The 57,671-nt window shown below is 40.1% G+C and carries 65 protein-coding genes (1 of these 65 running past the window's edge); 54 read left to right on the plus strand and 11 right to left on the minus strand.

Features of this window, described 5'->3' with window-relative positions:
• From mltG to WAM07_RS12050, 7 genes are all read left to right on the plus strand, one after another.
• A partial coding sequence (gene mltG / locus WAM07_RS12020) for an endolytic transglycosylase MltG (RefSeq protein ID WP_422167167.1) occupies positions 1-923 on the plus strand: 923 nt, incomplete at its 5' end.
• Between the two features lie 105 nt (positions 924-1,028).
• Positions 1,029-1,658, plus strand: coding sequence for an O-methyltransferase (locus WAM07_RS12025; RefSeq protein ID WP_422167169.1), 630 nt, complete (start codon positions 1,029-1,031; stop codon positions 1,656-1,658).
• Positions 1,659-1,713: 55 nt separating this feature from the next.
• Positions 1,714-2,355 (plus strand): uridine kinase, encoded by a 642-nt coding sequence (gene udk / locus WAM07_RS12030; RefSeq protein ID WP_422167171.1) that lies wholly within the window; start codon positions 1,714-1,716, stop codon positions 2,353-2,355.
• Between the two features lie 172 nt (positions 2,356-2,527).
• A complete protein-coding gene (gene greA, locus WAM07_RS12035; RefSeq protein ID WP_089749013.1) occupies positions 2,528-3,004 on the plus strand; it encodes a transcription elongation factor GreA in 477 nt (158 codons plus the stop codon).
• Between the two features lie 904 nt (positions 3,005-3,908).
• Positions 3,909-4,673 (plus strand): YrrS family protein, encoded by a 765-nt coding sequence (locus WAM07_RS12040; RefSeq protein ID WP_422167173.1) that lies wholly within the window; start codon positions 3,909-3,911, stop codon positions 4,671-4,673.
• 19 nt (positions 4,674-4,692) lie between these two features.
• The gene (mtnN, locus tag WAM07_RS12045; protein WP_422167175.1) at positions 4,693-5,385 is read left to right on the plus strand and encodes a 5'-methylthioadenosine/S-adenosylhomocysteine nucleosidase; all 693 of its coding nucleotides are present in this window, start codon (positions 4,693-4,695) and stop codon (positions 5,383-5,385) included.
• Between the two features lie 68 nt (positions 5,386-5,453).
• A complete protein-coding gene (locus WAM07_RS12050; RefSeq protein ID WP_422167177.1) occupies positions 5,454-5,681 on the plus strand; it encodes a YrhC family protein in 228 nt (75 codons plus the stop codon).
• Between the two features lie 42 nt (positions 5,682-5,723).
• On the opposite strand, the gene sigK is transcribed toward WAM07_RS12050, so the two are convergent.
• From sigK to WAM07_RS12090, 8 genes are all read right to left on the minus strand, one after another.
• Positions 5,724-6,437 (minus strand): RNA polymerase sporulation sigma factor SigK, encoded by a 714-nt coding sequence (sigK, locus tag WAM07_RS12055; RefSeq protein ID WP_422167179.1) that lies wholly within the window; start codon positions 6,435-6,437, stop codon positions 5,724-5,726.
• Between the two features lie 161 nt (positions 6,438-6,598).
• Positions 6,599-6,973, minus strand: coding sequence for a monovalent cation/H(+) antiporter subunit G (gene mnhG / locus WAM07_RS12060; RefSeq protein ID WP_422167181.1), 375 nt, complete (start codon positions 6,971-6,973; stop codon positions 6,599-6,601).
• Entirely contained in the window at positions 6,954-7,265 is a 312-nt protein-coding gene (locus tag WAM07_RS12065; RefSeq protein WP_422167182.1) for a Na(+)/H(+) antiporter subunit F1, read from the minus strand. The genes mnhG and WAM07_RS12065 overlap by 20 nt, the downstream gene beginning before the upstream one ends.
• Positions 7,265-7,741: a Na+/H+ antiporter subunit E gene (locus WAM07_RS12070; protein WP_224892849.1), complete on the minus strand. Its 477-nt coding sequence runs from the start codon at positions 7,739-7,741 to the stop codon at positions 7,265-7,267. Before WAM07_RS12070 ends, WAM07_RS12065 begins: the two co-directional genes overlap by 1 nt.
• A gap of 6 nt (positions 7,742-7,747) precedes the next feature.
• On the minus strand, positions 7,748-9,232 hold the full coding sequence (locus tag WAM07_RS12075) for a Na+/H+ antiporter subunit D (RefSeq protein WP_422167184.1): 1,485 nt from the start codon (positions 9,230-9,232) through the stop codon (positions 7,748-7,750).
• Positions 9,225-9,563 carry a Na(+)/H(+) antiporter subunit C gene (locus tag WAM07_RS12080; RefSeq protein ID WP_014643833.1) on the minus strand — a complete coding sequence of 113 codons (339 nt, stop codon included), beginning with the start codon at positions 9,561-9,563 and terminating at the stop codon, positions 9,225-9,227. Before WAM07_RS12080 ends, WAM07_RS12075 begins: the two co-directional genes overlap by 8 nt.
• Positions 9,564-9,566: 3 nt before the next feature.
• Positions 9,567-11,906 (minus strand): Na+/H+ antiporter subunit A, encoded by a 2,340-nt coding sequence (locus WAM07_RS12085; protein ID WP_422167186.1) that lies wholly within the window; start codon positions 11,904-11,906, stop codon positions 9,567-9,569.
• 269 nt (positions 11,907-12,175) lie between these two features.
• Entirely contained in the window at positions 12,176-12,337 is a 162-nt protein-coding gene (locus tag WAM07_RS12090) for a sporulation histidine kinase inhibitor Sda (protein ID WP_014643831.1), read from the minus strand.
• A gap of 325 nt (positions 12,338-12,662) precedes the next feature.
• Between WAM07_RS12090 and WAM07_RS12095 the strand changes: the two genes are divergently transcribed.
• The 8 genes from WAM07_RS12095 to WAM07_RS12130 are packed head-to-tail and all read left to right on the plus strand — an operon-like array spanning position 12,663 to position 17,688.
• Positions 12,663-13,187 (plus strand): YqeG family HAD IIIA-type phosphatase, encoded by a 525-nt coding sequence (locus WAM07_RS12095; protein WP_422167188.1) that lies wholly within the window; start codon positions 12,663-12,665, stop codon positions 13,185-13,187.
• Complete coding sequence (yqeH, locus tag WAM07_RS12100) at positions 13,187-14,287, plus strand: ribosome biogenesis GTPase YqeH (RefSeq protein WP_422167190.1); 1,101 nt, start codon at positions 13,187-13,189, stop codon at positions 14,285-14,287. The genes WAM07_RS12095 and yqeH overlap by 1 nt, the downstream gene beginning before the upstream one ends.
• Positions 14,288-14,298: 11 nt before the next feature.
• On the plus strand, positions 14,299-15,135 hold the full coding sequence (aroE, locus tag WAM07_RS12105) for a shikimate dehydrogenase (RefSeq protein ID WP_422167192.1): 837 nt from the start codon (positions 14,299-14,301) through the stop codon (positions 15,133-15,135).
• A 1-nt stretch (position 15,136) separates the two neighbouring features.
• A complete protein-coding gene (yhbY, locus tag WAM07_RS12110; protein ID WP_422167193.1) occupies positions 15,137-15,427 on the plus strand; it encodes a ribosome assembly RNA-binding protein YhbY in 291 nt (96 codons plus the stop codon).
• A gap of 12 nt (positions 15,428-15,439) precedes the next feature.
• The gene (locus tag WAM07_RS12115; protein ID WP_422167195.1) at positions 15,440-16,015 is read left to right on the plus strand and encodes a nicotinate-nucleotide adenylyltransferase; all 576 of its coding nucleotides are present in this window, start codon (positions 15,440-15,442) and stop codon (positions 16,013-16,015) included.
• The gene (gene yqeK, locus WAM07_RS12120; protein ID WP_422167197.1) at positions 15,996-16,556 is read left to right on the plus strand and encodes a bis(5'-nucleosyl)-tetraphosphatase (symmetrical) YqeK; all 561 of its coding nucleotides are present in this window, start codon (positions 15,996-15,998) and stop codon (positions 16,554-16,556) included. Before WAM07_RS12115 ends, yqeK begins: the two co-directional genes overlap by 20 nt.
• A gap of 42 nt (positions 16,557-16,598) precedes the next feature.
• The gene (rsfS, locus tag WAM07_RS12125) at positions 16,599-16,952 is read left to right on the plus strand and encodes a ribosome silencing factor (RefSeq protein WP_014643824.1); all 354 of its coding nucleotides are present in this window, start codon (positions 16,599-16,601) and stop codon (positions 16,950-16,952) included.
• A gap of 4 nt (positions 16,953-16,956) precedes the next feature.
• Entirely contained in the window at positions 16,957-17,688 is a 732-nt protein-coding gene (locus WAM07_RS12130) for a class I SAM-dependent DNA methyltransferase (RefSeq protein ID WP_422167199.1), read from the plus strand.
• Between the two features lie 94 nt (positions 17,689-17,782).
• Here the strand turns inward: WAM07_RS12130 and comER are convergent, their stop codons facing one another.
• Positions 17,783-18,592 carry a late competence protein ComER gene (gene comER, locus WAM07_RS12135; protein ID WP_422167201.1) on the minus strand — a complete coding sequence of 270 codons (810 nt, stop codon included), beginning with the start codon at positions 18,590-18,592 and terminating at the stop codon, positions 17,783-17,785.
• A 78-nt stretch (positions 18,593-18,670) separates the two neighbouring features.
• Here comER and WAM07_RS12140 point away from each other — a divergent pair, with 78 nt between their 5' ends.
• The 3 genes from WAM07_RS12140 to WAM07_RS12150 all read left to right on the plus strand — a co-directional run bounded on the left by WAM07_RS12140 (position 18,671) and on the right by WAM07_RS12150 (position 22,126).
• Positions 18,671-19,234 carry a helix-hairpin-helix domain-containing protein gene (locus WAM07_RS12140; protein WP_422167203.1) on the plus strand — a complete coding sequence of 188 codons (564 nt, stop codon included), beginning with the start codon at positions 18,671-18,673 and terminating at the stop codon, positions 19,232-19,234.
• A gap of 70 nt (positions 19,235-19,304) precedes the next feature.
• A complete protein-coding gene (locus WAM07_RS12145; RefSeq protein ID WP_422167205.1) occupies positions 19,305-19,865 on the plus strand; it encodes a ComE operon protein 2 in 561 nt (186 codons plus the stop codon).
• Positions 19,862-22,126 carry a DNA internalization-related competence protein ComEC/Rec2 gene (locus WAM07_RS12150; RefSeq protein ID WP_422167207.1) on the plus strand — a complete coding sequence of 755 codons (2,265 nt, stop codon included), beginning with the start codon at positions 19,862-19,864 and terminating at the stop codon, positions 22,124-22,126. Before WAM07_RS12145 ends, WAM07_RS12150 begins: the two co-directional genes overlap by 4 nt.
• 40 nt (positions 22,127-22,166) lie before the next feature.
• Here WAM07_RS12150 and WAM07_RS12155 read toward each other — a convergent pair whose 3' ends face one another.
• On the minus strand, positions 22,167-22,301 hold the full coding sequence (locus WAM07_RS12155) for a YqzM family protein (RefSeq protein WP_014643818.1): 135 nt from the start codon (positions 22,299-22,301) through the stop codon (positions 22,167-22,169).
• Between the two features lie 354 nt (positions 22,302-22,655).
• Here WAM07_RS12155 and holA point away from each other — a divergent pair, with 354 nt between their 5' ends.
• Positions 22,656-23,678: a DNA polymerase III subunit delta gene (gene holA / locus WAM07_RS12160; RefSeq protein WP_422167209.1), complete on the plus strand. Its 1,023-nt coding sequence runs from the start codon at positions 22,656-22,658 to the stop codon at positions 23,676-23,678.
• Between the two features lie 94 nt (positions 23,679-23,772).
• Here the strand turns inward: holA and rpsT are convergent, their stop codons facing one another.
• A complete protein-coding gene (gene rpsT / locus WAM07_RS12165; protein ID WP_014643816.1) occupies positions 23,773-24,033 on the minus strand; it encodes a 30S ribosomal protein S20 in 261 nt (86 codons plus the stop codon).
• 161 nt (positions 24,034-24,194) lie between these two features.
• Between rpsT and gpr the strand changes: the two genes are divergently transcribed.
• From gpr to WAM07_RS12340, 35 genes are all read left to right on the plus strand, one after another.
• The gene (gpr, locus tag WAM07_RS12170; protein ID WP_422167211.1) at positions 24,195-25,286 is read left to right on the plus strand and encodes a GPR endopeptidase; all 1,092 of its coding nucleotides are present in this window, start codon (positions 24,195-24,197) and stop codon (positions 25,284-25,286) included.
• Positions 25,287-25,382: 96 nt separating this feature from the next.
• Positions 25,383-26,531 (plus strand): stage II sporulation protein P, encoded by a 1,149-nt coding sequence (gene spoIIP, locus WAM07_RS12175; protein WP_422167213.1) that lies wholly within the window; start codon positions 25,383-25,385, stop codon positions 26,529-26,531.
• A 27-nt stretch (positions 26,532-26,558) separates the two neighbouring features.
• Positions 26,559-26,846 (plus strand): hypothetical protein, encoded by a 288-nt coding sequence (locus WAM07_RS12180; protein WP_422167214.1) that lies wholly within the window; start codon positions 26,559-26,561, stop codon positions 26,844-26,846.
• A 90-nt stretch (positions 26,847-26,936) separates the two neighbouring features.
• Positions 26,937-28,751 carry a translation elongation factor 4 gene (gene lepA / locus WAM07_RS12185; RefSeq protein ID WP_422167216.1) on the plus strand — a complete coding sequence of 605 codons (1,815 nt, stop codon included), beginning with the start codon at positions 26,937-26,939 and terminating at the stop codon, positions 28,749-28,751.
• Positions 28,752-28,826: 75 nt separating this feature from the next.
• The gene (hemW, locus tag WAM07_RS12190) at positions 28,827-29,966 is read left to right on the plus strand and encodes a radical SAM family heme chaperone HemW (RefSeq protein WP_422167218.1); all 1,140 of its coding nucleotides are present in this window, start codon (positions 28,827-28,829) and stop codon (positions 29,964-29,966) included.
• Positions 29,967-30,064: 98 nt separating this feature from the next.
• Positions 30,065-31,087, plus strand: a complete 1,023-nt coding sequence (gene hrcA, locus WAM07_RS12195; RefSeq protein WP_422167220.1) for a heat-inducible transcriptional repressor HrcA — start codon at positions 30,065-30,067, stop codon at positions 31,085-31,087.
• 119 nt (positions 31,088-31,206) lie between these two features.
• Positions 31,207-31,743: a nucleotide exchange factor GrpE gene (grpE, locus tag WAM07_RS12200; RefSeq protein WP_422167222.1), complete on the plus strand. Its 537-nt coding sequence runs from the start codon at positions 31,207-31,209 to the stop codon at positions 31,741-31,743.
• A 41-nt stretch (positions 31,744-31,784) separates the two neighbouring features.
• Entirely contained in the window at positions 31,785-33,614 is a 1,830-nt protein-coding gene (dnaK, locus tag WAM07_RS12205) for a molecular chaperone DnaK (protein ID WP_089749070.1), read from the plus strand.
• Positions 33,615-33,762: 148 nt separating this feature from the next.
• The gene (gene dnaJ / locus WAM07_RS12210; protein WP_224892825.1) at positions 33,763-34,884 is read left to right on the plus strand and encodes a molecular chaperone DnaJ; all 1,122 of its coding nucleotides are present in this window, start codon (positions 33,763-33,765) and stop codon (positions 34,882-34,884) included.
• 213 nt (positions 34,885-35,097) lie between these two features.
• The gene (prmA, locus tag WAM07_RS12215) at positions 35,098-36,042 is read left to right on the plus strand and encodes a 50S ribosomal protein L11 methyltransferase (RefSeq protein WP_422167224.1); all 945 of its coding nucleotides are present in this window, start codon (positions 35,098-35,100) and stop codon (positions 36,040-36,042) included.
• Positions 36,043-36,048: 6 nt separating this feature from the next.
• Positions 36,049-36,810, plus strand: a complete 762-nt coding sequence (locus WAM07_RS12220) for a 16S rRNA (uracil(1498)-N(3))-methyltransferase (protein ID WP_422167225.1) — start codon at positions 36,049-36,051, stop codon at positions 36,808-36,810.
• 84 nt (positions 36,811-36,894) lie between these two features.
• Complete coding sequence (deoC, locus tag WAM07_RS12225) at positions 36,895-37,566, plus strand: deoxyribose-phosphate aldolase (protein ID WP_422167227.1); 672 nt, start codon at positions 36,895-36,897, stop codon at positions 37,564-37,566.
• Positions 37,567-37,951: 385 nt separating this feature from the next.
• Entirely contained in the window at positions 37,952-38,125 is a 174-nt protein-coding gene (gene rpsU, locus WAM07_RS12230; RefSeq protein WP_089749081.1) for a 30S ribosomal protein S21, read from the plus strand.
• 22 nt (positions 38,126-38,147) lie between these two features.
• Positions 38,148-38,594: a GatB/YqeY domain-containing protein gene (locus WAM07_RS12235; RefSeq protein WP_089749083.1), complete on the plus strand. Its 447-nt coding sequence runs from the start codon at positions 38,148-38,150 to the stop codon at positions 38,592-38,594.
• Positions 38,595-38,715: 121 nt separating this feature from the next.
• Positions 38,716-40,074 (plus strand): NfeD family protein, encoded by a 1,359-nt coding sequence (locus WAM07_RS12240; RefSeq protein WP_422167229.1) that lies wholly within the window; start codon positions 38,716-38,718, stop codon positions 40,072-40,074.
• Positions 40,071-41,066: a flotillin-like protein FloA gene (gene floA / locus WAM07_RS12245; RefSeq protein ID WP_422167230.1), complete on the plus strand. Its 996-nt coding sequence runs from the start codon at positions 40,071-40,073 to the stop codon at positions 41,064-41,066. Before WAM07_RS12240 ends, floA begins: the two co-directional genes overlap by 4 nt.
• A 30-nt stretch (positions 41,067-41,096) precedes the next feature.
• Positions 41,097-41,609, plus strand: a complete 513-nt coding sequence (locus WAM07_RS12250; protein ID WP_422167232.1) for a hypothetical protein — start codon at positions 41,097-41,099, stop codon at positions 41,607-41,609.
• 69 nt (positions 41,610-41,678) lie between these two features.
• The gene (gene yqfC, locus WAM07_RS12255; RefSeq protein ID WP_014643798.1) at positions 41,679-41,963 is read left to right on the plus strand and encodes a sporulation protein YqfC; all 285 of its coding nucleotides are present in this window, start codon (positions 41,679-41,681) and stop codon (positions 41,961-41,963) included.
• Between the two features lie 16 nt (positions 41,964-41,979).
• Positions 41,980-43,161, plus strand: coding sequence for a sporulation protein YqfD (gene yqfD, locus WAM07_RS12260; protein ID WP_422167234.1), 1,182 nt, complete (start codon positions 41,980-41,982; stop codon positions 43,159-43,161).
• A 2-nt stretch (positions 43,162-43,163) separates the two neighbouring features.
• Positions 43,164-44,126, plus strand: coding sequence for a PhoH family protein (locus tag WAM07_RS12265; RefSeq protein ID WP_014643796.1), 963 nt, complete (start codon positions 43,164-43,166; stop codon positions 44,124-44,126).
• Between the two features lie 324 nt (positions 44,127-44,450).
• The gene (gene ybeY / locus WAM07_RS12270) at positions 44,451-44,918 is read left to right on the plus strand and encodes an rRNA maturation RNase YbeY (RefSeq protein WP_422167266.1); all 468 of its coding nucleotides are present in this window, start codon (positions 44,451-44,453) and stop codon (positions 44,916-44,918) included.
• Positions 44,893-45,273, plus strand: coding sequence for a diacylglycerol kinase family protein (locus WAM07_RS12275; RefSeq protein WP_422167237.1), 381 nt, complete (start codon positions 44,893-44,895; stop codon positions 45,271-45,273). Before ybeY ends, WAM07_RS12275 begins: the two co-directional genes overlap by 26 nt.
• A 77-nt stretch (positions 45,274-45,350) precedes the next feature.
• A complete protein-coding gene (gene era, locus WAM07_RS12280) occupies positions 45,351-46,256 on the plus strand; it encodes a GTPase Era (protein WP_422167239.1) in 906 nt (301 codons plus the stop codon).
• Positions 46,257-46,344: 88 nt separating this feature from the next.
• Positions 46,345-46,506 (plus strand): YqzL family protein, encoded by a 162-nt coding sequence (locus tag WAM07_RS12285; protein ID WP_422167240.1) that lies wholly within the window; start codon positions 46,345-46,347, stop codon positions 46,504-46,506.
• 21 nt (positions 46,507-46,527) lie between these two features.
• A complete protein-coding gene (gene recO, locus WAM07_RS12290; RefSeq protein WP_422167242.1) occupies positions 46,528-47,271 on the plus strand; it encodes a DNA repair protein RecO in 744 nt (247 codons plus the stop codon).
• A 303-nt stretch (positions 47,272-47,574) separates the two neighbouring features.
• Positions 47,575-48,462 (plus strand): glycine--tRNA ligase subunit alpha, encoded by an 888-nt coding sequence (gene glyQ, locus WAM07_RS12295; protein ID WP_422167243.1) that lies wholly within the window; start codon positions 47,575-47,577, stop codon positions 48,460-48,462.
• Positions 48,455-50,539: a glycine--tRNA ligase subunit beta gene (gene glyS, locus WAM07_RS12300; RefSeq protein ID WP_422167245.1), complete on the plus strand. Its 2,085-nt coding sequence runs from the start codon at positions 48,455-48,457 to the stop codon at positions 50,537-50,539. Before glyQ ends, glyS begins: the two co-directional genes overlap by 8 nt.
• A gap of 83 nt (positions 50,540-50,622) precedes the next feature.
• The gene (locus WAM07_RS12305) at positions 50,623-51,252 is read left to right on the plus strand and encodes a helix-turn-helix transcriptional regulator (RefSeq protein ID WP_014643786.1); all 630 of its coding nucleotides are present in this window, start codon (positions 50,623-50,625) and stop codon (positions 51,250-51,252) included.
• A 22-nt stretch (positions 51,253-51,274) separates the two neighbouring features.
• Positions 51,275-52,087, plus strand: coding sequence for a pyruvate, water dikinase regulatory protein (locus tag WAM07_RS12310; RefSeq protein WP_014643785.1), 813 nt, complete (start codon positions 51,275-51,277; stop codon positions 52,085-52,087).
• A gap of 247 nt (positions 52,088-52,334) precedes the next feature.
• A complete protein-coding gene (locus WAM07_RS12315; protein ID WP_422167248.1) occupies positions 52,335-52,805 on the plus strand; it encodes a YaiI/YqxD family protein in 471 nt (156 codons plus the stop codon).
• Between the two features lie 35 nt (positions 52,806-52,840).
• On the plus strand, positions 52,841-54,655 hold the full coding sequence (dnaG, locus tag WAM07_RS12320) for a DNA primase (protein ID WP_422167250.1): 1,815 nt from the start codon (positions 52,841-52,843) through the stop codon (positions 54,653-54,655).
• A 38-nt stretch (positions 54,656-54,693) separates the two neighbouring features.
• Positions 54,694-55,860 (plus strand): RNA polymerase sigma factor RpoD, encoded by a 1,167-nt coding sequence (gene rpoD / locus WAM07_RS12325; protein ID WP_422167251.1) that lies wholly within the window; start codon positions 54,694-54,696, stop codon positions 55,858-55,860.
• Between the two features lie 91 nt (positions 55,861-55,951).
• Positions 55,952-56,494, plus strand: a complete 543-nt coding sequence (locus WAM07_RS12330) for a hypothetical protein (RefSeq protein WP_422167253.1) — start codon at positions 55,952-55,954, stop codon at positions 56,492-56,494.
• A 108-nt stretch (positions 56,495-56,602) separates the two neighbouring features.
• Positions 56,603-56,974, plus strand: coding sequence for a cytochrome c550 (cccA, locus tag WAM07_RS12335; RefSeq protein WP_422167255.1), 372 nt, complete (start codon positions 56,603-56,605; stop codon positions 56,972-56,974).
• A 72-nt stretch (positions 56,975-57,046) separates the two neighbouring features.
• Positions 57,047-57,671, plus strand: the 5' portion of a protein-coding gene (locus WAM07_RS12340) for a tRNA (adenine(22)-N(1))-methyltransferase (RefSeq protein ID WP_422167257.1). The gene runs 80 nt beyond the window's last position; only the first 625 of its 705 coding nucleotides appear in the window; the start codon lies at positions 57,047-57,049; its stop codon lies beyond the right edge, outside the window.

Genomic DNA, 57,671 nt, shown 5'->3' on the forward strand with positions numbered 1-57,671 from the left:
CATCCACGTCTCAAATCGCAGGGATTCTTGAAAAGAATGGAATTATTAAAAATGATTTAATTTTTAGGTTTTATACAAAATTTAATAATGAATCAGGATTCCAAGCTGGGGAATATCAGCTTACTTCATCTATGAAGCTGAATGAGATTATTGATTCACTTCAGTCAGGTAAATTAATTAAAGATCCGGCATTTAAGGTAACCATTCCAGAAGGGAGGACACTCGATCAAATTGCTGGTACTTTAGCAAAGAAATCTCAATTTACTAAAGACGAATTTTTAACAAAAGTGAACGATAAAGAATATGTAAAAGAACTTATGGAACAGTACCCTGGGCTCTTAACAGAAGAGATATTAAATGAAGAGATTAAATATCCTCTCGAGGGATACTTATTTGCTTCTACATACCCTATATATGTAGAAGACCCTACAATAGATCAGATTGTCCATAAAATGTTAGATCAGACGAAAGAGGTCGTACTGCCTTACAAAGAACAACTGACCCAGCTGGATATACTTAATGAGGACATGACCGTACATGACCTTATGACAATGGCCTCTTTATTAGAGAATGAAGCCAGAACCTCTGAGAATCGAAAGAAAATCGCTAGTGTATTTTATAATCGTTTAGAAGAGGAAATGCCATTACAAACTGACCCTACTGTATTATATGCCTTGGGAGAGCATAAGGACAGAGTCTTATATGAGGATCTTGAAGTCGATTCTCCTTACAATACGTACGAAGAAGAGGGATTGCCCCCAGGGCCGATCTCCAATTTTAATGAAAATGCTTTAAAAGCTGTTGTGCAGCCTGCAGATACAGAATTTTTATACTTCCTCGCAGATGACGAAGGAAATATTTATTATTCAAAAACTTTGGAGAATCACAACGAAAAGAAAAATAAATATATTAACAATAATTGATTATTGAAGAGGAATGCGAGATTACTCGCATTCCTCCATTTTTGTATGTTAAAATAGTGGGGTTGTAAAATGGATGTAAACTAAATATGAAGGGATGTTAACATCATGGAGCAAGATGCGTATCTGCAATCATTGCTGCCGTCTTCCACTGGACCATTGGCGGACATGGAGGCATACGCTGAGGAAAAGAATATACCGATTATGGAGCCGACAGGTATACATTTTCTAATGCAGTTGATTCGTATGCATAGACCTGAACGCATTTTGGAAATTGGAACAGCAATAGGATATTCGGCCCTTCGTATGGTGGAGGCTTCACCTGAAAGTAAAGTTGTATCAATAGAAAGAGACGAGAATCGTTATAGAGATGCCCAGCATTTTATTAATAAGCAAGGAGCTGAAGACAGAGTTCACCTCCTGTTTGGGGACGCTCTTGAGCTGAAGGAAGAAGTTCGGAAGGAAGGTTCTTTTGACTTCCTCTTTATTGATGCTGCTAAAGGTAAGTATGAAGAATTCTTTCATCTATACGAACCGTTATTATCTGAAGGTGCAGTAATTGTCTCGGATAATGTTCTATTTAAGGGGTATGTTGCGGATGATTCACATGCAGACAAGCGTATGGCCAAAATTGCTCGAAAAATACGTGATTTCAATAATTGGCTTGTTCAAAACCCCGATTATCATACGACAATTGTACCAATTGGCGATGGTGTAGCTATTACAATAAAAAAATAACTGAACCGTGTAATGTTCAGAGATTATGTTTGGGATGAAAGGAGAAACCAGAAACATGAAAGATAAACCTGTAGTTATTGGAGTAGCCGGAGGTACAGGGTCAGGGAAAACAAGTGTCACCCGGTCTATCATCCAGCGATTTGCTGATAAAACAATTCTAATGGTGGAGCAAGATTATTATTACAAGGATCAGAGTCACCTTCCGTTTGAAGAAAGGCTGCAGACGAACTATGATCACCCTCTTGCATTTGATAATGATCTGCTGATTGAACACCTTAAACAATTAATTGATCAGAAATCGGTAAAGAAACCTACCTATGATTATAAGATTCATACGCGGTCTGAGGAAACGATACATGTGGAACCTAAAGAGGTTATTATTGTTGAAGGTATTCTTGTGTTGGAAGATGAGCGCTTACGCGATTTAATGGATATAAAGGTCTTCGTAGATACTGATGCCGATGTGAGGATCATTCGTAGAATGATGAGAGATATTAATGAACGGGGACGCACACTGGATTCTGTCATTGAGCAATATATTAATGTGGTCCGTCCAATGCACCTGCAATTCGTGGAACCTACCAAACGATATGCAGATCTTATTATTCCAGAAGGTGGACAAAACCACGTAGCTATAGACTTAATGGCTACAAAAATTCAAACAGTCCTTAATGAAACGCAAGATCATTTCAATTGAGAAAATAGTTGAAAACCTTCCAGAAATCTGGCATAGTTTTCAATAGTAGTTCTAGAATAAAGAGTCCTCGTGTAAAGTATAGTAATTCATTAATGAGCATACGCTGGTATCGCTCATTTCGTATATGGGGAAACATCAATTTTTTGATGGATTAAAGGAGTGTTCAAAGAAGATGGCAGAAGAAAAAAACTTTTACATGACAGAAGAAGGAAAACAAAAGCTCGAAGACGAACTGCATCACTTAAAAACAGAGCGTCGTAAAGAAGTAGTAGAGCGCATTAAAATTGCACGCGGCTTTGGAGATCTTTCTGAGAACTCTGAGTATGATGCGGCTAAAGATGAACAAGCATTTGTGGAAGCCCGCATTACTCAAGTCGAAAATATGATTAGAAATGCCGTTATTATTGAAAATGATAATGACAATCCGGATACAGTAAGCTTAGGTAAATCTGTTACCTTTCAAGAACTTCCTGATGGAGAAGAAGAGACTTATACAATTGTAGGAAGTGCGGAAGCTGATCCATTTGAAGGGAAAATCTCTAATGATTCACCTATGGCTCAAAGTCTCATTGGACATGTAGTGGGGGACAAGGTCTCTGTAGCTACTCCAGGTGGAGATATTGATGTTAAGATTGTTACTGTAGAATAATAATATTTATAAAAAAAGACAGGGGCTTCCCTGTCTTTTTTTTATTATAGGTTTGTTTAATAATACTACTATTGGTTACTGTTGGTTTTTAAGAGGCTTATTACGCAATAGGGCCGGTTAGTTGAAGACTCAGTTTCGAGACATCTTTGGTCCGTTACGATATGAGGAGGGTGCTGGTGGGGAAATAACTCGTCTTGTTCCATCACCCCGATAGACACTCGAGACATAAGCCGTTCATCAACGGACGGCAAGACCACCGTCCTTTTGATGCTCGGCTTATGCTGTTCGTGTCTATCGGGGTGATTCCACATTTGGACACTTACCTATGGGGGAACGGTGAGCTTCCTCGCTCGTTTCACTCCCTGCGGGATCTCACCTAGTTCCTTCTCCCGTGGGAGTCTCGCCATTTCCCCACCATTTAATAGGGCGAACGGACCCTTCGGAAGGAGAGTGTACTCTCCTCCTTAACCTGCCTGAAATGCTTATATAACAGGCTATCCCGCATCGTTCCAGCATGAATAAGGTATACGCCCATGTGGTCATTTCTTCTCAAGCTGGGGAAAGGTGAAGCCAATTCGAGTTTCTCATTCGGCATAGTCCGTAGGGGAACGGGGAGACTCCTGTGGGATAAACATGATCGGTGAGACCCCGGAAAGCTTTAGCTTGAGGAGGCTCAGCACATGCCCACGGAAAGCGAGTCGTTCCCCGCAGGACCTAACTCTTTCACGAGATATCTCGAAACTGAGTCTTCAACACACGGGAGCTTTTCGGTAAGATTATCATTGAGATTTAGCAAAGCCTGTAATCTAAGAAATTCCCCGGGAAATGGAAAAAAGGATGAAAGTGTTGGTCACCGCGACCTATTGTTGTATAATTAACAACGAATTCAAAGGAGGAGACTTTAATGGCTGATAAACATACCGAAGGATCTAGGGCTCATCGTTTTGAAAAGAAACGAAAGAGTACTATTCTTATGAATTGGTTAGTAGGTGCTGGCAGTGCATTATTGATTGTTTTCATAGCTATGATGGCTTTTGGGGGAGATGATCAACCAAGTAATGCCAAAGGTTCTGATGAGGAAAAAGCAGTCTTAAATAGTGAATCGGATCAGGAAGAGAACTCAGAAGAGGATAAAAACAATAATGGTTCGACAAATGATCAGACAAATAAACAAGATTCAGAGCAGGATGAATCAAATGGATCTGATCCGAATAGCAGTTCAAATTCTGATGATGAAGACAATCCTAGTAATGAAGAGAGTTCTGAAGATGAATCTTCTGATGAGGAACAGGACAAGGATGCTTCTGAAGAGGAAAACGATGTAGTGATTGAAGAAAGTGATAAAGAAAATGTAGCGAAAATTGTTAAGAAAGATTGGCAGCCTGTTCCTACAGAGATGAATACAAGCGGGAATCATACTATTTCTTACAATGAAAACTCTCAAGATTGGAATGAACTTATTAAAGCTGTCAGTAAGGCTACAGGTCTTTCTAAAGAAAATATGATCACCTGGTGGATTGGGAATGGAGGTAGTCCCCAAAAAGCTGAAGCAACGGTTTCGAACAAAGAAAAGACCGAGCATTACCGTGTATTTATTCAATGGGTAGATGGAGAAGGATATAAGCCTGTTAAATTAGAAGTGTTGGAAGAAAAAGAAGTGAATCGCTAAGGAAAAGGGAGAGAGAAAAATGGCAATTGGTATTATCGGAGCAATGGATGAAGAAATCGAAAAGCTTCAAACAGAGATGCAGAACACAAACAGAGAAGTAGTTGCGGGAAGTCTTTTTATTCATGGTATTCTCTGTGGAAAAGAAGTGGTCCTCTTAAAATCAGGAATAGGAAAAGTGAATGCAGCAGTTGCAACTAGCATTCTGCACGAGCGTTACGATGTTGAAGCTGTAATTAATACGGGCTCGGCAGGAGGTTTTGCTGAGCATTTAGAAGTAGGGGATATTGTGATATCTGAAGCGGTTACTTATCATGATGTGGACGTCACGGCCTTCTCTTATGAGTATGGACAAGTTCCGGATATGCCTGCTCGCTATCAAGCGGATGAAAAGCTTGTAAAACAAGCGTTGGAAGCGGTGGAGCAAACAGATGCGGTCTCGGCAAAGGGACTGATTGCTACGGGAGATACTTTCATGCAAGAAGAAAGTAAAGTCCAGTTCGTACGCAATAAGTTTCCGCAGATGGTGGCTGCAGAAATGGAGGCCGCAGCAATTGGGCAGGTTTGCTACAGATACGGGACGCCATTTGTTGTAATCCGTGCCTTGTCAGATATAGCAGGCAAGGAATCCTCCGTTTCTTTCGAACAATTCTTACCAAAAGCTGCCGAAAATGCGGCAGCTATGATAATGGCTATGGTTACTCATTATGAATAGATAATATTACCATCTCCACTGCAGGGTCAATATGTTACAATAATAGCCGTGCAGGAGGTGATCTATCCATGAAATCAACGGAATGGATGGAAAAGAAAATCTCAGATTACAAACGCTTTATTATGACTCTATTAATATTAATCAGTTATTTATATATAGGCACCTTAATTAGTATTTTTGAATATCACACTACCATTCACTATTTTCTATACCCAGTTATAGGGGCCGGATTGATTTACGCTTTTCTATTAATTAAAAAAATTAAAAAGCTGCAGCAGATTTTAACAAGTGAATAGCCTTACTAAAGCCACTGACCATTAATCGTTCAGTGGCTTCTTTTATATCTTCTTTCCTTGCTTGCTTTGCTTGTAAAATTCATGGAAGATCTTCATCAACGCTCTTTTTTCAATTCGTGATACATAACTTCTAGAAATTCCGAGTTCTTTCGCTATTTCTCTTTGTGTCTTTTCTTCGGTTTGGTTCAGTCCATACCGAAAGATAATAACTTCTTTCTCGCGTTCATCTAATATAGTAATAAAGTCTTTTATTTTTTCAAGCTCCATGTGGAGCTGAATTTCTTCCACTATGTCTTTAACATCTGCTTGCAATATATCCAATAGATTAAGTTCATTTCCTTCTTTGTCATGACCAATTGGATCTTGAAGGGAGACATCTTTATTCATTTTTTTAGTGGATCTAAGGTGCATCAATATTTCATTTTCAATACATCGTGCTGCATAGGTGGCTAGTTTTGTACCTTTACCTGTAGAGTAACTTTCGATTCCCTTAATTAGCCCGATCGTTCCAATGGAAATTAAGTCTTCAAAGTCTTCTTTTGTATTTTCAAATTTTTTCACAATATGGGCTACCAGCCTCAGGTTATGTTCGATAAGTATATTTCTCGCCTCGTGACTTCCTTCTTGCATTAATTTAAGCTGCTTAGCTTCTTCTTCAGAGGAAAGGGGGTTGGGGAAGGCCTGATTCTTGACATAAGACATAAAGAATAAAGATTCTTTAAAAAAGTAAAGGATGGAAGCGATAATACTGCTCATACGACGCGCACCTCCTCGATATTTAGGCAATTGCCTACAACATATCTATGTGTGAAAAAGGCAGGATGTGCTTGTACAGGAACAAAAAGGCCTGACCCAGTTTTCTCATAAAAAAAAACGAGGCTCCTGTATGAATAGGAGCCTCGTTTTTTATGGGGTGTTTATTTCTCTTCTTGTTCAGCCTGTAAGACTTCATCATAATCATCTTTGACACTGTCTTTCCACAAAGGAACACCGCTTCGGTGAGCTGCTCTAGCTATTACATGTCCTGATACAGGAGCTGTGAGGAGCACAAATAGAATACCTAAGAGAAGCTTTCCGCTCACAATATCATGTTCAATAAACAGAAACAAAAAAGCACCTATCATAATTCCCGATACACCCAGAGTCGAACTTTTAGTAGCGGCGTGTAGTCTCGTATAAACATCAGGTAAGCGAAGAATTCCGATCGAACCTGAAATGATGAAAAAGGTACCTGATAGTAAGAAGAAACAAATGAGGATGTCAAAAATTAAATTAATCCATGTCCCGCTCAATAATAACACCCTTTTCTAAGAATTTCGCTAAGGCAACCGTTCCAATAAATAATAAAATACCGATCAGCAGAATAACATCATTAAATTTGGTGGTTACGAGCAAGACCGCGATGATTCCTGCCAAAGCCATTAAGTTGATGCCAATAATATCAAGGGCCACTGCCCGGTCTGGATTGGTCGGCCCATTAATAGCACGGTACAATAAAATCATAACGGAAACAGAAACTCCCAGGACCGCGATGGTCGCTGAATAGTCGATCAGTTGCTGGGTAACATCTAAAATGTTGTCCATTAGCGAGTCACCTCCATAATAGCTTTTTCAAAGGTTTCCTTAATTTCGTTAATGGACTGTTCGACGTCCGGGATGTCCATAGCGTGTACATAAATTTTTGTGTGGTCGTCACTGACAGCTATGGATAGAGTACCAGGTGTCAAAGTAATTAAATTGGCTAGCAAAGTTATTTCAAAATTACTTTTTAAATCTATAGGAAGGGCGAATATTCCTGGTTCTATATCCAGTTTTGGTTTGTAGACAACTTTTACGATATCGATGTTTGAAAGGACAAGCTCTCTTATGAATAAAAGCATCAATTTGATAAAATTCCATACACGGTGCATGTAGAACGAGTCCGGAATGAATCTCCTGAGAATAAATAAGAGACCGATCCCTAGGAGATACCCGACAAGGAAGGTGGAAAATTGATAGCTTTCACTGAGAAACATCCACATGATCGCAATAATAATGTTTAAGACGATTTGAAAAGGCATCAGCTACTACTCCTTTAATACAGAATCAATGTAGAGTTGCGGATCCATTAAGTACTTGGAAATGGATTCAATGGATGGATAGAACCACTCAGCACCGACCCCAAGTAACACGGAAAAGGTTAAAAGCAATCCTATCGGCCAGGCCATCATTTTGCCTTTATGTTCTCTTTCAGGCATTGGAATTTCAGTTTTCTCTCCCCAGAATCCACGAACGAATATACGAATCATAGAGAATAGAATAAGAAGGCTCGTTACAAGCCCGACTATGACAATCAAGATTTCTTCCTCTTCCAGACCGCCTCTGAGCAGAAGCAGTTTACCAATAAAACCGCTGAAGGGAGGAATCCCTGCAAGTACCAGGGAAGCAATAAAGAACAACCATCCTAGAACAGGATAATGGTGAATAAGTCCACCCATTTTTCTTAAATCTGAAGTTCCCGCTACATAAGCTACAGCTCCAACTAGCAGGAAGAGGACACCTTTGATAATCATATCATGGACCAGATAGTAGATGGTGCCGCTAATGGATACTTCTGTAAAGATTCCTATACCCATCAGCATAAAACCTACAGCCGGGATTATATTATAAGCCACGACCAGTTTAATATTGTTTGTAGATAAAGCTCCCACAACTCCAAAAATCATGGTTAGTGCCGCCAGGTAAATGAATAGTGTGTGCGTCAGCTGCACTTCCTGGTTGAAGATCAGAGTGAAGATCCTCAAAATCGAATAAATTCCTACCTTAGTTAATAAAGCACCAAATAGTGCTGATACGACAGGATTAGGTGAAATATAAGGTCTTGGAAGCCAATAGTACAAAGGAAAAACAGCCGCTTTTGTTGCAAATACGAAAAAGAACATGATGGCTATAGTTGTAAGAATACCTTGTTGTTCCACCTCTTGCACTCGTTCAGCAACTTGTGCCATATTCACCGTTCCTACCACTGAATACAAAAAAGCAATAGTCGTGACAAAGAGCATCGAGGAAAATAGATTAATTAAAACATATTTAATGGATTCTCTAAGTTGAGCTTTTCCATTTCCCAAAACGATCAAGCCGTAAGATGCCATTAACAGTACCTCAAAGAACACGAACAGGTTGAATAAGTCACCTGTCAGGAACGCACCGCTAACACCGGCAATCAGCATAAAGAAGAAGCTGTAAAAGTAAAAGGCTTCCTGCTCCTTAGAAAGGGACTTTGGAGCATAAAATACACACGCTGTGGCTACAAGGTTAGAGGTGAAAACCAGCGTCATGGAAAGTAGATCACCAACCAGAATGATGCCGTAAGGAGCGGCCCAGTCGCCCGTTTCCAGAATGATGGCTCCATTCTGCAGCACGTAAAGAAATATTCCTCCAACAACCAGCAAGTTGACCACAGTGAAGATTTGGGAAAGTTTTCTTACGATAGTTGTTCTTTTGTGAATGAAGGCCATTATAATTCCAGCAATTAGCGGTAATATAATGGGCAATACTGTTAAATTACTCATAATCCGTACCTCTCATTTGTTCCATATTATCCGTGCCATTAATTTTAGAAGTTCTGTAAGCCAGCACGAGCAGTAAACTTGTTACACCAAAACTGATAACAATAGACGTTAAGATTAAGGCTTGAGGAAGGGGGTCTGTGTACTTTTCCACTCCCTCAGAAAGAATTGGAGGGGCTCCCGTCTTTAATTCGCCCATCGTTAAGATAAACAAGTGGGCACCATGGGAGATAAGCCCCGTGCCAATGACAATCCGTAACAATTGCTTTTGAAGGAGGTTATAAATACCTGTGGTAAATAAGATACCCGCGAGTATCGCCATGATGATTTCCATTTGCTATTCCTCCTCCTCTTCTTTACCTCTTAAACGAACCAGACCGTAAATCGCCATAGCTGCAATTCCAAGAACAACGATTTCAAATAACGTATCTAATCCACGAAAGTCTACAAGGATTACGTTTACTACATTATCGCCTCCACCCAGAGAATGAGACTTTTCAAGGAAATAACTTGCGATTGATTCAAAGTATTTAGAACTATGGGCGGAAATAGCGACCATGGTCATTAATGCCCCAAAGCCTATAGAAATGATCAGATTCAACGTTCGTGTACTAGCTGATTCCTGTTTTTTCCTCATTCTTGGAAGGTGGTAGAAAGCAAGTAAGAACAAGGCTACCGTAACAGTTTCTATAATTAATTGAGTTAAGGCTAAATCAGGAGCTCTGTATAGAACGAATAACATAGATAGACCGTAACCTACCACTCCTAATATGAGAATCGCAGCTATTCGGTTATTTGTAATAATCGTTCCTACGGCTGCACATACCATAAGTACGGCCACAAAAATTTCAGGCAAAGTAATCTCTGCTAAATTGCTTGTATTAACCGTAAATCCACCAGTAATTGCCATAAAAGCAAAAGTTACGACGAGAATGGCGGCAAGTACTAGACGCACATAACGACTTAGAGAGCCATTCATATACCCTTTAGTTAGTATGGATGAATAAGACTCAAGGCGGTCGACCATTCCATCGTAGACTTTATTGAAACTCAAGCGGCCGGGCAGGTAGTTATAGACAGGCTGCCAGACCTTACGCGAAAGAACTAAAACGGTTCCTAAAAATACGACCGTTAAAGACATAATGAGTGGTGCTTTAATTCCGTGCCAAAATTTAATGTGATGTTCGTGAATTTCCATTCCTTTTACTGCACTAGCAGCATGCTCTATAAAAGGTTGATTGATCAAGTGGGGGAATAGACCGATAACAACAACCGCAGCCACTAGAATAATAGGTGATAATAGCATGCCCCACGGAGCTTCATGTGGTTTTTTCGGTAATTGTTCAACGTTTGATTTACCACGGAAGCTGCTGAAGAAAAAATACATAGAGTAAACAAACGTAAAGATACTTCCAAAAACAGCTAAATAAGGAATGATAGACCTCAGAAAACCGGCAATGCCTTCTCCAGAAACCTCTAAATGTAAGGAAGCATCAAAGAAGAGCTCCTTACTGTAGAAACCGTTCAAGAAGGGCAGAGGTACCCCAGCCATTGAAAATGAGGCTAACAAAGCTACGGTAGCCGTAATAGGTAGAAACGTCATTAATCCGCCGAGTTTACGAATGTCGCGTGTTCCGGTTTCATGATCCACAATACCTGCGACCATGAACAAGCTGCCTTTAAAGGTAGCGTGGTTTAAAATATGGAAAACTGCCGCAAATACCGCGATTTCAGTACCAAATCCAAGCATAGCCATGATCATACCCAATTGGCTTATTGTGGAAAAAGCGAGGATGGCTTTCAAATCGGTCTGTCGGACAGCCATATATGATCCCCAGCAAAGGGTGATGATGCCGACAGTGGATACAATAATAAAAAACCACTCACTTGAGGACAGCATCGGAGAATAGCGAGCGACCAGGTAGATCCCAGCTTTTACCATGGTAGCGGAGTGGAGATACGCACTGACCGGGGTTGGAGCTTCCATTGCATCAGGTAACCAGATATGAAATGGAAACTGAGCTGACTTTGTGAAGGCTCCTAATAGAATAAGTCCCAAAATTAATGGGAAGAACTCGCTATTCAAGATTAATTGTTGTTGGTCGATCATACCTTGAATGCTTGTTGATTTTGTCAGTACACTCATAAAAATAAGTCCGCCAAGTAAACTGAGTCCGCCAAATACGGTAATAAGCATGGACTTTAACGCACCATACCGGGATTCTTGCTTAAAATTCCAAAAACCAATCAGCAAAAAGGAGGATAATGAAGTGAACTCCCAAAAACTGTATAGAACGAACACATTATCGGAAAGAACTACTCCAAGCATAGAACCCATAAATATTAAAAAGTATACATAAAAATGTCCCAGTTGCTCTGATTTATGTAGATAGTAAATCGAGTAAAAGGCAACTAGGGCACCAATCCCGCTTATTAATAACACAAACAATAAACTGAGACCATCTAGATAAAATACTACGTTCATATCTAATGAAGGTATCCAAGAATACTCTCTTGTTAAGGGTTCAAACCCTGTCCCAATAAAACGTACAAAATAAATGAAGATGATCGCGGGAATCATGGTGACGAAAATCCCCGGATGAAATTTATCTTTCCATTTACTTATAAATGGAATTGCAATTGCAAAGATAAAAGGCAATAATACTACCAGCAGCATCTTGGCTGTTCCTCCCTCAACAAAAATTCTTTAATATAGAACAATCTTTCTCAATCGTACTGTTCATTTAATTGTAATCAAAAGCAGGGGCATTATTCAACTCTAGCCTTCTGGACAACGCACATTTGATGCATCATTTAGTATTCCCTATTAAATAAGAAGAGACACCACAAATTAAAGAGATAAAATTTTTATAAAAAAACTCGCTGATTACAAATCAGCGAGTTTTTTAAGGGAGAAAAATTCTATAGAATGGAAATTGCAGAAAGTTAACCGACCTGGATGGCTAAATTATCCATATTAATAGATCTGGCTATGAGTTCTTCTCTCATTTGAAGAATGAAGTCTTCAGAAAGATTCAGTTCAATTGCTTTGTGGTAAGATTGTATTAACAGGGAATCAGATAATTGTTTAATACCTCTGTCACTCATGTGACAGCCACCTCCTGAGTGTTCGAAATGAACGTTTCGAGTAATGTATTCTTACCTTACCATGAGCTGAAATTCCCTACAATATGGCAGTTATCTACAAGTAAATGTAGATAACTTTCTCATTTTTAACGAATGAATTAGAGATGCCATAGGAAGTCGGGTGTGGAAATTGTGTATAAACTTATCCACAGGACAGAAGTGTCGGGAATTGTCGAACGATTTACGTTCTAGTTCAAGCATTTAAATTCGTTTTTGAAACATGAAGTTTTTTTGTATATGATGTATAAGGAGAATTTGCCTGTGTTTATGAGATGGAGTGAAAGAAATGTTGAATAAATTTTTACCGAATGAGCACGTACCTAGCATTTTTGATATAGATCCCTATGAACTGAAAAACAAAGGAGTTAAAGGGATTATTACTGACCTTGATAATACGCTGGTTGCATGGAATGTTGAAGATGCAACAGAAGAAATCAAGGATTGGTTTCAAAAAATGAATGATCATGGGATCCAGGTGACGATTGTCTCTAATAATAAAGAAGCACGAGTTAAACTATTCTCTCAGCCGTTAAATGCAACATTTATTTATAGTGCCAGAAAACCTTTAGCTAAGGCATTTAAGAAAGCTAGGAAACAAATGAAGCTTAGAAAAGATGAAGTCGTAGTAGTCGGAGATCAGCTTCTTACGGACGTATTGGGCGGGAATATGGCTGGTTACCATACTATCCTCGTTGTTCCGATCGTAGAAACGGATGGCCTGCTGACGAAATTTAATCGACAAATTGAGCGGAGAATACTAAATTGGATGAGAAGAAAAGGGAAAATTACTTGGGACAGGAGTGATCGTTGATGAACGAAATATATTGTCAGGGGTGCGGAGCGGAGATTCAGACCACGCATCCAGAGCAGCCCGGGTACGCCCCGCCTTCAGCTTTAGAACGGGAAGATGTAATTTGCAAACGCTGCTTTCGATTGAAGCATTATAATGAGGTGCAGGATGTTCCTTATAATGCTGACGATTTTTTAGAGATGCTTCATCAGATTAGTGATACTAAAGGGTTAATTATCCAACTGGTAGATATTTTTGATTTCAATGGAAGTTTTATTTCAGGCTTAAAACGTTTGACAGGTAATAATCCTGTCATCCTTGTAGGAAATAAAATGGATGTTCTTCCTAAGTCTGTAAACCACGAAAAGGTTAAGCACTGGCTGAAACGATCAGCAAAAGAGCAAGGGCTTATTGTGGAAGATGTATTTCTCATCTCGGCTGAAAAAAATCAAGGAATCACAGAACTCTCCCAGGCTATGGATCAATACCGAAAAGGTGGAGACGTTTACGTAGTAGGAACAACAAACGTAGGTAAATCCACTTTTATTAATACGTTGATTTCAAATACTTCGGGAGAGAAGGATGCCATTACTACTTCTTACTTCCCGGGTACCACCCTTGGTTTTATAGATATTCCATTAGATGAGAATAGTTCTTTATTTGATACACCAGGAGTTATCCAGCGCCATCAAATGGCTCATTATGTATCAGAACAGGATTTAAAAGTCATTACTCCTAGAAGAGAAGTGAAACCGAAAATTTATCAGCTGAATGAAGCTCAAACGCTATATTTTGGTGGGCTTGCAAGGCTGGATTTTGAAAGTGGCTCTCGCACCTCGTTTGTATGTTATTTTTCAAACGAGCTCCACATTCACCGAACAAAATTAGAGAAAGCTGATGATCTATATCAGAATCATCTTGGAGAACTACTTGTTCCCCCAGACATCCGTACGATGGAAAAATTACCGCCGCTTAAAAAACAAACGTTCAGAATTAAAGAAGATAAAACAGACATTGTGTTTTCCGGTCTGGGCTGGATTACAGTTCCTGAAGGGCATATAAATGTAACCGTCCACGTCCCTGAAGGTGTTAGAGTGTCTTTACGTGAATCGTTAATATAGGAGGGGAACTATTGCTTAGACTTGGTTTAATTGGTCATCCAGTTGGTCATTCATTATCTCCTTGGATCCATGAACGGCTTATGGAGCATGAAGGACTGGAAGGTACCTATGAGTTATTTGATATTGATCCGGATACGTTCGATCATCAAATTCATGAATTAAAAGATAAGGGCTTAGATGGTTTTAATATCACCGTCCCGTATAAAGAAAAGATTATTCCTTACCTTGATGAAGTCGACAGCAGTGCGCTTGAACTAGGGGCTGTGAACACAGTTAAAAACACGGCGCGCGGATGGATAGGGTACAATACAGACGGCATAGGATTCGCTGTCTCTGTCAGAAATAGATATCCTGAGTTATTTTATAATCAACAGCGCGTTCTTATTATTGGGAGCGGGGGGGCTTCTAGGGGCATTTATCACGCCCTTTTAGAAGCAGGACTGTCTAAAATTGATATTGCGAATCGCACAATTGAAAAGGCAGAAGAGGTTATAAACAGTGCTTCCACAAACAGTGAATCAAAAGCATTGTCTTTAGAAAAGGCCGTAGAACATTTAAACGACTATGGTTTGATTGTACAGACAACAGTAGTCGGTATGAGTCCAAATGATAATACTGCCATCATTCCTCTCCATAATTTGAAAGAGGGGACAGTAGTCAGTGATATTGTATATCGGCCGCTTGAAACCCGTTTTCTACAAGAAGCTAAAACCAGAGGAGCTAAGCTTCATTTTGGACATGAAATGCTTCTGCAACAAGCGGTGTATGCTTTTCATATTTGGACGGACACCAACCCGGACGCTTCCTTATTATTGGAAGGTTTCGAAAAAAAACTGAAAGGGGTATAGAATGTTAACAAGTAAACAAAAAAAGCATTTGCGTGCTGAATCTCACCATGTACAACCCATTTTTCAAGTAGGAAAAGCAGGCGTAAATGAAAATATGACTACACAAATTGAAGAAGCGCTTGAAAAAAGAGAACTGATTAAGGTGAGTATCCTGCAAAATTGTTTTGAAGATAACAATGAGGTAGCTGATCAAATAGCCAAGTCTACAGGGGCGCACATTGTTCAGGTTATCGGTAACACTATTATTCTTTATAAAGAATCGAAAGAAAACAAACAAATTGAGCTGCCGTAAAGGAGTTCTAATATGAAACGAATCGGCATTCTGGGTGGAACCTTTGATCCTCCTCATCAAGGACACTTGATTATGGCAGAATTTACACGCTGCGAAATGGAACTGGATGAAATATGGTTTTTGCCTTCCCATATTCCCCCGCATAAACAAAAAGCTGCGGTTTCAGCTGAAGCCCGGCTGTCCATGGTGGAAAAGGCTGTTGAAGATCATCCACATTTCAAAGTATGTAATGCAGAGTTGACTAGAAAAGGGACGTCTTATACGGTAGATACGATGAAGTATTTAATGGAACAATTCAAAGATCATAACTTTTTCTTTATTATCGGTGGAGATATGGTAGAGCATCTGCCTAAATGGGATAGGATCGATGAATTAAACTCTATGGTTGAGTTTGTAGGAATAAAGCGGCCCGGTTACGACTGGAATCCCCCGCTGCCTGTCCACCAGGTGGAGATTCCATTAATTGATATTTCTTCTTCTCACATCAGAAGCAGACTGAGTTCTTTGAAAAGTGTAAGATATCTCGTTCCTGAATCTGTAAACCTTTATATAAAGGAGCATCAATTATATGCAGCTGACTCGAAATGAAGCATTAGATTATGTAAGACCCGCTTTAAAGAAATCCAGATATGAACATACTATACGTGTAACGGATGAAGCCGTTGCACTGGCTGAACGTTTTGGAGCAGATGTGAAGAAAGCTGAATTGGCTGCAGCTTTGCATGATTATGCGAAGTACAAACCTTTGGATGAAATGAAGCGTTGGATTGAGCAAGAGCGCAGACTTCCCAAAGATTTACTCGACTACCATCACGAATTATGGCATGGACCTGTAGGAGCGTACATGCTCGAAAAGGAAATAGGCCTTGAAGATTCAGAAATTATTTCAGCTATTGCTTGCCACACTACGGGTAAAAAGCACATGAGTGTGTTAGATAAAGTTGTATTTTTAGCGGATTATATTGAACCTGGAAGAGATTTTCCCGGCGTGGAAGAAGTAAGGGATAAATCCCTTACAAGCTTAGATCAGGCTTGTCTGCTTGCATTAAAAAATACAGCAGTTTTTTTAATAAATAAGGAAAGAACCGTTTATCCGGATACGTTTCATGCATATAATGATTTAATATAGAGTTTTTGTAAAAGAGACAAAGATGAAATAGGGAGGAACAGAATGGAAAGTAAAGAATTAGTAACTATAGCCGCACAGGCATGCGATGAGAAAAGAGCCACAGATATTGTGGTGTTAGATATGTCGGATGTATCCTTAATTGCCGACTATTTTTTGATATGTGAAGGCTCTAACGAGCGTCAGGTGCAGGCGATAGCTAGAGAGTTAAAGAACCAAGCCGAAGAAAATGGCATCGATGTCAAAAGGATGGAAGGATTTGAACAGGCTCGATGGATTCTTGTAGATCTAAACGACGTTATCTGTCATATATTCCATAAAGATGAACGTCACTATTATAATCTCGAAAGACTTTGGGGAGATGCTTCTACAGTAGCTCTCGAGGGGTTAGAAGGCTGAAGGCATGAGCTATCAACAAATGGCTCAGGTATATGATCGGCTGATGAAGGATGCACCTTACGATCATTGGGTTGACTTTACGAACAAAATGATTGATCGTTTTCTTCCGAATGCTCAGTCTATAGTAGATGCTGGCTGTGGCACTGGGGAAGTAACACATCGGCTAAATGAAGAAGGTTATCTCCTCACAGGTGTTGATTTGTCTGAAGATATGCTGGCAGTCGCTCATCAGAAGAATTCATCCGCTAAAATTCAGTGGCTTCAACAGGACATAACTGATTTAGCCGGTCTAAAAGATGTGGAATGTGTCATTAGCTATTGTGATGTTATGAATTATTTGTCAGATCACAAAGATGTAATCCGAGCGTTTCGCAGTATATATGAATCACTTTCTCCTTCAGGTTTATTTATTTTCGATGTGCATTCTATTGATCATATTCAAAATAATATGATCGGTTCAACCTTTGCTGAGGTTTATGATGATTTATCTTATATTTGGTTCTGTGACCAGGATGAAATTGAAAATCGAATGGTACATGACCTAACATTTTTCGTGCAAAATGGTCCTAATTACGAAAGATTTGACGAACAGCATGTTCAACAAGGTTACTCACCTGAACAATTAAGTGAGTGGCTGATGCAGACGGGCTTCAAAATCCAGTTAATCAGCTCAGATTTTCAAATGGAATTCTTGGACAGCGGAGAGCGAATATTTTTTGTCTGTCAAAAAAACTAGCGTATGAAAAGGAGTGCGTAAAATACGTACTCCTTTTTTTGTTTTTATAGAGGATTTACGATTTTTATGTCGTATTATACTATTTAGGTTATGATTAAAGATCAATCTCAATCTTATCTTCCTTGTGCTTGTTTTGTGTTGCCTTAAACATCTCCTGAAAAAGAGAGCCAATGTGTGCTTCAAGTGCTTTCAAACCTTCACCTGTCACTCCGCCTTTAACTGTTACTTTCTCCATTAACTCATCAAGCGTGAAGATCTCCTTTGATAATAAACTTCCTAATCCAATCATCATATTTTCCGTAAGTTCGGTAGCTTTCTTCTCAGAGATCCCCGTTACCTCACCGGCAGCCTCAATCCAATTTTTCAATAAAAAACTGATGAAAGCTGGTCCGCAGGAGACCATATCCGAAGCCACCCGTATGTGGTCTTCGTCAATGGCAGACGGTTTTGAAATATGCTCAAATGTATTAAGCAGAGTTTGTTTTACAGAGTCTGTAACTCTTGATCCGAATGTAAATAAACTTACGCCAGCGTGAGCATGGTTCGTAATGGAAGGAACAATTCTTGCTACCTGGCAAGAGACTTTGTTTTCCAGATCTTCTACAGAAACCGGACTTGTAATGGATACAAGACACTGATGCAGAGTTAACTCATTTTTTATCTCATTCAAGACTTGGCTGTAGTGATGCGGCTTAACACATAAGAAAAGAATATCACTTTTTTTTGCAACTTCCTCTAAATTCTCAGCAACGGTAAGATCAGCTTCGTCCTTTTGTAAATCTAAAGCTTTTTGTGCTGTGCGGTTGTATATAATAAGATCACTTGCGCGCACTGCTCCACTCTTCACCAAGGAAGTTATGAGCATACTCCCCATGTTACCAGTACCGATGATTCCCCATTTCATTGGAATCCCCTCCTTAGGTAGTTACCTAATTATTTTTATTCTAATGAATTCTAATTATGAAAGGGCGGTTTTATTTACATGAGCTTATTGCGGCGTTATATTTGGATAATATTGGTGGTGGTAGCGGCCATACTATTAATTTTATTTAATAACCCTGCTAAAGAAAAGAATTCTGTAACAGTAGAAAAGTCCGAGAACGTATTGGAGGAGGAGTTTGAAAGTAATTCTTCAGAAGTTGTAGTGGATGTGAAAGGAGAAGTCGTCAACCCTGGGGTTTATTCGGTAGAATCAGGACTAAGAGTAGATGGTGTGATTAAAATGGCCGGGGGTTTGACTGCTGAAGCTGATCCTTCCAGTGTTAATCTCGCTCAAAAATTACAGGATGAGATGGTCATTTCTGTTCTGGCTTTACCTTCTGTCTCAAATGAAGAAGCCGGAGAAAATAATGAATTACTTGCAATCAATCAGGCTACTCTGGAAGAAATTGAAAGCCTGAATGGAATTGGACCCTCTAAAGCAGCAGCTATCCTTCAATATCGAGAGGAAAATGGACCGTTTAAATCCTCTAAAGATTTATTAAAGGTATCTGGTATTGGTGAGAAAACCCTTGAAAACCTGGAGGAATATATTCGAATACCGTAAAGGAGTGGCTCTGTTTGACGAAAAAAAAAGTGGAGGGTACACTGATAAAAAATCTACAGGGGGCTACATAGTGGAAAGAATTTCGTGGAATCAGTATTTTATGGCTCAAAGTCATCTTTTGAAATCAAGAAGTACGTGTGAGCGGTTGGCCGTTGGAGCTATCATTGTAAGAGAGAAACGGATGATTGCCGGTGGATATAATGGAAGCGTCTCCGGAGGTGTTCATTGCATCGATGAAGGATGTTATGTGATTGATGGACATTGTGTCCGTACGATTCATGCAGAAATGAACGCGCTGCTTCAGTGTGCGAAATTCGGTGTTGCAGCTGAAGGCTCAGAAATTTATGTTACTCATTTTCCCTGTCTGCATTGTACAAAAGCTATTATCCAGGCTGGGATAAAAGCTGTATATTACAGTGAAGATTACAAAAACCACCCATATGCGATTGAATTATTAGAACAGGCAGGTGTTACCGCGGAGAAAGTTCCGCTTCAAACGGACCCTGTTCATTATGAACAACAAAAGCTTGTGGAGGAATTGATTGATAAGCTTGAAGATCATCATGATCCTGATGTCGAGAGCGTCAAAAAGAAAGCTGGGAATTTATTTCAGCTGATGGAAAAGAAATGATCGGAAAAGGAAGGTGGCATATCCCCGTCACAGCTTTTGTTTTGGGCGGGGTACTTGTCCGATTATCAGGAGTACCGTTCTGGTTACTGGCCAGTATAGTGATCGGATGGATATTTTTCATAAGGCAAGCCTGGTCCTATATTGTTGTCCTTATCTGTTTTTGTCTGTTTGGTTACTATTATTTGTCCCCTCTGACACCCGCCACCACTAAACCAGGTCCAACAGGGCTGCTATCAGCAACTATCTCCTCAGATGTGAAAGAAACCCCTCAAACTATTCAAATGGAAGTTACATTGCAGGATTCACAAGAGAAAGCAATGGTGATTCTTTTCAATAATCAAATGGAATCAGGGACTCGTCCGCAAAGCTGGCACCATGGAGCGGTCTGCAGTCTGGAAGGCAGTAGAGAAGAGATAGACAAGGCAACGAATCCGGGGCAGTTTAATTACCAGGCGTTTTTAGCTAATCAAGAAATATACTCTCAAATTGAAATCGAAGGTACTGATGGATTATCATGCAATGATCGATCTCTCTTTAGTTATGTCTATGAATGGCGCAATAACCTGATGGTGCACGTGGAGAACGTGTTGGATACACAGGCTTACCCCTGGGTGGCAGCGCTTATTTTTGGTGAATCGAAGCACCTTAAGGAATCGACCATAGAATGGTTCAGAGATTTTAATCTGTCCCATATCCTTGCCATATCAGGTCTTCATGTTGGATTAACCATTGGAAGCTTATACTTACTTATTTATCGCACAGGTCTTGGAACAATTGAGCAGGCGAGATTACTTGTCATTCTCATGCTGCCGGGCTATTGTTTTTTAGCTGGAGCAGCTCCTTCTGTGGTGCGGGCTTCACTAATGGCATTCCTTATACTGATTTTCAGAAAGATACATGTAAGAATTCCAATAACAGATCTTTTATCCCTTGTAGCTATAAGTTTATTGTTATTGTCTCCTGGTTACTTCACTAATATTGGATTTCAGTTTTCGTTTTTAGTTACCATGAGTTTAATTTATTCCCTCCCCATTATTGAAAGATCTCCATTTATACTTGTCCAGTCAGCTTACATTAGCCTAATCAGTCAATTGTCTATACTTCCTATTCAACTTTCCTATTTCTACGAATTTAATCCCCTTTCACTATTTGCCAATCTGTTTATAGTTCCGTACTTCTCATTTATTGTCATCCCGCTGCTCTTATTTTTATTCTGCATTTGTCTGACCATTCCCGAAGTTGCATATTGGCTCTCTAAAATAATCATTTACCCCCACGAAAAAATTCTTCACACTCTTCAGAATATAAGTACTCCCTTTAATATTCAATGGATAGTAGGAGAACTGGAACCCTTGTATATTGTTTTGTATCTTTTCGGCTTTGGATTCATGATGAAGAAGTGGGTAGAAGGACGTTTGTTCAGTACTTTTACAGCCGGGGTAATTGCTGTATGTGTACTTCTATTCTATAGTTTACTTCCTTATTTTTCGCACAGTGGCAAAGTTACAATGCTGGATATTGGACAGGGGGATTGCTTTGTAGTGGAACTTCCTTATCGGAGAGGGGTAATGATAGTGGATGCGGGCGGTCCGCCTGTTTTTAGCAAGGATAAAAATAAAACAGTTGAACAGATTATTGCCCCTTACTTGAAATCACGCGGGATACAATCCATTGATGGTATATTTGTTTCGCATAAGGATATAGATCACAGTGGAAGCGTCCAGGCAATGGTTGAAACATTTCGTGTGAGTAAATTATTTGTCAGTGACTATTATGAAGCAGATGAAAAGGGTGTTGAAATTGTCCGTGTAAGACCTGGAGATCGAATTCTTATTGCGAATCATTCCTTTCGTGTGCTTTACCCCAAAGGTGATTCCGGTAACCCTAATGATAACTCTCTGGTTATATGGAGTGAAATCGGAGGGTTAACCTGGTTGTTTACTGGAGATATATCAACTGAAAACGAAGAGGAGTTAATGGAGTCTTATCCAGGGATCCAGGCTGATGTATTAAAAGTGGCCCACCATGGAAGCGATACTTCAAGTTCTGAAGAGTGGGTGGAATGGCTTAAGCCGCGGATTAATCTCATATCAGCTGGTAGAGATAATCGTTATGGACATCCTCATGGAGAAGTAACTCAAAGGCTTGAAAAATATGGAAGTTTGTATGTGACTAAAGATCATGGAGCTGTGCAGTACACTTTCTCTGGTTCATCAGGAACGTTTTCCACCTATCTGCCGTATAATGCGAGCAGAGAATAAAAAAAGACTGCAAATGCAGCCTTTTTGAATTTTGTATTCATTATTGTCCTATAACAGAGAATACAATGCCGATTGCGAAAATAACAAAGAAGAAAACAAATGAGAATACAAACCCTAATCCAGAGTCGATAACGTCATTAGTTTTGGACTGAATATCCTTCTTGAATTCGTTCATTGTGACCCCTCCTATTTCAATTATTAAGTATAAGTCATTATTAAGCAAAAATCTACATTCAACTTTGAGTGATTATAAAAAATTCCCTTTTAGCTTCATTCATTGCCTCAGCTAGCAAGACTTGTCACAGATAATTCTCGATTAGAGGGTCAAACTATATTCAAGAGAGGAACAGCATCGTCCTCTTCAAAAGCTTCCGGGGTTTTTGAAATGACGTTTATATAGATGATTCATACGGCGGCCCTGTGTCTCTATTTTGACAGATATGTAAAACAACCATAAAATAGTGACACTGACCCTCCATTAAGAAGGGGGGGTGCCGCCGTATTTTTTTTAAAAGGAAGGACCTAACTAATGGGGAAAATTAAGCAGTCACAGGTATATTTATTGTATGGAGAAGAATCCTATTTAATCCAAGAGAATAAGAATAAAATCATTCAGCAGACATTAAAAAAAGAAGATCAGGAATTTAATATCTCCCAATTTGATTTGGAGGAAATGCCAATTGAAGAATTGGTAACGGATGCGGAAACTTTTCCTTTTTTAGGTGAAAGAAAAATCGTGATTGGAGAACAGCCTGTATTTTTAAAAGCAAAGCCGGACAAGTTGTCATTTGAGCATGATGTGGATGCGCTTCTACAATATCTCCAGTCTCCCGCTGAATACACCACTTTAATTCTTGTGGCACCATATGAAAAAATAGATGAAAGAAAAAAAATATTCAAGGCTCTAAAGAAGCACGGAGAAATTATTCCATGTCAGCCTGTAAAAGAATGGGATGTTTCTAAGTGGGTGGATACAATTGCTAATGATTTACATATTTCTGTGCCTGAAAGTTTACACGAACTATTTGCTCAGGAAGTGGGAACCAACTTGTTAGCGCTGAGGTCTGAAATGGAAAAGCTTGCATTAAATGTAGGTGAAGGCGGTGTGGTAACAAGAGAACTTGCCGAGCAACTGCTTTCTCACAGTGCGGAAGCTTCTGGCTTAAAATTAGTGGATGCTGTCATGGAAAGAGATTTAGGAAGGGCCATTCGTTTATTTAAGGATTTAGAAAAACTGAACGAAGAACCTATTGCTCTTACAGCACTTCTGGCTTCTCAATTCCGCATTATTAGCCAGGCTAAGGTCTTAAAACAAAAAGGCTATGCGCAAAATCAAATGAGAAATTATATAAAAGCCCATCCATTTGTTATAAAAATGGCACTCAAAAGAGAGAGATACTTTACACTAGAAGAGCTGAACGATATTATGACGGAACTTGCTCAGACAGATCACGCCTTAAAACAAGGGAAGATGGAAAAATCTCTTGCATTTGAAATGATGCTTTATAAGCTGATCCATATCAAACAAAATCAGATGCAATCCTTATCTTAAAAAGAGCCTTCCGAAAACGGAAGGCTCTTTTTCATGAAAAAACGACCCATACACTGGAAGGATCGTTTGTTGGTCATAATTAACGAAAAAAGTATTATAATGCGTTTACTTTTTTAGATAGGCGAGATTTTGTACGGTTCCCATTATTTTTATGAAGGGCACCTCGTTGAACAGCTTTGTCAATTTTCTTAACAGCTGTACTAAGAGCATCTTTCGCACTATCTTTTTCATTACTAGAGACAAGTTTCTCTACACGTTTAACTGCTGTACGCATATCTGATTTAAAAGCTGCATTTAGGTAACGGGCTTCGTCGTTTATGCGTACGCGTTTTTTAGCTGATTTAATATTAGGCATGGTTTCACCTCCTAGGTAAAAACAAAAGACTCATTCATATCGAACAAGAGACATTTTACCAAAGCGGAGGCTTGTTTTCAATAGATTTATCCATTCTCCATGAAGATTTGCATAGTTTTTATGAGTATGGGAGAAGATGGGCATAAGGAGGCGGGTGTTTCATGGAAAATGAAAAAGAATACGTCATACGCACAGATTTGGCTCTTGAAGCTCAGGAAATGAATGTAAAGGATGACCCTGATTCGTCTGATCATGACGGGGTTAAGGTAGAAGAAAATGAAAAAGATGACATAAAAATTACGTACGTTACTGTAGATGATGAAGGAGCAGCCCGTATTGGAAAAAAAGCAGGTCACTACATCACGCTCGAATCACAAGCTATTAGGAAACAAGATACAGACCTTCAAGTAAATTTAGCCAAAACACTCTCAGGACAGCTACGTAAATTGCTACTGGACAGTGGTGTACAGGAAATGGATCGCTGCTTACTTGTAGGACTGGGGAATCACCAGGTAACCCCGGATGCTCTAGGACCGCTGGTTACGGAAAAAGTATTGGTGACCAGTCATTTATTTGAACTTCACCCTGAGACTGTAGCAGAAGGATACCGTCCAGTTTCGGCTGTGACGCCTGGCGTTATGGGAGTAACAGGAATCGAAACAAGTGATATGGTGAATGGGATAATTGAAGAGACGAAACCTGATTTTGTCATCGTCATCGATGCTCTAGCTTCTCGCTCTATAAGCCGTATTAATTCTACCATCCAGTTGTCAGACACAGGAATTCATCCCGGGTCTGGAGTAGGGAATAAACGGAAGGAAATCAGCAAAGAAACTTACGGAATTCCTGTTATTTCAATCGGTGTTCCGACCGTTGTAGATGCGGTAACGATAACAAGTGATACGATTGATTTTTTACTGAAACATTTTGGTAGAGAATGGAACGAAAAAGATCGTCCATCTAATGCATTATCTCCAGCTCTAAATCCTTTTGAAAGAAAAACATTAACGGAGGAAGATTACCCAAACGAAGAGCAGAGTAAAGCTGTCCTTGGAATGTTTGGTCAACTTGGAGAAGCTGAAAAAAAACAGCTGATCAAAGAAGTGCTTACTCCTCTTGGACATAATTTAATGGTAACACCAAAGGAAGTCGACGGTTTTATCAAGGACATGGCCCATGTGATCGCTTCAGGTATAAACGGAGCTCTTCATCCAGGTGTAGAGGATGGGGAAGCTCAGTCTTATTCCCGTTAATAAGGGATTGAATTAAATATAGAAGAGGGTTCTATTAAAATCCTCTCTCTCATACCATTTACTAGATAGAGTTTGGATGAGGAGAGGATTTTTCTTATGCCTAAGTACAAAAAATGGAAAAAGAAACGTCCCCATATCATAAGGTTATGGTCCAAATGGCTGGTCGCAGGGACGGCTGTATTGATTTTGTTGTTTATAGGCATAGGTTTGTTAACCGGTGCTAAGACAACTTACCGTCTGTATTCGGATACAATCCAAGAATGGACAACACAACTAAAAGGAAGCTCGTTTATTTACTTATTTGAAATGGAAAATCGAACATTTTCAGGAGCTCATCCTGATGAAAACCGTATTCCAGGCTTATCAACTTTAGCGTTCAAACTTTTGACAAGCTTAACGCCTAATGACCCAAGGAGTCTGCTTGGGCGCGAAATTCCTGGTCTCTCATTTTATAACAGTCAGATCATTATAGCCGGGGAAGGTACGAACTTTGCAACCCTTCCTATAGAGTCAGATCCCCCGCTGGACGTAGATCATAAGGGGGAGGAAGGGGACGTGGAGGAGAACCAGCAGGATTCACCTGAAGGCAATCAACCGATTAAAGAAAATCGTGTATTCATTTCCCATACTCATAACACAGAATCCTTTTACCCTCATTTGCCTGATCGTTCAACTTCTTATGATGGTAAAGTAAATATTACTCTTGTAGGTAAGCGGCTGGCAGAGAGCTTAGAAAACCAGGGAATAGGTGCAATGGTCGATCTTACTGATGTGGCTTCTATCTTAAAACAAAAAGGAATGAAACACTATCAGTCCTATGATGCGATGAGACCTGTAATTAAAGAAGCTATGAGCCAGAATGAATCGCTTCAATATTATTTTGATCTTCATCGGGACAGCCTTCCTAGAGAGAATACTACAGTCAACATCAATGGAAAAGAATATGCGCGCTTTATCTTTGTTATTGGAGCTGAACATAGTCAGTATGAACAAAATTTAAAATTCGCCTCTGATTTGCATAAGCTTTTGGAAAGTAAATATCCAGGAATTAGCCGGGGAGTTATTACGAAGAAAGGTTCTGGAGTAGATGGAATATATAATCAGGATCTCGATCCTAATCTAATCGTGGTAGAGTTCGGAGGAGTAGAAAATAACCTGGATGAATTGTATCGTTCTGCAGATGTAATGGCAGAGGTGTTCAGTGAATATTATTTTAATGCCGAAAAAGTATCGAACGATTCTTAAAAAGTAGTTATGGGGGGGAGGTGCATTATGAAGTGGCTGGTAGCTATTCTGTTAAGTGGAGCGTTGTTTGTGGCAGGATCTTTATATGGAATAGACAAGAGTCAGGAAAAAGAGATAGAACCGACCCCAATTGTTCAAGAAAAAGAACCGAAGAAATCGGCTGCCGTCGATCCATGCTCTCCCCCTGAAACCATAGAGGATATTCCGTTTATTGTAAAAGTTGCTGCAGGGATAGGGGAAGGAGTGGCTGCAAGCTTTAATGGAATTATTCTGGTACTGGCTGAGTTTATACACTCCAATCCGGGTTCGCCATAGAATCGATTCAGCTTAGACATTGAATAATCAAGCTCCTATTGCTATAATCAGGCTAGTTATGTGTGCCGAATTAAGTAGGAGTGATGTAAGTTGACTAGTCAATATAATCAGGATAGAGTCCGCAACTTTTCGATAATTGCCCATATTGATCATGGGAAATCAACGCTTGCTGACAGAATCCTTGAAAAAACAAAAGCATTAACGCAAAGAGAAATGAAGGAACAGTTTCTTGATGCGATGGATTTAGAAAGAGAAAGAGGCATTACCATTAAGTTGAATGCTGTCCAGCTTAACTATGAAGCTAACGATGGAGAGGACTATACTTTTCATTTAATTGATACACCAGGACATGTCGATTTTACATATGAGGTGTCCCGTAGCTTAGCTGCTTGTGAAGGTGCTATTCTAGTGGTTGATGCCGCTCAGGGTATCGAAGCCCAGACCCTGGCTAATGTTTATCTGGCTTTAGAGAATGAACTGGAAATTATTCCAGTTATTAATAAGATTGATCTTCCAGGAGCTGATCCTGACCGGATTAAGCAGGAGATAGAAGATGTGATTGGCATCGATGCGTCTGATGCTATTTTAGCCTCAGCAAAAGAAGGGGTAGGGATCGATGAAATTTTAGAACGTATCGTTTCCGACATCCCTGCACCTGCAGGAGAAGCTAAAGCTCCAACCAAGGGACTGATTTTTGATTCTCTTTATGATTCCTATAGAGGAGTTATTGCCTACACGTGTGTACGCGAGGGCTCTATTAAAGTCGGCGACAAGATTAAAATGATGGCAACAGGAAAAGAATTTGAAGTAAATGAGGTTGGGGTGTTCCGACCGACACCAACCCCTTTAAAACAATTACAGGTAGGTGATGTCGGTTATTTGACCGCTTCTATAAAAAATATTGGAGACTCGCGCGTAGGTGATACAATAACTTTAGCCAATAATCCTGCCAAAGAACCGCTTCCAGGTTACAAAAAAATGAATCCAATGGTTTTCTGCGGAATGTATCCGGTAGATGCTAATAAATACAATGATTTAAGAGATGCTCTTGAACGTCTTGAACTAAATGATTCCTCTTTGCAGTATGAAGCTGAGACTTCTCATGCTTTAGGCTTTGGTTTCCGCTGTGGTTTTCTTGGAATGCTTCATATGGAAATTATTCAGGAGCGGATAGAGCGCGAATATAAAATTGATCTCATTACTACAGCACCGAGTGTAATTTATAAAGTGAAACTTACGGACGGGGAAGAGAAAGAAGTCGATAACCCATCCATGATGCCGGATAATCAAACACTTGAAGAAGTACAGGAGCCCTTCGTAAAAGCAACCATTATGGTTCCTAATGATTATGTAGGTCCTGTCATGGAAATTTGTCAGCGGAAACGCGGAAATTTCATGGATATGCAGTATCTGGACGATAATCGAGTTAATATTGTATATGAAATTCCACTCTCAGAAATCGTTTATGATTTCTTTGATTCCCTGAAGTCTCAGACTAAAGGGTATGCTTCTTTCGATTACGAACTGATTGGATACCGTTCTTCTAATTTAGTTAAGATGGATATCCTGTTGAACGGAGATACGATTGATGCTTTATCGTTCATCGTTCACCGCGATTTTGCTTATGAACGTGGAAAACTGATTGCTGAAAAATTGAAGAACCTTATTCCCAGGCAGCAGTTTGAAGTCCCTGTTCAAGCAGCGATTGGAACTAAAGTTGTTGCCCGTACGACGATTAAAGCGATGCGTAAAAACGTACTCTCCAAATGTTACGGAGGCGACATTTCCCGTAAGCGTAAACTTCTTGAGAAACAAAAAGAAGGTAAAAAACGTATGAAAATGGTTGGTTCGGTAGAAGTTCCTCAAGAGGCCTTCATGTCCGTGCTGGATCTGAGTGAAGATTAATAAAATGAAGATAATGAATAAAGCCGCAGGAGTGAATCTCTTGCGGTTTTCCTTATGAAAGGTGGAACAACATCTATGAATATACCTTCCGCTTATATTCACATTCCTTTTTGCCAGCAGATTTGTCATTACTGTGACTTTACAAAGTTTTTTTATAACGAGAAACTCGCTGATGAATATTTGGAAGCGTTAGAAAAGGAAATACACACTTACGTACCTGGAGAAAAAGCTGTAGTAAAAACCATTTTTGTCGGTGGGGGGACTCCAACAGTTGTAACCCACAAACAGCTGAGAAAGCTCCTTGATATGATTCATAATCATTTTGATATAGCTGCATGTGAAGAATATACGTTTGAAGCAAATCCGGGAGATCTGGATTTGGAGAAAGTTCAAATGCTGAAAGATTATGGAGTGAACCGAATTTCCTTAGGTGTTCAGGTTTTCGATGATGACATGCTTGAAAAAATTGGTCGTGTCCATCGGGTGAAAGACGTGTACACCAATATTGATCGTCTCCTGCAAGTAGGGTTATCTAACGTAAGCATTGATCTCATGTATGCTCTTCCTGGGCAAAGTGTTAAAGATTTTGAAAAAACGATTGATGAGGCTCTTCAATTCGGTCTACCCCACTACTCCTCTTACTCGCTGCAAATTGAACCTAAGACGGTGTTTTACCAGCGTTATAATAAGGGAACTTTAGTGAAGCCCCCTGAAGAAGATGAAGCCCAAATGTATGAAATGCTTCAGGAGAAACTCGCGGCAAACGGTGTCCAGCAATATGAGATCAGTAATTTCGCAAAACCAGGGTTTGAAAGCAAGCATAACCTGACATACTGGAATAATGAATATTATTATGGAATCGGAGCCGGCTCACATGGATACCTTCCAGGCAAAAGAACGATTAATATACGTCCGCTACCCGCGTATGTGAAACAAGCAATGGAAAACGGGAAACCAGTTCTTCATGAGGAACCCATAGGTGTGAAAGAGCAAATGGAAGAGGAAATGTTTCTGGGCCTCAGAAAAACTTCCGGGGTTTCATTGACAAGATTTCGTGAAAAGTACAATCGTGACGCAGAAGAAGTGTTTGGAGAGGCGTTTCCATCTCTGAAAAAAAGAGGATTAATTGAGCAGCAAAGTGACAAAATTAACTTAACTCCTCGCGGACGGATTCTGGGAAATGAAGTATTTCAAGAATTTCTTATTGATGACTAAAAATTAAATGTTATCCGTTGACATCCTCAACCCCTTTTGATAATTTATTATTAGATTTAGCACTCACTTTATTCGAGTGCTAACAGAGGTGATCATCGATGTTAACTGAAAGACAATTGCTCATTTTGCAAGTGATTATTGATGATTTCATTCTGACTGCACAACCTGTGGGGTCGCGGTCAATTGCTAAAAAAGATGCTGTAACGTTTAGTTCAGCTACAATTAGAAATGAAATGGCAGACCTTGAAGAAATGGGATATATTGAAAAGACCCATTCTTCTTCTGGACGAGTTCCATCTGAGAAGGGGTACCGATTTTATGTGGATCACCTTCTTGCGCCTTTACGTCTGTCGAACAAAGAAATAATGACTATTAGGGAAGCCTTCGACGACAAGATGCTTGAATTTGAGAGAGTCGTGCAGAAATCTGCCGGTATTCTGTCAGATTTAACAAATTATACGTCTATTATTCTTGGTCCTGAAGTGTTTGAAACCAAATTAAAACAGCTCCAGATTGTTCCGTTGAATGATCAATCGGCGATTGCTATTCTGGTTACCAATACAGGCCACGTGGAACATAGAGCATTCAATGTTCCTGTGGAAATAAACCCTTCAAACCTTGAAAAAATGGTTAACATTTTGAACAATCGTCTTCAAGGTGTGCCCTTAGTGAAGCTGCATGAAAAGCTGCATACTGAAATTAGTGATTTGCTTAAGACCCATACGGATCAGCATGAACAGGCATTCTCTTACTTACAGGCTGCTCTTCTGGATGATCACAGCACTAAGCTTTATATTGGTGGTAAAACGAACATTCTGATGCAGCCTGAATTTAGGGACCTCGATAAGGTGCGGTCTTTATACGCTACGATCGAGCAGGAGAATGATATCGCAGACTTACTGCGTTCAGGTGAGGAAGGTATTAATGTACGAATAGGTCAGGAAAATCCTTTTGATGCGATGCAGAACTGCAGCCTGATCACAGCTAGTTATAAACTAAGCAATAACCAAATAGGTACTATTGCTTTGCTAGGTCCCACACGTATGGAGTACAACCGGATGTTTTCATTAATGAATGTTTTATCTAAACACATGACGGAAACGTTCAAAGGATGGTACTAACCTTTCATCATAAAGAGCGGTTTTTTATCCCATCGCTTCTTTATTGTATATTGCTTTTTCAGCATAAAAATTCATGTTATAGTCATTAACGGTGAATTGGAATTTAGGAGGTGGAAGTCGTGGAAGAAAGTAAGCAGCAGAATCAAGAAATTATTGATGAAACGAATGAAGAAAATCTAACAGCTGATGAAGAAGTAGTAGAGGAAAGCTCTGAATTGGAGCAGCTGCGTGAGGAAAAAGAAGAAGCGCAGAACCGTTTGCTTCGTCTTCAAGCTGATTATGATAATTTCCGACGCCGTACTCAGAAAGAAAGAGAAGCGGATCGGAAATATAAATCGCAAAGCTTAGTTGAAGAGTTAATTCCTGTAATGGATAACTTCGAAAGAGCTTTGCAGGTTGAAGTAGATGGAGATGCATCTCAGAAATTTGTTGAAGGAATCAAAATGGTATATCAACAATTCCACAGTGCTCTTGAGAAAGAGGGAGTGGAAGAGATTGCATCTCAAGGAGAAGAGTTTGATCCTCATCTCCACCAGGCCGTGATGCAAGTCGAAGATGAAAACTTCGGCTCCAACATTGTAGTAGAAGAACTGCAAAAAGGGTATCGGCTAAATGATCGGGTTATTCGCCCGGCTATGGTAAAAGTAAATCAGTAAATTAACATTGGATGTAGTAAGGTAAAGGAGGACACAAAACCATGGGTAAAATTATTGGAATTGATTTAGGTACAACAAACTCTTGTGTAGCTGTAATGGAAGGTGGAGAATCAAAAGTTATCCCTAATCCAGAGGGTAACCGTACGACTCCATCAGCCGTTGCTTTTAAAAATGGGGAGCGTCAAGTAGGGGAAGTAGCTAAGCGTCAAGCAATCACAAACCCTAACACAATTCTTTCCATTAAACGTTACATGGGTACAGATCACAAAGTAGAAGTAGAAGGAAAAGAGTACACTCCACAGGAAGTTTCTGCTATCATCCTTCAATACATCAAGAATTATGCAGAAGATTACCTGGGAGATACAGTAGATAAAGCAGTTATTACTGTACCTGCTTATTTCAATGATGCTGAACGTCAAGCTACGAAAGATGCTGGTAAAATTGCAGGTCTTGAGGTTGAGCGTATTATCAACGAACCTACAGCAGCAGCTCTCGCTTATGGTATCGATAAAGAAGATCAGGATCAGACAATTCTAGTCTATGACCTTGGCGGCGGTACGTTCGACGTATCTATTCTTGACATTGGCGAAGGTACTTTTGAAGTAGTAGCTACTGCCGGTGACAACCGTCTTGGTGGTGACGACTTTGACCAGGTTATCATTGATCACATGGTAGCTGAATTCAAGAAAGAAAATGGCATTGATCTATCTCAAGATAAAATGGCGAAACAGCGCTTGAAAGATGCTGCTGAAAAAGCTAAGAAAGACCTATCTGGTGTAGCGCAGACTCAGATTTCGCTTCCATTTATCACAGCTGGAGAGGCTGGACCGCTTCACCTTGAAATGAATCTAACACGTGCTAAATTCGAAGAACTTGCATCTGATCTAATTGAGCGTTCTATGAAGCCGACTCGTCAAGCTATGAAAGATGCTGGCATGAGCGCAAGCGACATTCATAAAGTACTTCTAGTAGGTGGTTCCACTCGTATTCCTGCAGTTCAGGAAGCGATCAAGAAAGAAGTAGGTAAAGACCCATCTAAAGGAGTAAACCCTGATGAAGTAGTGGCACTTGGTGCATCTATTCAAGGTGGAGTACTTCAAGGTGATGTGAAAGATGTTGTACTTCTAGATGTGACACCACTTTCTCTTGGTATTGAGACCATGGGTGGAGTTACGACTAAGCTTATTGAGCGTAATACAACGATCCCAACTAGCCATTCGCAAGTATTCTCTACAGCTGCTGATAACCAAACAGCGGTTGACATCCACGTCCTCCAGGGTGAACGTGAAATGGCACAGGACAACAAAACGCTTGGCCGTTTCCAACTAACTGATATTCCACCGGCTCCACGCGGTGTGCCTCAAATCGAAGTAAGCTTCGATATTGATGCAAACGGAATTGTTAATGTACGTGCTAAAGATATGGGTACAAACAAAGAGCAGTCCATTACGATTAAATCTTCTTCAGGTCTTTCTGATGAAGAAGTTGAAGATATGGTTCGTCAGGCTGAAGAAAATGCAGAAGAAGACAAGAAGAAACGTGAAGCAATTGAGCTTCGCAATGAAGCAGACCAGCTTATCTTCACCACAGATAAGACCATTAAAGATCTTGGTGAGCAAGTAAGCGAAGAAGAGAAACAAAAAGCTGAAACAGCTAAAGAAGAACTTCAGACCGCACTTGAAGGTGAAGACCAAGAGGCGATTAAAGAGAAGAAAGATGCTCTTCAAGAACAAGTTCAAGCTCTATCTGTGAAGCTTTACGAGCAGGCTCAGCAGCAAGCTGAAGCACAGCAAGGCCAAGAAGGCGGCGCTGATGAAGATGTTGTGGATGCTGATTATGAAGAAGTTAACGATGACGAGAACAAAAAATAATAATAGGTAAAAAAGAAAAGTCAAAGTCAGGATCTTCTTGACTTTGACTTTTTTTCACGTAGGGATGAACTCCATCCTGTTTGCTTCAACAAACCAGTCAATGTTAATATAAACGTTATGTAATAGTGTCCGGGAGAGTGATCGACAAGTGAGTAAACGCGATTATTATGAGGTGCTGGGTGTATCCCAGGATGCCTCTAAAGACGAAATTAAAAAAGCGTACCGAAAACTAGCAAGAAAGTATCATCCAGATGTTAGTGAAGAGGAAAATGCTTCCGAGAAATTCAAGGAAGCGAAAGAAGCGTACGAAACGTTAAGTGACCAGCAAAAACGTGCTCAGTACGATCAGTTTGGTCATCAGGATCCTAACCAAGGCTTTGGTGGTTTCGGAGGCGGTCAAGACTTTGGCGGCTTTGGAGATATTTTCGATATGTTCTTTGGCGGTGGTGGCCGTCAGCGTGATCCAAACGCTCCACGTAAGGGCGCTGACTTGCAATACACCATGACTCTACAATTCGAAGAAGCCATATTTGGTAAGAGCACTGATGTTGAAATTCCAGTTGAAGAAGCCTGCGATACTTGTGATGGTTCTGGTGCTAAACCTGGTACTACGCCAGACACGTGTCCACACTGTGAAGGCAGTGGGCAAATCAACCAGGAGCAGAACACACCGTTTGGCCGCGTAGTTAACCGCAGAGTATGTCATTACTGTCAGGGAAGCGGTAAAATTATTAAAGATAAATGTCAAACTTGCGGCGGCGATGGCCGGGTCACAAAACGTAATAAAATTCATATTGATATCCCGGCAGGTATCGATGAAGGTCATCAAATCCGTGTCCAAGGAAAAGGTGAGGCAGGAGTAAATGGGGGACCTGCAGGCGATCTGTTTGTAGTGATCCGCGTTCAGCCTCATGAGTTCTTCCAGCGCGATGGAGACCACATCTTTTGCGAGATTCCGCTGACTTTCGCTCAAGCCGCACTTGGTGATGAGATTGAAGTGCCAACAGTGCACGGAAAAGTCATGCTTAAGATTCCGGCAGGTACTCAAACGGGTAAAACATTCCGTCTGAAAGAAAAAGGTGCTCCAAATGTTCACGGGCGCGGTCAAGGAGATCAGCACGTGAAAATGAAAATTATCACACCGAAAAATCTTACAGAACGGCAAAAAGAACTGCTGCGTGAGTTTAATGATATTAGCGGAAACGACGCTACAGAAGAGCAGCACGGTAACTTTTTTGAACGTATGAAGCGCGCCTTTAAAGGTGACTGATAGAATAAAAAGGAGAGTGTCTGGAACGACAAACGGTTCACAGGGTTTTAAATCTGTAAGGTCCCGTAAATCGTTCAGACACTCTTTTTTTATATGAGATAAAATTCTATTTACTGTTATCAATTCTGGCGAATAACGTAGCCGAAGACAGAAAATCTAGCCTGCAGGTACTCGCATACTGGCAATAAAAAACTATAAAGTGAGTTGAGTCCAATGAAATGGTCTGAATTTTGTATTCATACAACTAACGAAGCGATCGAACCAATATCCAATATTTTACACGAATCAGGAGCAAGCGGAGTCGTAATTGAAGACCCCCAGGATATGATGAAAGGCCAGACTGACCTGGGAGAAATTTATGAATTGAACCCTGAAGATTATCCTGAAGAAGGAGTTTATGTTAAAGCTTATTTACCTATGAACAGCTTTCTAGGGGAGACGATTGAGGAAATTAAACAATCTATAAACAACCTCCACGAGTTTGGGATAGATGTGGGAAGAAATGTAGTAACACTTAGCGAGGTTCAGGAAGAGGACTGGGCGACAGCCTGGAAAAAGTATTACAAGCCGGTTAAGATCTCTGAGAGGATTACCATTATGCCGACGTGGGAAGATTATACTCCTGTTTCCAGTGATGAAATAATCATTGAAATGGATCCCGGTATGGCTTTCGGGACAGGTACTCATCCGACAACTGTTCTTAGTATTCAGGCTTTGGAACAGTATTTACAAAAAGACGATTTAGTATTGGATGTAGGGACAGGCTCCGGAATATTAAGTGTGGCCTCTGTTTTATTAGGGGCAAGCCACGTTCATGCGTTTGATATGGATGATATTGCAGTAAAAAGTACCATGATCAATGCCGAGTTGAATGGGGTTGAAAATCAAGTTTCCGCAAAACTTAATAATCTTCTTGAAGGAGTTGAACAGGAAGCGGATCTGATTGTTTCTAATATACTAGCTGAAATTATCGTTCGGTTTACAGATGATGCTTTTAAAGTCGTTAAGCCTGGAGGATATTTTATTACGTGCGGAATTATATCTGGTAAAAAGGAAATGGTGCTGGATCGTCTGAAAAGTTCCGGTTTTGATATTGTGGAGACAAATAAAATGGAAGACTGGATCAGTATTATTGCCAGAAAGCCAGAGTCAAGGTGATTTTGCATGCAGCGTTATTTTGTAGAAGAATCTAGTTGGGAAAACTGCTGCTTGTGGATTACAGGAGAAGACGTGCATCATATTTCACGAGTCATGCGCATGGATAAAGGAGACAAGCTGATCGGAATTCACCCCGAACTTGGGGCGGCTATATGCAAAATTTCAGAAGTAACGTCCAATCATGTAGAATGCTGGGTAGAGGAATGGTTAGAGGAAAATCGTGAACTTCCCGTTCAGGTAAGTATTGTTCAAAGCCTTGGTAAAGGGGACAAGTTAGAGCAAGTCGTTCAAAAAGGAACTGAACTTGGAGCCTATACATTTATTCCTTATCAGGCTGAGCGTTCAGTGGCTAAATGGGATGAAAAAAAGGCAGCAAAGAAAATTCAACGGCTGCAAAAGATTGCTAAAGAAGCTAGTGAGCAATCGGAAAGAGTTCGTATTCCTGAGATTCATTCTCTATTGTCCTTTCAAGAGCTCATTCATTTAACTAAAGAATATGACTGGTGTATCCTGGCACATGCAGATGAAGCACGACGCAAATCATTTCGACCGCTCGCCTCTATATTAGAAATGATAAAGCCGGACGAGAGGGTTCTGGTCGTTTTTGGACCAGAAGGCGGTTTTTCTGAAAAAGAGGTTAGTGATTTAGTGAATGCAGGCTTTTTGACGGTTCGACTTGGTCCGAGAATTCTTCGTATGGAAACTGCGCCTTTATATTTCCTATCCACTCTTTCTTATCATTTTGAGGAAAGAGGAAAGAATAGCTGAAGAAGCTTGGATTCCTTAATATGCATAGGTATGTTAAAATTAGTTGTACGAACAACTCTAAAATCAGAAGGGAAGATTAAATACATGGGACAAAATCTTGCAAAGATGATTGACCATACACAATTAAAACCAGACACAACCAAGGAAAAGATTACTCAAATATGTGAAGAAGCTGCAGAGTACGACTTTGCCTCCGTTTGTGTAAATCCTTACTGGGTAGACTATTGCTATGAAAAGTTAAAGGACACGGATGTAAAAGTATGTACGGTTATAGGCTTTCCATTAGGAGCTTCCACTAAAGAAACAAAAGCCTTTGAAACCCGTCAGGCCATTGAAAAAGGTGCTGAGGAAGTGGATATGGTTATTAACATCGGTGAGCTTAAGTCAGGAAATGCTGAAGCCGTACAATCAGACATAGAAGCTGTTGTACGTGAAGCAGCAGGAAAAGCAATCGTAAAAGTAATTATCGAAACGTCTCTATTAACTGAAGAAGAAAAAGAAAAAGCTTCTTACCTTGCTAAAGAAGCGGGAGCGGATTATGTAAAAACATCAACAGGATTTTCTGGCGGTGGAGCAACTGTTGCTGATATCAGTCTTATGCGTAAAACGGTAGGACCGGAAATGGGAGTTAAAGCTTCCGGCGGTGTTCGCGATTATGAAGGTGCAAATGAAATGATCGAAGCTGGTGCAACTCGAATAGGTGCCAGTGCAGGGATTTCTATTCTTAAGGGCGAACAGGGCACGTCAGATTATTAATTTTGTAAGGGAGCCGTCCTGCTGAAAAGCTAGCGGCTTTCTTTTTTTTCCATATCTGTTACAATTAGATTTAAATCAAAGGGTGAGGAAGCATAGTGAAGTGAAAGAATAAGCGCCTATCTATCACTCGAATTGAAGACTGCCATTATAAAGATAAATTTTTTCTATAGGATGGACTTCTAGATTTGGAAAAGTTGGAAATCCCTTTCTATCTAGGCAAGTCTACATATTTAAAACTGAATCATCACGTGGAAAAATAGGTGATTTATCAAAAAGTATTGAATAAAAAAGTTGACCGCTTTTAAACCATATAATATAATTGTCAAAGGTATGGGAGGTTCCTATACAAAGAATCAGGTTTTTGCTTCGGAGGGAGGGAAATTGCATGTCAAACACAACTCGCGTTCGTAAAAACGAGTCTCTTGAAGATGCTCTTCGTCGCTTTAAGCGCGATGTATCAAAAAGTGGTACATTAGCTGAATATCGTAAGCGTGAATATTACGATAAGCCTAGCGTACGCCGTAAGAAAAAGTCTGAGGCGGCTAGAAAGCGTAAGTAGTAACTAAAGAGGGTGCGGAACGATGACTATAACTGAAAATCTGACCCAGGATATGAAAACTGCTATGAAAGCTCGTGACAAAGAAAAACTGTCTACGATCCGTATGGCTAGAGCTTCTTTGCAAAATGAAGCGATTAAATTGGGAAAAGATTCATTAACTGAAGAAGAAGAATTAACTGTATTAACCCGTGAGGTTAAGCAGAGAAAAGATTCCCTCCACGAATTTAAAGAAGCTGGACGCGAAGATCTTGTAGAAGGACTCGAGCGTGAAATTGAGATTTTACAAGTATATATGCCGAAACAGCTCTCAGATGAAGAACTTGATCAAGTTGTTCAAGAAACAATTCAAGAGGTAGGAGCTACATCGAAAAGTGACATGGGTAAAGTCATGAGTGCTGTAATGCCAAAAGTTAAAGGTAAAGCCGATGGCTCCAAAGTCAATAAGCTTGTACTTCAGCAATTATCTTAAATATAAAGACCTCTCTTTTTAAAGAGAGGTCTTTTTATATTTTTTGAAACCTGCAGGGTGTTCTATTCGTATATGTAGTATTCCTTGGGAAAGCTAATAAGCATAAGGAGGTGATCGTTTAATGAAAAGGACTTTTCGTTTATCCATAATCTTTTGCATGATAGTTTTTGCCGCTGCTTTGTCCATCTTTCACCTTTATTCTTCTGTTCACGCTCAGGGAGAAGGAGAGCAGGTTTATATTATTCCTGTACAAGATACAGTTGAACGGGGGATGGCTGCTTTTCTAAAAAGGACCACGGAAGAAGCTGCTGAAAATGGTGTCGATCACATTATATTCGAAATAGATACACCTGGGGGCAGGGTAGATGCTGCTGGGGATATAGGTGAGATTTTTCAGGACCTTGATATCCCGAATACGGCTTTTATCACCAGTCGGGCATATTCAGCGGGTTCCTATATAGCTCTCAATGCGGATAATATTTATATGAAACCGCAAGCAACTATGGGTGCTTCAGGAGTAATTAACTCAGATGGTACAGCTGCTGATAAAAAAGCTCAGTCTGCCTGGATATCCTCCATGGTAGCTGCTGCTGAATCCAATGGACGGGATCCTATTTACGCCCGCGCAATGGCTGATAGCAGCATAGACCTTCCCGAATATAACGCCGCTGAAGGAGAATTTCTAACACTTGGACCAAGTGAAGCCGAAGAAGTAGGGTATGCAGAAGGTATTGTAGAAGACCGTGTTGAATTACTTAATGAGTTAGGATTGTCTGAAGCGAAAGTAACTGAAAATAATCCTACAATGGCAGAGAACTTAGCCAGATTTTTAACCGATCCGGTGGTCATTCCTATTTTGCTCTCCGTCGCAAGTCTCGGGCTGATTGTGGAGTTGTATTCCCCGGGTTTTGGAATACCGGGAATAATGGGACTGCTTTCACTCGTTTTATTCTTTTATGGCCACATTGTAGCAGGACTTGCTGGATATGAAGCTATTATTTTGCTAATACTTGGAATAGGCCTTGTTATAGCGGAAATCTTTCTACCAGGAGGTATTGCTGGAATTGCGGGGGTCGTTTCTATTGTAGCCTCTCTTATGCTTTCATCTGCGGATATGGGCCATATGGCTATGAGTATTGGAATAGCCTTAATTGCGACCGTTATTGTCTCTGTCGTACTGTTTAAGACCATGGGGCTGGAGCGAGGTTTTTTCCGTCATATTATCCTTCAGGATTCCACCTCAGCAGAGAGAGGATATTTATCCTCTACCAGCCGCTTAGAATTGATTGGATTGGTTGGAGAAACCATGACTCCTCTCAGACCTTCAGGTACCGCGGTTTTCGATGGTGAACGTCTGGATGTAGTAACTGAGGGAGGATTTGTGGGCACTGGACAATCGGTTAAAGTTTTGAAAACGGAAGGTTCCCGTATAGTTGTACGTGAGCTTTCATCAAAAGAGAAAGAGGAGGAGAAAGAATGACGTTACAAGAACTTATGCCAATTATTGTCATTGGCGTCATTATTATTGTTTTAGCTGTATTATTTACTTTTATCCCGGTGATGCTTTGGATTAGCGCACTGGCAGCTGGAGTCAAGATCAGTATTTTCACTCTAGTTGGTATGCGGTTACGAAGAGTTGTACCTTCCAGGGTCATTAATCCATTGATTAAAGCTCATAAAGCCGGTGTAAATGTAGATACCAACCAATTGGAAAGTCACTATTTAGCCGGTGGTAATGTTGACCGGGTGGTTAACGCGCTAATTGCTGCTCAGCGTGCAAATATTGAATTGAGTTTCGAGCGCTGCGCTGCGATTGACCTGGCCGGCCGTGATGTTTTGGAAGCTGTCCAAATGAGCGTAAATCCAAAAGTCATTGAAACCCCGTTTATTGCGGGTGTTGCTATGGATGGTATAGAAGTAAAAGCTAAAGCACGTATTACGGTACGTGCTAATATCGACCGCTTAGTCGGTGGTGCTGGTGAGGATACGGTTATAGCCCGTGTAGGGGAAGGTATTGTATCAACCATTGGTTCAAGTAAAAACCATAATAAAGTGTTGGAAAATCCTGATATGATCTCACAAAATGTATTAGGAAAAGGGTTAGATGCCGGGACGGCGTTTGAAATCTTATCTATAGATATTGCGGATATTGACATTGGTAAGAACATTGGTGCGATCCTGCAGACAGACCAGGCAGAAGCTGACAAAAATATTGCACAGGCTAAAGCCGAAGAACGCCGGGCCATGGCGATTGCTCAAGAACAAGAAATGCGTGCCCGCGTTCAGGAAATGCAGGCTAAAGTGGTGGAAGCTGAAGCTCAAGTTCCTCAAGCTCTTGCAGAAGCACTTCGTTCAGGAAAAATGGGTGTCATGGATTATATGAATTACCAAAATATTAATGCTGACACCGACATGAGAAATACACTTGGCAAAATGTCTGAGGGTGAGCAGGGCGAAGGTGAAGAAAGTTAATCCCCTTGATTAGTGAAAAGGAGAATTATTATGGGAGACCTTTTTGAACTATTATTCAGTAACTTTCTCATCGTAGCTGCTGTTATAGGTGGTATCATTAGTTTTTTCAGCCGAATGGGAAATGATCAGGAAGATGAACGTAAACACAAACAGCCTGGACCATCCAGGTATCCAAGCGCACCTTCTGAGGAAGCGGAGGATCGAGGTCCTTTAAGAACGGAAGCGGGTCAGAAAAGTCTGCAAGAGTACTATGAAGAACAACAGGAAAAAATCAAAGGGTATTCAAAAGATAAAGTTTCTCAAGACCCTCAGAGAACGTTCACGTACGAAACACCGAACAAGGATATTCATACCACTGGGAAGATCCAGGAAGGGCAAATGGAGCGTTATGTGCCCCAGGAAGACCATGTACCTGATCTTCCTAAACTTAAAAAATTGAATAAATGGGATAAGAAACGATTAGCTGAAGGGGTTCTTGCAGCAGAGGTTCTCGGGCAGCCCCGGGCGTATAAGCCTCATCAATCCCATCCAAGAAAAAGATAAACGAAACGCACGAATTGTAGTGATACAATTCGTGCGTTTTTCGTATAAATAAAAAGAGGGGTGAGTCGAATGACTAAATGGCAAAAGCAAATCCGTACGTGGATCGGACGTTATTTCGATTTACCTTCCGATGTGATGCTTGATTTACCCAGAATCACGACAATTGGGTCGATTCATGTGTACATAGAGAATCACACGGGTCTTTTGCATTTTTCAGATAATGAAGTAAGGATTCAATATAAGCAGGGCCAAGTGAAGATAATTGGAAAAGATCTCGGGGTAAAGATGATGCTGAAAGAAGAACTATTGCTAGAGGGAGAAATAAAATCGGTGGAATTCCTGCCTGAAGCTTAAGGGGGAGTAGGTGACTATGAGGATGCAGCATGACTTCTTTCAAGGCAGCATGAGAATTAAGGTGCAAGGAAAAATGATTGAACCATTCCTCCAGGCGTGCGTACGAAGGGGATGTGTAATTTCAAATATTAAGCGAGTCAATGAACATGAAGCAGTAATGACGATTAGACTTAGTGAATGGAAAGCCTTCAGACAGTTACGGAAAAAGTATCGTTGTAAACTTTCGATCTTGGGAGGAAGAGGCCTTCCATTCTATTACAGGAGAATCACACAGCGAAAAGCTTTAATGGCCGCTTTCATGCTTTCCGTTATAGTCGTTTTTTTATTAGCTAATACACTTTGGTCTATTAAAGTAGAAGGTTTGACTCCCGAATTGGAAGCTAACGTCGAAAAAAAATTAAAAACCTATGGGGTTTCCCCAGGCAAGCTGACTATTGGTATGGACGAACCTAATGATATACAAAGAAAGCTGCTTGATGATATTCCTGATCTTTTATGGATAGGCGTTAATAAGAAGGGGACAAGTTATCAGCTGTACGGTGTAGAAAAGACCAGGCATGATACAAATAAGAACCTTCGTCCCTCTGATTTGGTGGCAGAAAAAAAGGGCATGATAGTAAAAACGTTTATTGAAAAAGGAAGACCACTTGTGACGGTGAATGATGTAGTTAAAAAAGGCCAAAAACTGGCAACGGGGCAATTGGTAGAAGATAAAGATATACTTGTCCATACAGAGGGGGAGGTCATCGCCGAAACCTGGTATAAAGTCGATCAAAATCTTCCGATGACACAAGTACTTCAGTTGACTGATGGACTGGAAGTAAGAGAATACCAATTTAAAATTGGATCCTTAACTCTTCCTCTATGGGGATGGTGGAAGGGGAAGGGGCCACAATTTAGAAGTGAGAACGAAGAGACAAATTGGGAGTGGTTTGGCTGGAAGTCACCGATTGACCTAAAAGCCATTCATTATTATGAAATAGATTCAAAAAAATATGCACAATCTAAAGATAAGATTCAAAAATTGGGAATTATAACGGCAAGAGAAAGCCTGCACCAATACCTTGGAAAAGAGGCTGAAATCATGAAAGAAAAAGTTTTGCACCTTCGTGAGGAGAATGGTAAAGTAAAATTAATCCTATTATTCAAAGTTCATGAAAACATAGCAGTGACCAAGTATATAAGTCAAGGAGATTGAGTATGCCGGAAGATTTAAAAACAATGGACATTCAATTAGATAATACAACAGAAGCGCTGGCCCTTTTTGGGACAGAAGATAGAAATTTAAAGCAGATCGAAGAACAATTAAAAGTAACCATTATTTCAAGAGGTGAAACGGTTCGAGTTTCCGGACAAGCGGAGCAGGTTCAACTAGTGGAGGATATTCTTCATTCTGTGCTTGCTATTATTCGTAAAGGATTAACCATTACGGAAAGAGATATTGTTTATGCCGTAGAACTAGCCAAAAAAGGTAAAATAAATCAATTCGAAGCTTTATTTGAAGATGAGATTACAAGGAACAGTAAAGGTAAATCGATTCGTGTAAAAACACTTGGACAAAGAAATTACATCTCTGCTATTAAGAACAATGATTTAGTTTTCGGTATTGGTCCAGCAGGGACAGGTAAAACTTATCTGGCTGTCGTTATGGCAGTAAATGCATTAAAAAAAGGTGATGTGAAACGCATCATTTTAACTCGACCAGCAGTTGAAGCTGGCGAAAGTCTAGGATTTTTACCAGGAGATTTAAAGGAAAAGGTAGATCCTTATCTCCGACCGCTTTACGACTCCCTTCATGATGTATTTGGAACGGAACATACCGCACGTCTCATTGATCGAGGTACGATTGAAATAGCCCCTCTTGCTTATATGCGAGGGCGTACCCTGGACGATGCCTTTGCAATATTAGATGAAGCTCAAAATACGACGCCTGAACAGATGAAGATGTTTCTAACTCGTCTTGGATTTGGTTCCAAAATGATTATTACAGGTGATATTACTCAAGTTGATCTCCCTAAAGGGGTTAAGTCAGGCTTGAAGGTTGCAGAAGAAAAGCTTGGCAAAGTAAAGGGGTCTGCCTTCATTCATTTAGATCAATCTGATGTAGTAAGACATCCGTTAGTACAACGTATCATTGACGCTTATGAGAAAGACAATTCCTAAGGCCCTTTATAGGGGCCTTATTTTATTTGATGGAGAGTTTTTTACATAGGTGAAACTTGGGTTGCGTTAAACTTCTTTTTTTTGCGGGTTGGATTTGTTTTCCTTCTCTCTTGAAGGTATCATGGTCTATAAGAACTTATATTATTAAAGAAACCAAAAATGTTTACGCTGTTTAGGATAGTTAGGACGTGGGTAATAAGTCCAACAGTCATTAGCTATCTTTGATGAAATTAACGGAAGAAGCTATAATAAACCATTGTATAAATTACATTCCTGAATACAGCATGGTTAGTAAAAATTGCAGCTTGAGGAGGAAGTAGTATGATTCAAATCGATTTTCAAGATGAAACCAATTCAGTAGACGAAGCTTATGTGGATTTAATTCAACGTATTATTCGTTTTGCAGGCGATAAAGAGGGGGTACAACCTGACGCTGAAGTTTCGATAAGTTTTGTTGATAACAACGAGATTCAAGAAATAAATCGAAATTATCGTCAGAAAGACCAGCCTACTGACGTAATTTCTTTTGCTATGCAGGAAGAAGGAGAAGGCGAAACAAAAATTCTAAGCGAAGATCTCCCTCTCATGCTTGGCGATATCGTGATTTCTCTAGATAAGGCGAAGGAACAGGCTGAAGATTACGGTCATTCGCTGGACAGAGAATTAAGTTTCTTAGCCCTTCACGGCTTTTTGCATTTATTAGGATATGATCATGAAAATGAAGAAGAGGAAAAAGCGATGTTTAATAGACAAGAGGAAATCCTTCATGAGTTCGGACTTGAAAGGGCATAAAAAAAAGAAGTCCATCGGCTTTCGTTTTGCTTGGAATGGAATAAAGGAAGTTTGGAGTTCAGAAAGAAACTTTCGCATTCATTTGATTGCCGGAGTTCTATGTATAGCAGCAGGGGCAAGTTTAAGAGTATCTACGGTAGAATGGGCACTTCTCATCATTATGATTGCCATTGTCATTACCCTGGAGATGATTAATTCAAGTATTGAGCGGGTGATGGATTACCTGGCACCTCAATACCACCCACTTGCAGGTCTTGTGAAGGATATTGCTGCGGGGGCTGTATTAATAGCTAGTATTGCCTCGTTAATTGTAGCGGCGTTTATCTTTGTCCCACGCTTGATCACCTTATTTTAATGCATGAAGAAATAAGTGGAATTTTATAGTGAATTTAGAAATTAAGAAGTGACGTAAGAAACATTGGAGGCTCAACTATGAATGAAGAATTCAAGTCCGGCTTCGTCACGATTGTGGGCAGGCCTAATGTAGGCAAGTCCACTTTTATGAACCGCGTAATTGGAGAAAAAATCGCGATTATGAGTGACAAGCCACAGACAACGAGGAATAAAATCCAGGGGGTTATGACAGATAAAGAGTCTCAAATCGTCTTTATCGATACCCCAGGTATTCATAAACCTAAGCATAAGCTCGGAGACTACATGGTTAACGTAGCGGAGAATACATTAAACGAAGTAGATGCTATTCTTTTTATGATCAATGCTGAAGAAGGATACGGCCGTGGTGATCAATTTATTATTGATCGTTTGCAGCGTGTAAATCAGCCTGTATTTTTAATTATTAATAAAATAGATCAAGTACATCCAGACCAGTTGCTGCCTCTTATTGAGCAGTATAAAGAAAAACTGGACTTTGAAGAAATTATCCCTATTTCTGCGTTAGAAGGTAATAACGTCAACCATATGCTCGAGGTATTAAAAGGTCATTTACCAGCAGGACCGCAATTTTATCCTGAAGATCAGATCACGGATCATCCTGAGCGGTTTGTTATCAGTGAATTTATTCGGGAGAAAGTGCTGCACTTGACTCATGAAGAAATTCCACATTCTATAGCGGTAGTAATTGAAGGAATTGAGCCAAGAGAAAATAAGAATGCGGTTTATATTCAGGCTGCTATTATAGTAGAAAGAAAGTCCCAAAAGGGGATTATTATTGGTAAGCAGGGAAGTATGCTTAAAGAGATAGGCAAGCGTGCCAGACACGATATTGAATCTTTATTGGGTAGCAAAGTCTTTTTAGAACTGTGGGTAAAAGTCCAGAAAGACTGGAGAAACCGTCAAGTTCAACTAAGTGATTTTGGGTATAACGAAGAAGATTATTAAGAGTTGGAAAAAATTAAGTCTTATGATTTCACCTTTAAGAAGCATGCTAATGATGTAATTCCGATGCTCAGTGAATATAAGAAAGGCGGTGTTTCTTTTGCTCGAAAACCTTCCATGGAATGTGTTCAGACAAACAGGAAACATTGAAACTTATTTATTGATGAAGGAAATGAAGGACCAAAGTCAGCAATCTCCTGAACATCAAGCTTCCTCTATCGAACAGGAATCTCAAGATGATTTAAATTTGTAAGACTAGAAGCAGGTGAGTGCTTTGTTAGAAAAGGTCGAAGGCATTGTTATCCGAACGAGAGATTACGGGGAAACCCATAAGATTGTAACATTTTTCACTCGCGAAAAGGGGAAAATAGGGGTGATGGCCCGCGGCGCTAAAAAGCCTAAAAGCCGGACTTCCTCTGTAACCCAGCCCTTTATTCATGGTATGTATTTAATTCAAATAGGATCTGGATTGGGATCTTTGAGTCAGGGAGAAATGATCACCTCCCTGCGCTCAATACGCGAAGATATTGTGAAAACCGCTTACGCCTCTTATCTGGCAGAACTTGTGGATAAGCTGATAGATGAAAAACAACCGGACCCATTTATGTATGAGCAATTTCTTCAAACCCTGCTCTGGATGAATGAAGGGAAAGATGCAGCGGTATTGTCGATGATTTATGAGCTGAAATTATTTAAAAAAGCTGGTTTTTCTCCGGTAGTCGATCACTGCATAAATTGTGGCAGTCAAGAAGGACCCTATTCCTTCTCCATTCTTGAGGGTGGACTCCTTTGTTACCGTTGTAAACATAAAGATCCAAACGCTTATGCTTTGCCGGACCCTTTGCCTAAACTTTTACGTATCTTTGTACATATGGACGTTAAACGGCTGGGTCAGATTTCCATGAAAGAAAAGAATAAAAAGATATTGCGTTTAATTCTGGATGAATATTATGATCAGTACGGTGGTTATTTACTTAAATCGAAAAAGTTCTTAAAACAATTAGATTTGTTCACATGATCTCAATTGACATTCGTTTATTAATTCAGTATGATTCAACTACTTAATATTTCGTTGTGAAGAAGGAAAGTAGTAGCTGAAAACCAGACTATAAAGCGAGCTTGTGACGGTGGAAGACAAGCGTTATGGTTCAGTGAAGGCAGTCCTGAGCAATCATTTTTAAAAGCGGCTTTCCATATTGGAAAGCAAGTAGGGTGGAACCGCGGAAATCCCGTCCCTATGTCTTATGCAGACATAGGGACGGGATTTTATTTGTTTGAAAGAAGCTGTGTGCTTTTTTCTATTAGAAAGAGGAGGAAGAAAATGAATATACAAGATATGATTCTTACGCTGCAAAACCATTGGTCAAATCAGGGTTGTTTGCTTATGCAAGCTTATGATACGGAAAAAGGAGCAGGAACTATGTCTCCTATGACCCTTCTGCGAAGTTTGGGTCCTGAACCGTGGAATGTAGCTTATGTGGAACCTTCACGTCGTCCTGCGGATGGACGCTACGGTCAAAATCCAAACCGGTTATACCAGCACCATCAGTTTCAAGTCATTATGAAACCATCTCCTGATAACATCCAGGAACTTTATCTTGACTCCCTTCGTGCTTTAGGTATAGACCCGAGTCAGCACGATATACGCTTCGTCGAGGACAACTGGGAAAACCCTACACTTGGAGCAGCAGGATTGGGCTGGGAAGTGTGGCTTGACGGAATGGAAATTACACAGTTCACTTATTTCCAGCAGATTGGAGGACTGGAAGCACGACCAGTATCTGCTGAAATCACTTATGGTTTGGAACGTCTTGCGTCCTATATTCAGGACAAAGAAAATGTATTTGATCTGGAGTGGACCAGCGGAGTTACAGTTGGAGATATTTTTATGCAGCCTGAATATGAACATTCCATCTACACTTTTGAGGAATCTGATGAGAACATGCTTTTCAACCTTTTTTCTACTTATGAAAAAGAAGCAGAAAGAATTATGGAAAAAGGATTAGTATTCCCAGCTTATGACTACGTCTTAAAATGTTCTCATACTTTCAATCTTCTAGATGCAAAAGGAGTAATCAGCGTCACGGAGCGCACCGGTTATATATCTCGAGTGAGGAACCTGGCCAGGAAGATTGCTAAAACGTATGTAGAGGAAAGAGAACGATTAGGATTTCCAATGTTACCGAAGGAGGTTGAGAACCATGAGTAAAACAGTCTTATTTGAACTTGGGGTAGAAGAACTTCCAGCCAGATTTATTGATGACGCTCTGCAGCAATTAGAACTAAAGACAGAAACTTGGTTCCGCGAACAGAGAATTCCTTACGGAGAAGTGAGAGGATTTGCTACTCCGAGAAGACTGGCTGTTCAGATTAGTGATGTAGCTGAAAAACAGCCTGATATAGAAGAAGAAGCGAAAGGACCTGCTAAGAAAATTGCTCTGGATGAAAATGGAGAATGGACGAAAGCAGCTGTAGGATTTTCTAAAGGACAAGGGAAAGATGTAGAAGATATATACTTCAAAGAAGTAAAGGGCACTGAATATGTCCATGTGACGAAGTTTATTCAAGGAGAGGCAACGAAAGAATTACTTCAAGACTTTCGCTCTGTATTTCTAAGTATAACCTTTTCCAAGAATATGCGTTGGGGAAACTACGAGCTAAGGTACGCCCGGCCTATTCGGTGGATGGTCGCCCTGTTCGGTGAGGAAATTATTCCTTTTGCTATTGAAAACGTAACGACTGACCGGATTACATACGGCCATCGTTTCCTGGGTGATAAAGCATCTCTTCGTTCAGCTGAAATCTATGAAGAAGTTTTAAACGACGAATATGTCATTAGTAATGTAACGAAGAGAAAGAATGCTATACGGGAACAACTACTGAAACTTGAAGAAGATAAAGGCTGGAAACTTATTATTGATGAGGAACTATTAATGGAAGTCACTCATCTGGTCGAATATCCAACGGTCTTTTTTGGAGCTTATAATGAAGAATTCCTGGAGATACCAGAAGAAGCATTAATTACATCAATGAAAGAACATCAGCGTTATTTCCCAGTTCGTTCTCAAGAAGGTACTCTTCTTCCTTATTTTGTAGGAGTTCGAAATGGTGACGACAAACATTTAGATACGGTTTCCCGTGGAAATGAAAAAGTTTTGAAAGCGCGCTTAAAAGATGCCCAGTTCTTTTATGAAGAAGATCAAAAAGGAACGATTGATCAAAAACTGGAAAAACTGTCAAGAATGGTATATCAAGTTGAGCTTGGAACCCTTGCGGATAAAGTGAAACGTATTAGAGCAATAACAGGTAAAATCAGTGAATGGCTTAACTTGAATGACTTAGAAAAGCAGCAAGCTGAACGGGCTGCTGAGATATGCAAATTTGATCTTGTTACTCAAATGGTTGATGAGTTTACGGAGCTTCAGGGAGTGATGGGAGAAAAGTATGCTCGTTTATTTGGAGAAGAGGAAGCTGTAGCGCGAGCTATTAATGAACATTATATGCCGAGGCAGGCTAACGGCGCCCTTCCTTCTTCAACAATTGGTTCGATTGTTAGTATAGCGGATAAGCTTGACACGATTGTAGGAAGCATTTCAATTGGCATCATTCCAACAGGTTCTCAGGACCCTTATGGGTTAAGGAGGCAGGCACTTGGGGTTTTACAGACGCTGCGGAGTCAGCAGTGGAATATTCCTGTAGAGAAATTAATAGACCTTGTACATCAATTCTATCGTGAATTAAATCTACCAACACGTACAGAAGAAGAAGTGCATCAGGATTTACATGAATTCTTTAAACTCAGAGCTGCTTATCTATTAAGAGAGAAGGGCATTGATCCTGATATTGTGGAAGCAACGCTTACGAATGGCGTACAAAACTTTGCAGCAACCATTGAAAAAGCTAAGCTGCTTGTAGACAAGCGTCAGGATCCTACTTTCAAATATGTACATGAAGCATTAGGACGAGTGCTTAATCTCGCGAAAAAAGCAGATGCCATGGAATTAAAGCCGAAGTATTTTGAAAATGATTCAGAAGTTCGTTTATATGAAGCCTTTAAGCTGGTCCACCCAGAGTATGTGCAAGCCATGCAGGAAGACCGTCCCGCTCAGGCTTTAGAGAAGCTTTCTGAATTGGCTTCTCCTATCCATGACTTCTTTGATAGAACGATGGTTATGGCAGAAGATGAGAAGATTCGGAATAATCGATTAGGTTTATTAAGTCAGATTGCTGCAGACATTAAAGAGTTTGCAGACTTAAATGCTATTGAATGGAAGCAGCAGTTTTAAGCCCCCTTCTTTTACCCGGTTATTAATATGGTCTATAATAATTAAATAGAATAGTATGTCACAGTGAGCAGGGTGGTGAAAGATTGGAACTCTCTAACCGACAAGAACAAATCATTCAAATAGTAAAAGACAATGGGCCTATAACGGGAGAAAATATTGCAGACCATTTAAGCCTTACAAGGGCCACTCTGCGTCCTGATCTTGCCATTCTAACTATGGCCGGTTTTTTGGACGCGAGGCCCCGTGTTGGATATTTTTTTACTGGAAAAACGGGTTCTGAATTGTTAACAGAAAAGTTGAAAAAGTTTAAAGTCAAAGAGTATCAATCTATACCAATCGTGGTAGAAGAGGATGTATCAGCTTACGATGCCATTTGCACTATGTTTTTGGAGGATGTTGGTACATTATTTGTAACAAATGAGCTTGGACATTTGGTAGGTGTGCTTTCCAGAAAAGATCTTTTACGAGCAAGTATTGGGAATCAGGACTTGTCCTCGATCCCTGTTCATATTATTATGACGCGGATGCCGAATATCACTATTTGTAAACCAGAGGATTTATTACTGGATGCTGCTCAAAAGCTTATAGAAAAGCAAATTGATGGTCTTCCAGTTGTAGAACCTGCTGAGAATGGATTAGAAGTAATAGGCAGGCTAACAAAAACCAACATAACAAAAGCCCTTGTTGAGTTAGGATTAGATCAGCACCTATAAAGGAACAGACAGGAGGGAGAAAATGGGGAAACCATTGATTTACGTATTATCAGATTCTGTTGGGGAAACCGCAGAGCTTGTTGTGAAAGCCGCTCTTAGTCAGTTCGATGATGGCCCATTTGATCTTCAGAGAATTCCATATGTGGAGGATAAAGGTACAATTAATGAGGCGCTGGTTCAGGCGAAAGAACAGGGAGCCATGGTAGGATTTACATTTGTCATCCCGGAATTCCGGACATATTTACTTGAGGAAGCAAAAAAGTATGATATTGAATGTGTGGATATAATGGGACCGATGATGGAATCGATGGAAAGGCACTTTAATTTAGAACCCCGCCTTGAACCAGGACTCGTTCATAAATTGGATGAAGATTACTTCAAGAGAGTAGAAGCAATTGAGTTTGCTGTACGCTACGACGATGGAAGAGATCCTCGAGGAATCGCTAAAGCGGATATTGTGTTGATTGGTGTCTCGAGAACCTCTAAAACTCCGCTCTCCCAATATTTAGCTCACAAACGATTAAAGGTAGCTAATGTTCCCATTGTGCCCGAGGTTGAGCCACCAGCTGAACTGTATCGAGTGGACCCTGATAAATGTATCGGATTAAAGATCAGCGCAGAGAAATTAAATGACATAAGAAAAGAGCGCTTAAAATCCCTTGGGCTTGGAGCGCAAGCCAGTTATGCAAATATGAATAGAATTCATCAAGAAATTGAACATTTTAATCGTGTAGTAGATCGGATCGGCTGCCATGTTATTGATGTATCCAATAAAGCTGTTGAAGAGACGGCGAATGTGATTACGAATAAATTGCGGCAAGATTCCCAAGAATAGTACCAATACTTAAGGTCGCGCTATGATTAAGCGCGACTTTTGTTGGGAAGGATGAAAATAGGTAAAATAGTATATAGCGTAAATCTATAGAATGTATTATAATGTTTATTTGCGGTAAAAATGATTCTATACATGTAAACAGTGGATATTTACATTTCACTAAAAGAGAAAAGTGAGCACTTTTCAGAAAAATAAAACATTCTAAAATTAGAAGGATTCTATGTATTATTGTAGAAGTACAGTAACTATGTCAAAGTCAAATCAAATTCCGAAAATCTGGGTAGATGCAGACAGTTGTCCAGTTCAACAGGAAATTTATAATGTGTGCAGTAAATTTGAAGTTACACCCATTTTCATAGCTACTGTTAATCATTATAGCCCTGAAAAGGCAGAGCAAGGATGGATTTTTTTAGATCATGGGTCTCAAGCAGTAGACCTTTACATCCTTAATCACGTCTCTGCGTCCGATTATGTAATAACTCAGGACTTGTCTTTAGCTGTACTATTGACAACTAGAGGGGTTTATGTTCTTACTCCAAGAGGTAAACTAATCAAAGATGCTGATGCAGATGAAATAATGAATAACAAGTACTTGAGGCAACAGTCCATGAAGAAAAATAAGAAGTGGAAAGGACCTTCAGCTTTTAAAAAAGAGGATCGTGACTATTTTCAGCATGTATTTGAAAATTTGTTAGCTGCTCAGGAAGGTATTCAATAGTCTATCTCGAATAATTGTTTAGTATGGTGATGCGTATGGCTGGTCATATTCCAGAAGAAAAAGTAGATGAAATCCGCCAATCCACTGATATCGTGGATATTATTGGTGACTATGTAGAATTAAAAAAACAGGGTAGAAATTATTTTGGTTTGTGTCCTTTTCATGGAGAAAGCACTCCTTCTTTTTCCGTTTCTGCTGATAAGCAAATTTTCCATTGCTTTGGATGTGGAAAGGGAGGGAATGTATATACCTTCCTTATGGAAATGGAAGGCTTCAACTTCATACAGGCTATTAAACAACTGGCTGGCCAGGCACAAATAGATTTGCCTGAGGAAGCTTCCCAAGAGGATTCTTCACAAATAAGCACTGAATCTCAAAGTATTTTAGAAGCCCATCAATGGCTTGCAAAGTTGTACCATCATATGCTTCTTAATTCAAAAGAAGGTCAGGATGCTTATCAGTATTTAATTGACCGGGGATTTAGTGAAGAAACGATTAAGAAATACCAAATTGGATATTCACCGAATTCCAAAGAGTTTGTGGTCACGTTCCTTGAGAAAAAAGGTTTTCATCCACAAACGATGGTGAAAGCAGGGTTATTAAATGCAAATGATCAGGGAGAATATGCCGATCGCTTTAGAGGTAGATTAATTTTTCCACTGCGAAACCATTTAGGTAAAACGGTGGCATTTGCCGGTCGTTCATTGGGTCATCAAGAACCTAAGTATTTGAATAGTCCGGAGACGGAACTATTTCAGAAAAACAGGCTGCTTTACAACTTTGACCTGGCAAGAGCTGCAATTCGTAAACAGAAGTCCGTGATCTTATTTGAAGGATATGTTGATGTAATCTCTGCTGACCAGGCGGGTGTTCACAATGTAGTAGGCACGATGGGGACTTCGATCTCTAGCTCCCAGGCTAATCTTCTCAAACGTTATGTGGATCAGGTTATCATATGCTATGACGGAGATCAGCCAGGCGTAGAAGCTGCGGTGAAGGCTGGCCGACTGCTGAAAAACACTGGGTGTCAAACATTCGTAGCCAGAGTTCCAGATGGGTTAGACCCAGATGATTTTATTCAAAAGCATGGTGGAGACCGCTTTAAGAAAGAAGTTTTGGACACAAGTGACACGTTCATAGCTTTTATCATGAGCTATCTGCGGAGAGATTATAATCTCCAGTTGGAAGGAGATCGAATTGCTTATATCGAAAAGATACTACAGGAGGTCGCTCTCCTTGACCGGGCAGTAGAGAGAGAGCATTATTTAAATGAACTGGCCTCAGAGTTCCAGATGTCTGTGGATACTCTTAAAGAAGAAGTCCACCACATCAGAGGTAAAAACACAGTTAAACAGGATAACAAAGACCAAAATCGATATACTAACCGTACAAGTCAGTATTCCATTCAGAATAAACTCCTGCCGGCTTTTCATAATGCGGAAAGAAAGCTGATCGCCTATATGTTAAGAGATCCTTTCATAGCTGAGAAAGTTCAAGAGGAACTAGGAGGAGCATTTAATATTTCAGACCATCAGGTTATAGTGACCTATCTTTATGCTTACTATGAAGATGGCAATCAGTCAGATGTGAGTCAGTTTGTGGAAAAACTTGATGATCCTGCTCTTAAAAATCTAGTAATTGAATTGGCTATGGCACCGGTTAGTGAAGAAGTGTCTGATCAGGAAATCCACGATTACATTTTTCGGATTAAAGCTGAGCATAGTGACCGTACGGATATTAAAACCTTAGAAGATGATTTAAAGCGGGCGGAGCAGCAAAATGAACCAATTAAAGCTGCTGAGATTGCTATGAAGATCATTGAGAGGAAAAAAGAATTAAAAAACACCTAGGTATAGTTGGTATAGATATGTTGGAAGGAGGGGGACTTATGGCGGATAATAAGCAACAGCAGCCATCACGTTCTAAAGAAAAGGAAAGTAATAGTAATAGTAAGAGTAATAGTACTAATACGAATGAAATGACACTTGAACAAGCAAAAGATCAGGTGTTGGAAATAGGGAAAAAGCGAGGAGTACTTGCTTACGAGGAAGTAGCTGAAAAGCTATCAAGCTTTGAATTAGACTCTGATCAAATGGACGAATTTTATGAGCATTTGAACGAACAGGGTGTTGAAGTTATTGGTGATTCTGAGACTGACCCTAGTATGAAACAGTTAGATAAAGAGGAGGAGTTTGATCTTAACGACTTAAGCGTACCTCCAGGTGTCAAAATCAATGATCCAGTTCGAATGTATCTAAAAGAAATCGGACGTGTAAACCTCTTATCTGCTAAAGATGAAATCAGTCTTGCTCAGAGAATTGAAAATGGTGATGAAGAAGCTAAGAGAGATCTAGCTGAAGCTAACTTACGTTTAGTTGTAAGTATCGCTAAAAGATATGTAGGCAGGGGCATGCTTTTTCTTGATTTAATTCAAGAAGGGAATATGGGTCTCATTAAAGCTGTAGAGAAATTTGATTATCGTAAAGGTTATAAGTTCAGTACGTATGCTACTTGGTGGATCCGACAGGCCATTACGCGCGCAATTGCAGACCAGGCTCGTACCATTCGTATTCCTGTCCACATGGTGGAGACCATAAATAAACTCATTAGAGTACAGCGTCAGCTTTTACAAGATCTTGGACGCGAGCCTACGCCAGAGGAAATCGCCCAGGATATGGAACTCACGCCGGACAAAGTACGGGAAATCCTGAAGATTGCTCAGGAACCAGTATCGCTTGAAACTCCTATCGGGGAAGAAGATGACTCCCATCTTGGTGATTTTATTGAAGACCAAGAAGCCACATCCCCTTCCGACCATGCGGCATATGAACTGTTGAAAGAACAATTGGAAGACGTTTTAGATACGCTTACTGACCGTGAAGAAAATGTATTACGTTTAAGATTCGGATTAGACGATGGACGGACGCGTACGCTTGAAGAAGTAGGAAAAGTGTTTGGTGTAACGCGAGAGAGAATCCGTCAAATTGAAGCAAAAGCGCTTCGCAAATTGAGACATCCAAGCCGTAGTAAACGTCTGAAAGACTTTATGGAATAAAAAGATGTTATGACTCAGGTATCCATCGGCTGCATAGTGCTTAGATGGTGCCTGGGTTTTTTAATTCTCTAACTGGAAGGGGGGGCTGTGTATGAAAGAAAATCGTATAGAAACCATTGTTAATGAAATCCATTATTGGAAAGAACATCGACTACTTCCAGGCGAATATTGCGATTTTCTGTTAGCTCTTTACACGCAGGGGCAAAGAGACAGCAGCGACAGAGGTATAGAGTTCAATAACTCTAAAAGAAATTCACTCACGCTGATGTTTTCAACTTTAACCCTTATTTTGTTACCCCTTTCATTTCTTGTCATTTATTTTACTGAAATGAACCTCATATTGCAAACAGGGCTTTTGTCGACTTTTGTTCTCATAGCTTTTCTAGCTCTCCGGCAGGTAATAGGTGCCTATCCCGGGCTTTATCATTTTCCATTGATTACAGGTTTACTTGTAGGCTTACTGCTTTTCTTAAATTTGGTTTCCAGCCTCTCCATCAACTCTCAATGGATATATGGAATGGCGAGCATTCATTGTCTCCTATGGCTGGGGATCGGTGTACGATGGAGACTTCATTATTTAATGATATCGAGTGTTATAGGGATTCTTTTCCTTTTTCTAGCTGCTGTTTTGTAACTTTTCACAAGTTATCTCTTTAATAAGTGGAACTTTTCAAGTAAAATAAATATAGCCGAATAGATTTGCCCATACTAACTTAAGGAATACATAAGGAGGATGCAACTAATGAGAAGAAACCCTGTGATTCCATTTGCTATTATCGCTGTCTTAGGTATAGTAGCTATGATCATCGTTTCTGCTGCAGGGATTAACCAGCGCGAAGCGATTCAAAGTGAGAAAGAAAATGGTGGAGAACACCAACAGGAAGAAGCAGCCAATGCCAATCCAGAGGAAATGTTCCAATCTAAATGTTCCAGCTGTCACGGTGGAAATTTAGAAGGCGGAGCAGGTCCTAACCTAACAGAAGTGGGAAGCCGTTATTCTGCTGAAGAAATTCAGGATATCATACTGAATGGTAAAGGATCTCAAATGCCTGCTGGTCTCTACACAGGTGAACAGGCCACAGCATTAGCGGAATGGTTAGCCGAAAAGAAATAGTTACACTTATACTTGAAAAGCTTTCTGTGACAATCAGAAAGCTTTTCTTTATTATGAGAGGGAAGAGAGAATATGAATGTCCATCAATTATCCAAACGGCTTGCTAACGTAGCCGAATATTTGCCTAAGGGATCTTTATTTGCCGATATCGGTTCTGACCATGCTTATCTTCCGTGTTATGTTTGTCTGAACGATCCTTCCGCTCAGGCAATAGCAGGCGAAGTTAATCAAGGGCCGTACACCAGTGCGTGGAAAGAAGTAAAAGATCATGGTTTAGAAGGTCGAATTGATGTCCGTCTTGGAAATGGTTTACAGGTTTTAAAATCCAATGAGGTCTGTCAGATCGTTATCGCAGGAATGGGAGGACCCTTGATCAGAGATATCTTAGAAAACGGGAAAGAAAAACTCTCTGAAACCGAAAGGATAATAGCTCAGCCTAATATAGATGCTCGGTCAGTAAGGAAATGGTTTTTTCAAAACGGCTATGACTTAACAGACGAAATAATTTTAGAAGAAAATGGTCATATATATGAAATTCTTGTAGGTGACAAAGGGAAGCCTGATGCCTCGTATGATTCTTTGAATATGGAGAAACAATTTTGGCTCGGCCCCCATCTATTAAAAAAAGGCGGAAGGGTATTCGATGCAAAGTGTAAAGCTGAGCTTGAGAAGAAAGAGTATGTTCTGTCCCAAGTTA

It is taken from the genome of Halobacillus sp. (assembly GCF_049282395.1).
Classification (GTDB): Bacteria; Bacillota; Bacilli; order Bacillales; family Halobacillaceae; genus Halobacillus.

Coding starts and splice junctions, on each gene's coding strand:
- gpr (WP_422167211.1), top strand. CDS start 24,195: ATGGAAAATGAAAAAGAATACGTCATACGCACAGATTTGGCTCTTGAA.
- WAM07_RS12080 (WP_014643833.1), bottom strand. CDS start 9,563: ATGGAAATCATCATGGCGATACTCGCGGGTATCTTATTTACCACAGGT.
- WAM07_RS12155 (WP_014643818.1), bottom strand. CDS start 22,301: ATGAACGAATTCAAGAAGGATATTCAGTCCAAAACTAATGACGTTATC.
- WAM07_RS12240 (WP_422167229.1), top strand. CDS start 38,716: ATGAAAAGGACTTTTCGTTTATCCATAATCTTTTGCATGATAGTTTTT.
- dnaG (WP_422167250.1), top strand. CDS start 52,841: ATGGCTGGTCATATTCCAGAAGAAAAAGTAGATGAAATCCGCCAATCC.
- prmA (WP_422167224.1), top strand. CDS start 35,098: ATGAAATGGTCTGAATTTTGTATTCATACAACTAACGAAGCGATCGAA.
- spoIIP (WP_422167213.1), top strand. CDS start 25,383: ATGCCTAAGTACAAAAAATGGAAAAAGAAACGTCCCCATATCATAAGG.
- yqeH (WP_422167190.1), top strand. CDS start 13,187: ATGAACGAAATATATTGTCAGGGGTGCGGAGCGGAGATTCAGACCACG.
- yqfD (WP_422167234.1), top strand. CDS start 41,980: ATGAGGATGCAGCATGACTTCTTTCAAGGCAGCATGAGAATTAAGGTG.
- WAM07_RS12025 (WP_422167169.1), top strand. CDS start 1,029: ATGGAGCAAGATGCGTATCTGCAATCATTGCTGCCGTCTTCCACTGGA.
- WAM07_RS12330 (WP_422167253.1), top strand. CDS start 55,952: ATGAAAGAAAATCGTATAGAAACCATTGTTAATGAAATCCATTATTGG.
- yhbY (WP_422167193.1), top strand. CDS start 15,137: ATGTTAACAAGTAAACAAAAAAAGCATTTGCGTGCTGAATCTCACCAT.
- rpoD (WP_422167251.1), top strand. CDS start 54,694: ATGGCGGATAATAAGCAACAGCAGCCATCACGTTCTAAAGAAAAGGAA.
- WAM07_RS12265 (WP_014643796.1), top strand. CDS start 43,164: ATGCCGGAAGATTTAAAAACAATGGACATTCAATTAGATAATACAACA.
- WAM07_RS12040 (WP_422167173.1), top strand. CDS start 3,909: ATGGCTGATAAACATACCGAAGGATCTAGGGCTCATCGTTTTGAAAAG.
- WAM07_RS12150 (WP_422167207.1), top strand. CDS start 19,862: ATGATCGGAAAAGGAAGGTGGCATATCCCCGTCACAGCTTTTGTTTTG.
- mtnN (WP_422167175.1), top strand. CDS start 4,693: ATGGCAATTGGTATTATCGGAGCAATGGATGAAGAAATCGAAAAGCTT.
- WAM07_RS12075 (WP_422167184.1), bottom strand. CDS start 9,232: ATGAGTAATTTAACAGTATTGCCCATTATATTACCGCTAATTGCTGGA.
- era (WP_422167239.1), top strand. CDS start 45,351: ATGAATGAAGAATTCAAGTCCGGCTTCGTCACGATTGTGGGCAGGCCT.
- deoC (WP_422167227.1), top strand. CDS start 36,895: ATGGGACAAAATCTTGCAAAGATGATTGACCATACACAATTAAAACCA.
- hrcA (WP_422167220.1), top strand. CDS start 30,065: ATGTTAACTGAAAGACAATTGCTCATTTTGCAAGTGATTATTGATGAT.
- WAM07_RS12085 (WP_422167186.1), bottom strand. CDS start 11,906: ATGCTGCTGGTAGTATTATTGCCTTTTATCTTTGCAATTGCAATTCCA.
- sigK (WP_422167179.1), bottom strand. CDS start 6,437: ATGAGCAGTATTATCGCTTCCATCCTTTACTTTTTTAAAGAATCTTTA.
- glyQ (WP_422167243.1), top strand. CDS start 47,575: ATGAATATACAAGATATGATTCTTACGCTGCAAAACCATTGGTCAAAT.
- WAM07_RS12310 (WP_014643785.1), top strand. CDS start 51,275: ATGGGGAAACCATTGATTTACGTATTATCAGATTCTGTTGGGGAAACC.
- WAM07_RS12065 (WP_422167182.1), bottom strand. CDS start 7,265: ATGGACAACATTTTAGATGTTACCCAGCAACTGATCGACTATTCAGCG.
- comER (WP_422167201.1), bottom strand. CDS start 18,592: ATGAAATGGGGAATCATCGGTACTGGTAACATGGGGAGTATGCTCATA.
- yqfC (WP_014643798.1), top strand. CDS start 41,679: ATGACTAAATGGCAAAAGCAAATCCGTACGTGGATCGGACGTTATTTC.
- WAM07_RS12090 (WP_014643831.1), bottom strand. CDS start 12,337: ATGAGTGACAGAGGTATTAAACAATTATCTGATTCCCTGTTAATACAA.
- yqeK (WP_422167197.1), top strand. CDS start 15,996: ATGCAGCTGACTCGAAATGAAGCATTAGATTATGTAAGACCCGCTTTA.
- WAM07_RS12220 (WP_422167225.1), top strand. CDS start 36,049: ATGCAGCGTTATTTTGTAGAAGAATCTAGTTGGGAAAACTGCTGCTTG.
- greA (WP_089749013.1), top strand. CDS start 2,528: ATGGCAGAAGAAAAAAACTTTTACATGACAGAAGAAGGAAAACAAAAG.
- floA (WP_422167230.1), top strand. CDS start 40,071: ATGACGTTACAAGAACTTATGCCAATTATTGTCATTGGCGTCATTATT.
- holA (WP_422167209.1), top strand. CDS start 22,656: ATGGGGAAAATTAAGCAGTCACAGGTATATTTATTGTATGGAGAAGAA.
- WAM07_RS12315 (WP_422167248.1), top strand. CDS start 52,335: ATGTCAAAGTCAAATCAAATTCCGAAAATCTGGGTAGATGCAGACAGT.
- rpsT (WP_014643816.1), bottom strand. CDS start 24,033: ATGCCTAATATTAAATCAGCTAAAAAACGCGTACGCATAAACGACGAA.
- WAM07_RS12050 (WP_422167177.1), top strand. CDS start 5,454: ATGAAATCAACGGAATGGATGGAAAAGAAAATCTCAGATTACAAACGC.
- udk (WP_422167171.1), top strand. CDS start 1,714: ATGAAAGATAAACCTGTAGTTATTGGAGTAGCCGGAGGTACAGGGTCA.
- WAM07_RS12250 (WP_422167232.1), top strand. CDS start 41,097: ATGGGAGACCTTTTTGAACTATTATTCAGTAACTTTCTCATCGTAGCT.
- rpsU (WP_089749081.1), top strand. CDS start 37,952: ATGTCAAACACAACTCGCGTTCGTAAAAACGAGTCTCTTGAAGATGCT.
- WAM07_RS12275 (WP_422167237.1), top strand. CDS start 44,893: ATGAGTTCGGACTTGAAAGGGCATAAAAAAAAGAAGTCCATCGGCTTT.
- rsfS (WP_014643824.1), top strand. CDS start 16,599: ATGGAAAGTAAAGAATTAGTAACTATAGCCGCACAGGCATGCGATGAG.
- WAM07_RS12130 (WP_422167199.1), top strand. CDS start 16,957: ATGAGCTATCAACAAATGGCTCAGGTATATGATCGGCTGATGAAGGAT.
- WAM07_RS12115 (WP_422167195.1), top strand. CDS start 15,440: ATGAAACGAATCGGCATTCTGGGTGGAACCTTTGATCCTCCTCATCAA.
- cccA (WP_422167255.1), top strand. CDS start 56,603: ATGAGAAGAAACCCTGTGATTCCATTTGCTATTATCGCTGTCTTAGGT.
- glyS (WP_422167245.1), top strand. CDS start 48,455: ATGAGTAAAACAGTCTTATTTGAACTTGGGGTAGAAGAACTTCCAGCC.
- WAM07_RS12070 (WP_224892849.1), bottom strand. CDS start 7,741: ATGCCTTTTCAAATCGTCTTAAACATTATTATTGCGATCATGTGGATG.
- WAM07_RS12235 (WP_089749083.1), top strand. CDS start 38,148: ATGACTATAACTGAAAATCTGACCCAGGATATGAAAACTGCTATGAAA.
- hemW (WP_422167218.1), top strand. CDS start 28,827: ATGAATATACCTTCCGCTTATATTCACATTCCTTTTTGCCAGCAGATT.
- dnaK (WP_089749070.1), top strand. CDS start 31,785: ATGGGTAAAATTATTGGAATTGATTTAGGTACAACAAACTCTTGTGTA.
- WAM07_RS12180 (WP_422167214.1), top strand. CDS start 26,559: ATGAAGTGGCTGGTAGCTATTCTGTTAAGTGGAGCGTTGTTTGTGGCA.
- WAM07_RS12095 (WP_422167188.1), top strand. CDS start 12,663: ATGTTGAATAAATTTTTACCGAATGAGCACGTACCTAGCATTTTTGAT.
- WAM07_RS12140 (WP_422167203.1), top strand. CDS start 18,671: ATGAGCTTATTGCGGCGTTATATTTGGATAATATTGGTGGTGGTAGCG.